At 54.8% G+C, this 56801-nt stretch carries 52 protein-coding genes and 1 other RNA gene (2 of these 53 cut by a window edge); 38 read left to right on the forward strand and 15 right to left on the reverse strand.

Annotated features, from left to right (window positions below):
• Together ACVB80_RS14505 and rpsU are read right to left on the reverse strand one after the other, a co-directional pair.
• Positions 1-281, reverse strand: the 5' portion of a protein-coding gene (locus ACVB80_RS14505) for a GatB/YqeY domain-containing protein (RefSeq protein ID WP_481082002.1). The gene continues 163 nt to the left of window position 1, outside the view; the window shows 281 of its 444 coding nt (coding positions 1-281); it begins with the start codon at positions 279-281; the stop codon falls past the left edge of the window.
• A 30-nt stretch (positions 282-311) separates the two neighbouring features.
• Entirely contained in the window at positions 312-527 is a 216-nt protein-coding gene (rpsU, locus tag ACVB80_RS14510; RefSeq protein ID WP_001145625.1) for a 30S ribosomal protein S21, read from the reverse strand.
• A 208-nt stretch (positions 528-735) separates the two neighbouring features.
• Between rpsU and tsaD the strand changes: the two genes are divergently transcribed.
• A complete protein-coding gene (gene tsaD, locus ACVB80_RS14515) occupies positions 736-1752 on the forward strand; it encodes a tRNA (adenosine(37)-N6)-threonylcarbamoyltransferase complex transferase subunit TsaD (RefSeq protein ID WP_481082003.1) in 1017 nt (338 codons plus the stop codon).
• A 68-nt stretch (positions 1753-1820) separates the two neighbouring features.
• Here the strand turns inward: tsaD and plsY are convergent, their stop codons facing one another.
• Complete coding sequence (plsY, locus tag ACVB80_RS14520; protein ID WP_481082004.1) at positions 1821-2423, reverse strand: glycerol-3-phosphate 1-O-acyltransferase PlsY; 603 nt, start codon at positions 2421-2423, stop codon at positions 1821-1823.
• A 121-nt stretch (positions 2424-2544) separates the two neighbouring features.
• On the opposite strand from plsY, the gene folB reads away from it, so the two are divergent.
• Genes folB through ACVB80_RS14535 form a run of 3 tightly spaced genes read left to right on the forward strand, consistent with a single transcriptional unit; the run spans position 2545 to position 4211 of the window.
• On the forward strand, positions 2545-2898 hold the full coding sequence (gene folB / locus ACVB80_RS14525; protein ID WP_481082071.1) for a bifunctional dihydroneopterin aldolase/7,8-dihydroneopterin epimerase: 354 nt from the start codon (positions 2545-2547) through the stop codon (positions 2896-2898).
• Positions 2895-3392 carry a 2-amino-4-hydroxy-6-hydroxymethyldihydropteridine diphosphokinase gene (folK, locus tag ACVB80_RS14530; RefSeq protein ID WP_481082005.1) on the forward strand — a complete coding sequence of 166 codons (498 nt, stop codon included), beginning with the start codon at positions 2895-2897 and terminating at the stop codon, positions 3390-3392. The genes folB and folK overlap by 4 nt, the downstream gene beginning before the upstream one ends.
• Positions 3393-3407: 15 nt before the next feature.
• Positions 3408-4211, forward strand: coding sequence for an undecaprenyl-diphosphate phosphatase (locus tag ACVB80_RS14535; protein WP_481082006.1), 804 nt, complete (start codon positions 3408-3410; stop codon positions 4209-4211).
• A 14-nt stretch (positions 4212-4225) separates the two neighbouring features.
• Here the strand turns inward: ACVB80_RS14535 and ACVB80_RS14540 are convergent, their stop codons facing one another.
• Positions 4226-5473, reverse strand: coding sequence for a multifunctional CCA addition/repair protein (locus ACVB80_RS14540; RefSeq protein ID WP_481082007.1), 1248 nt, complete (start codon positions 5471-5473; stop codon positions 4226-4228).
• Between the two features lie 56 nt (positions 5474-5529).
• On the opposite strand from ACVB80_RS14540, the gene ACVB80_RS14545 reads away from it, so the two are divergent.
• Both ACVB80_RS14545 and ACVB80_RS14550 read left to right on the forward strand, forming a co-directional pair.
• Positions 5530-7122, forward strand: a complete 1593-nt coding sequence (locus tag ACVB80_RS14545) for an ExeA family protein (protein WP_481082008.1) — start codon at positions 5530-5532, stop codon at positions 7120-7122.
• Positions 7119-7760: a general secretion pathway protein GspB gene (locus ACVB80_RS14550; protein WP_481082009.1), complete on the forward strand. Its 642-nt coding sequence runs from the start codon at positions 7119-7121 to the stop codon at positions 7758-7760. The genes ACVB80_RS14545 and ACVB80_RS14550 overlap by 4 nt, the downstream gene beginning before the upstream one ends.
• A gap of 64 nt (positions 7761-7824) precedes the next feature.
• On the opposite strand, the gene ACVB80_RS14555 is transcribed toward ACVB80_RS14550, so the two are convergent.
• The 3 genes from ACVB80_RS14555 to ACVB80_RS14565 form a co-directional block, all read right to left on the reverse strand.
• Positions 7825-8436 carry a TIGR04211 family SH3 domain-containing protein gene (locus tag ACVB80_RS14555; protein ID WP_481082010.1) on the reverse strand — a complete coding sequence of 204 codons (612 nt, stop codon included), beginning with the start codon at positions 8434-8436 and terminating at the stop codon, positions 7825-7827.
• 162 nt (positions 8437-8598) lie between these two features.
• The gene (locus tag ACVB80_RS14560) at positions 8599-9861 is read right to left on the reverse strand and encodes an inorganic phosphate transporter (protein ID WP_481082011.1); all 1263 of its coding nucleotides are present in this window, start codon (positions 9859-9861) and stop codon (positions 8599-8601) included.
• Between the two features lie 119 nt (positions 9862-9980).
• Entirely contained in the window at positions 9981-10661 is a 681-nt protein-coding gene (locus tag ACVB80_RS14565; RefSeq protein WP_481082012.1) for a TIGR00153 family protein, read from the reverse strand.
• A 211-nt stretch (positions 10662-10872) separates the two neighbouring features.
• On the opposite strand from ACVB80_RS14565, the gene ACVB80_RS14570 reads away from it, so the two are divergent.
• The 4 genes from ACVB80_RS14570 (at position 10873) to hldE (ending at position 18810) form a co-directional block, all read left to right on the forward strand.
• Positions 10873-12387 (forward strand): CYTH and CHAD domain-containing protein, encoded by a 1515-nt coding sequence (locus ACVB80_RS14570; protein WP_481082013.1) that lies wholly within the window; start codon positions 10873-10875, stop codon positions 12385-12387.
• Between the two features lie 336 nt (positions 12388-12723).
• Positions 12724-14319: a methyl-accepting chemotaxis protein gene (locus ACVB80_RS14575; protein ID WP_481082014.1), complete on the forward strand. Its 1596-nt coding sequence runs from the start codon at positions 12724-12726 to the stop codon at positions 14317-14319.
• A gap of 99 nt (positions 14320-14418) precedes the next feature.
• On the forward strand, positions 14419-17268 hold the full coding sequence (gene glnE / locus ACVB80_RS14580; protein ID WP_481082015.1) for a bifunctional [glutamate--ammonia ligase]-adenylyl-L-tyrosine phosphorylase/[glutamate--ammonia-ligase] adenylyltransferase: 2850 nt from the start codon (positions 14419-14421) through the stop codon (positions 17266-17268).
• A gap of 111 nt (positions 17269-17379) precedes the next feature.
• Positions 17380-18810, forward strand: coding sequence for a bifunctional D-glycero-beta-D-manno-heptose-7-phosphate kinase/D-glycero-beta-D-manno-heptose 1-phosphate adenylyltransferase HldE (gene hldE / locus ACVB80_RS14585; RefSeq protein WP_481082016.1), 1431 nt, complete (start codon positions 17380-17382; stop codon positions 18808-18810).
• 338 nt (positions 18811-19148) lie between these two features.
• Here hldE and tolC read toward each other — a convergent pair whose 3' ends face one another.
• Positions 19149-20462, reverse strand: coding sequence for an outer membrane channel protein TolC (gene tolC, locus ACVB80_RS14590; protein ID WP_481082017.1), 1314 nt, complete (start codon positions 20460-20462; stop codon positions 19149-19151).
• 230 nt (positions 20463-20692) lie between these two features.
• Between tolC and nudF the strand changes: the two genes are divergently transcribed.
• The 6 genes from nudF to parC all read left to right on the forward strand — a co-directional run bounded on the left by nudF (position 20693) and on the right by parC (position 27549).
• Positions 20693-21322 carry an ADP-ribose diphosphatase gene (nudF, locus tag ACVB80_RS14595; RefSeq protein ID WP_481082018.1) on the forward strand — a complete coding sequence of 210 codons (630 nt, stop codon included), beginning with the start codon at positions 20693-20695 and terminating at the stop codon, positions 21320-21322.
• Positions 21315-21743: a DUF1249 family protein gene (locus ACVB80_RS14600; protein WP_481082019.1), complete on the forward strand. Its 429-nt coding sequence runs from the start codon at positions 21315-21317 to the stop codon at positions 21741-21743. Before nudF ends, ACVB80_RS14600 begins: the two co-directional genes overlap by 8 nt.
• Before the next feature lie 34 nt (positions 21744-21777).
• The gene (gene cpdA / locus ACVB80_RS14605; protein ID WP_481082020.1) at positions 21778-22593 is read left to right on the forward strand and encodes a 3',5'-cyclic-AMP phosphodiesterase; all 816 of its coding nucleotides are present in this window, start codon (positions 21778-21780) and stop codon (positions 22591-22593) included.
• Positions 22590-23174 carry an esterase YqiA gene (gene yqiA / locus ACVB80_RS14610; protein ID WP_481082072.1) on the forward strand — a complete coding sequence of 195 codons (585 nt, stop codon included), beginning with the start codon at positions 22590-22592 and terminating at the stop codon, positions 23172-23174. The genes cpdA and yqiA overlap by 4 nt, the downstream gene beginning before the upstream one ends.
• Before the next feature lie 212 nt (positions 23175-23386).
• Positions 23387-25267 (forward strand): DNA topoisomerase IV subunit B, encoded by a 1881-nt coding sequence (gene parE / locus ACVB80_RS14615; protein WP_481082021.1) that lies wholly within the window; start codon positions 23387-23389, stop codon positions 25265-25267.
• A 2-nt stretch (positions 25268-25269) separates the two neighbouring features.
• On the forward strand, positions 25270-27549 hold the full coding sequence (gene parC, locus ACVB80_RS14620) for a DNA topoisomerase IV subunit A (protein WP_481082022.1): 2280 nt from the start codon (positions 25270-25272) through the stop codon (positions 27547-27549).
• Positions 27550-27747: 198 nt separating this feature from the next.
• Here the strand turns inward: parC and degS are convergent, their stop codons facing one another.
• From degS to zapG, 3 genes are all read right to left on the reverse strand, one after another.
• Positions 27748-28812 (reverse strand): outer membrane-stress sensor serine endopeptidase DegS, encoded by a 1065-nt coding sequence (gene degS / locus ACVB80_RS14625; RefSeq protein WP_481082023.1) that lies wholly within the window; start codon positions 28810-28812, stop codon positions 27748-27750.
• A 112-nt stretch (positions 28813-28924) separates the two neighbouring features.
• Positions 28925-30292 carry a Do family serine endopeptidase gene (locus tag ACVB80_RS14630; protein ID WP_481082024.1) on the reverse strand — a complete coding sequence of 456 codons (1368 nt, stop codon included), beginning with the start codon at positions 30290-30292 and terminating at the stop codon, positions 28925-28927.
• A gap of 129 nt (positions 30293-30421) precedes the next feature.
• The gene (zapG, locus tag ACVB80_RS14635; RefSeq protein ID WP_481082025.1) at positions 30422-30859 is read right to left on the reverse strand and encodes a Z-ring associated protein ZapG; all 438 of its coding nucleotides are present in this window, start codon (positions 30857-30859) and stop codon (positions 30422-30424) included.
• A gap of 266 nt (positions 30860-31125) precedes the next feature.
• On the opposite strand from zapG, the gene zapE reads away from it, so the two are divergent.
• From zapE to sspB, 8 genes are all read left to right on the forward strand, one after another.
• Positions 31126-32241: a cell division protein ZapE gene (gene zapE, locus ACVB80_RS14640; protein ID WP_481082026.1), complete on the forward strand. Its 1116-nt coding sequence runs from the start codon at positions 31126-31128 to the stop codon at positions 32239-32241.
• 319 nt (positions 32242-32560) lie between these two features.
• Positions 32561-32989, forward strand: coding sequence for a 50S ribosomal protein L13 (rplM, locus tag ACVB80_RS14645; RefSeq protein ID WP_481082027.1), 429 nt, complete (start codon positions 32561-32563; stop codon positions 32987-32989).
• Positions 32990-33004: 15 nt separating this feature from the next.
• Positions 33005-33397, forward strand: coding sequence for a 30S ribosomal protein S9 (gene rpsI, locus ACVB80_RS14650; protein ID WP_481082028.1), 393 nt, complete (start codon positions 33005-33007; stop codon positions 33395-33397).
• A 381-nt stretch (positions 33398-33778) separates the two neighbouring features.
• Complete coding sequence (gene petA, locus ACVB80_RS14655; RefSeq protein ID WP_481082029.1) at positions 33779-34372, forward strand: ubiquinol-cytochrome c reductase iron-sulfur subunit; 594 nt, start codon at positions 33779-33781, stop codon at positions 34370-34372.
• Positions 34372-35637: a cytochrome b gene (locus ACVB80_RS14660; RefSeq protein WP_481082030.1), complete on the forward strand. Its 1266-nt coding sequence runs from the start codon at positions 34372-34374 to the stop codon at positions 35635-35637. The genes petA and ACVB80_RS14660 overlap by 1 nt, the downstream gene beginning before the upstream one ends.
• Positions 35634-36371 carry a cytochrome c1 gene (locus tag ACVB80_RS14665; protein ID WP_481082031.1) on the forward strand — a complete coding sequence of 246 codons (738 nt, stop codon included), beginning with the start codon at positions 35634-35636 and terminating at the stop codon, positions 36369-36371. Before ACVB80_RS14660 ends, ACVB80_RS14665 begins: the two co-directional genes overlap by 4 nt.
• A 229-nt stretch (positions 36372-36600) precedes the next feature.
• A complete protein-coding gene (gene sspA / locus ACVB80_RS14670) occupies positions 36601-37236 on the forward strand; it encodes a stringent starvation protein SspA (protein WP_481082032.1) in 636 nt (211 codons plus the stop codon).
• Positions 37236-37721, forward strand: a complete 486-nt coding sequence (gene sspB, locus ACVB80_RS14675) for a ClpXP protease specificity-enhancing factor (RefSeq protein WP_481082033.1) — start codon at positions 37236-37238, stop codon at positions 37719-37721. Before sspA ends, sspB begins: the two co-directional genes overlap by 1 nt.
• 84 nt (positions 37722-37805) lie before the next feature.
• Here the strand turns inward: sspB and ACVB80_RS14680 are convergent, their stop codons facing one another.
• The 4 genes from ACVB80_RS14680 to ACVB80_RS14695 are packed head-to-tail and all read right to left on the reverse strand — an operon-like array spanning position 37806 to position 41163.
• Positions 37806-38396 (reverse strand): BON domain-containing protein, encoded by a 591-nt coding sequence (locus ACVB80_RS14680; RefSeq protein ID WP_481082034.1) that lies wholly within the window; start codon positions 38394-38396, stop codon positions 37806-37808.
• 24 nt (positions 38397-38420) lie between these two features.
• Entirely contained in the window at positions 38421-39011 is a 591-nt protein-coding gene (locus ACVB80_RS14685; RefSeq protein ID WP_481082035.1) for a phosphoheptose isomerase, read from the reverse strand.
• 3 nt (positions 39012-39014) lie between these two features.
• Entirely contained in the window at positions 39015-39383 is a 369-nt protein-coding gene (locus ACVB80_RS14690) for a YraN family protein (RefSeq protein WP_481082036.1), read from the reverse strand.
• Complete coding sequence (locus tag ACVB80_RS14695) at positions 39370-41163, reverse strand: penicillin-binding protein activator (RefSeq protein ID WP_481082037.1); 1794 nt, start codon at positions 41161-41163, stop codon at positions 39370-39372. The genes ACVB80_RS14690 and ACVB80_RS14695 overlap by 14 nt, the downstream gene beginning before the upstream one ends.
• A gap of 69 nt (positions 41164-41232) precedes the next feature.
• Between ACVB80_RS14695 and rsmI the strand changes: the two genes are divergently transcribed.
• From rsmI to ftsA, 14 genes are all read left to right on the forward strand, one after another.
• Positions 41233-42096 carry a 16S rRNA (cytidine(1402)-2'-O)-methyltransferase gene (rsmI, locus tag ACVB80_RS14700; RefSeq protein ID WP_481082038.1) on the forward strand — a complete coding sequence of 288 codons (864 nt, stop codon included), beginning with the start codon at positions 41233-41235 and terminating at the stop codon, positions 42094-42096.
• Positions 42097-42382: 286 nt separating this feature from the next.
• Positions 42383-42774, forward strand: an RNA gene (rnpB, locus tag ACVB80_RS14705) — RNase P RNA component class A.
• Positions 42775-42958: 184 nt separating this feature from the next.
• Positions 42959-43909 carry a 16S rRNA (cytosine(1402)-N(4))-methyltransferase RsmH gene (gene rsmH, locus ACVB80_RS14710; RefSeq protein ID WP_481082039.1) on the forward strand — a complete coding sequence of 317 codons (951 nt, stop codon included), beginning with the start codon at positions 42959-42961 and terminating at the stop codon, positions 43907-43909.
• Positions 43910-43922: 13 nt separating this feature from the next.
• Positions 43923-44249, forward strand: a complete 327-nt coding sequence (gene ftsL / locus ACVB80_RS14715) for a cell division protein FtsL (protein WP_481082040.1) — start codon at positions 43923-43925, stop codon at positions 44247-44249.
• A complete protein-coding gene (locus tag ACVB80_RS14720) occupies positions 44246-45970 on the forward strand; it encodes a penicillin-binding transpeptidase domain-containing protein (RefSeq protein WP_481082041.1) in 1725 nt (574 codons plus the stop codon). The genes ftsL and ACVB80_RS14720 overlap by 4 nt, the downstream gene beginning before the upstream one ends.
• Positions 45967-47463, forward strand: a complete 1497-nt coding sequence (gene murE, locus ACVB80_RS14725; protein ID WP_481082073.1) for a UDP-N-acetylmuramoyl-L-alanyl-D-glutamate--2,6-diaminopimelate ligase — start codon at positions 45967-45969, stop codon at positions 47461-47463. The genes ACVB80_RS14720 and murE overlap by 4 nt, the downstream gene beginning before the upstream one ends.
• The gene (gene murF, locus ACVB80_RS14730; protein ID WP_481082042.1) at positions 47460-48818 is read left to right on the forward strand and encodes a UDP-N-acetylmuramoyl-tripeptide--D-alanyl-D-alanine ligase; all 1359 of its coding nucleotides are present in this window, start codon (positions 47460-47462) and stop codon (positions 48816-48818) included. Before murE ends, murF begins: the two co-directional genes overlap by 4 nt.
• Positions 48818-49900, forward strand: a complete 1083-nt coding sequence (gene mraY / locus ACVB80_RS14735; RefSeq protein ID WP_481082043.1) for a phospho-N-acetylmuramoyl-pentapeptide-transferase — start codon at positions 48818-48820, stop codon at positions 49898-49900. Before murF ends, mraY begins: the two co-directional genes overlap by 1 nt.
• A gap of 18 nt (positions 49901-49918) precedes the next feature.
• Positions 49919-51238 carry a UDP-N-acetylmuramoyl-L-alanine--D-glutamate ligase gene (gene murD, locus ACVB80_RS14740; protein WP_481082044.1) on the forward strand — a complete coding sequence of 440 codons (1320 nt, stop codon included), beginning with the start codon at positions 49919-49921 and terminating at the stop codon, positions 51236-51238.
• 10 nt (positions 51239-51248) lie between these two features.
• On the forward strand, positions 51249-52445 hold the full coding sequence (ftsW, locus tag ACVB80_RS14745; RefSeq protein WP_481082045.1) for a cell division protein FtsW: 1197 nt from the start codon (positions 51249-51251) through the stop codon (positions 52443-52445).
• Positions 52426-53490 (forward strand): undecaprenyldiphospho-muramoylpentapeptide beta-N-acetylglucosaminyltransferase, encoded by a 1065-nt coding sequence (gene murG, locus ACVB80_RS14750; RefSeq protein WP_481082046.1) that lies wholly within the window; start codon positions 52426-52428, stop codon positions 53488-53490. The genes ftsW and murG overlap by 20 nt, the downstream gene beginning before the upstream one ends.
• A 16-nt stretch (positions 53491-53506) precedes the next feature.
• Positions 53507-54967 carry a UDP-N-acetylmuramate--L-alanine ligase gene (murC, locus tag ACVB80_RS14755; protein ID WP_481082047.1) on the forward strand — a complete coding sequence of 487 codons (1461 nt, stop codon included), beginning with the start codon at positions 53507-53509 and terminating at the stop codon, positions 54965-54967.
• Between the two features lie 203 nt (positions 54968-55170).
• Positions 55171-55956, forward strand: coding sequence for a cell division protein FtsQ/DivIB (locus ACVB80_RS14760; protein WP_481082048.1), 786 nt, complete (start codon positions 55171-55173; stop codon positions 55954-55956).
• Positions 55937-56801 carry the 5' portion of a cell division protein FtsA gene (gene ftsA, locus ACVB80_RS14765; RefSeq protein WP_481082049.1) on the forward strand. The gene runs 401 nt beyond the window's last position, so only the first 865 of its 1266 coding nucleotides appear in the window; the start codon lies at positions 55937-55939; its stop codon lies beyond the right edge, outside the window. The genes ACVB80_RS14760 and ftsA overlap by 20 nt, the downstream gene beginning before the upstream one ends.

The raw sequence follows: 56801 nt of genomic DNA on the forward strand, positions 1-56801 counted from the left end.
AGCGGTTGAGGCATAAATTCCTCAAGTACGGTAATTTCTGCTTTCTCCACGTCTGCCAGGTCCTGACGACCGGCTGATTCGTATTGAGCGACAGAGTCGCGACGTTGTTTGACCATTTTGGTCAGCACAGCAAGAATGTCGTCGTCGCCCAGAGTGATCTGTTCGTCAACTTCACGTTGCTTGATTGCTGAAAGAGCCAAACGAATAGTGCCAAGGCGCGCTTTGTCCCTGGCTTTCATCGCTGATTTTTGCTCTTCTTTGAGTTGTTCAATCAGAGCCATCACTAAATTCCTTTTATCAGGGCTTAGTGATTAGTACAGGCGAACGCGACGTGCGTTTTCGCGAGCCAGCTTCTTAGCGTGACGCTTTTGAGCTGCTGCTTTAGCGCGTTTGCGAACGGTAGTTGGTTTCTCGTAGTGCTCACGACGACGCACTTCAGAAAGGATACCTGCTTTTTCGCAAGAGCGCTTGAAACGACGCAGTGCTACGTCGAACGGTTCGTTTTCACGTACTTTAACTACTGGCATATGCCTTTCACCTCAGGGGTTATTCGTTAATGCTGGCTCCCAACATGCCGTTCATTTAGTGAACGGTGTTTAACCAGCTTGATCAAAAATGGTGCGGAATTTTAATCCGATCACACTCCCTTTGTAAAGCATTATCGCAGCCAGAACTGGTTAATTTTTTTCCGTGAGGGTAAACTGGCGCCAATTTTGAGCCAGGACTGAAAACGTAATGCGCATTTTAGGTATTGAAACCTCGTGTGATGAAACCGGGGTTGCTGTCTACGACGACGAGCAGGGGCTGCTCTCTCATCAACTCTACAGCCAGGTGAAGCTGCATGCGGACTATGGTGGCGTGGTACCTGAGCTGGCATCCCGCGACCATGTAAAGAAGACCATTCCTCTTATTAAAGCAGCGATGGCAGACGCCGGCCTGACGCCAAAGGACATCGATGGTATCGCTTATACCGCGGGCCCGGGCTTGGTTGGCGCACTGCTGGTGGGAGCCACGATTGGCCGCAGTCTGGCATACGCCTGGAACGTACCGGCGGTGCCGGTTCACCACATGGAAGGTCACCTGCTGGCCCCTATGCTGGAAGATAATCCGCCACCATTCCCGTTTGTGGCGCTGCTGGTTTCCGGCGGTCACACCATGCTGGTGGAAGTAAAAGGCATTGGTGAGTACCAGATCCTGGGTGAATCCATTGACGATGCAGCCGGTGAAGCGTTCGATAAAACCGCCAAGCTGATGGGGCTTGACTATCCGGGTGGTCCGCTGCTGTCACGTCTGGCAGAAAAAGGCACGCCGGGCCGCTTTAAGTTCCCGCGCCCAATGACTGATCGCCCGGGACTGGACATGAGCTTTTCCGGTCTGAAGACGTTTGCGGCTAATACTATCGCTGCTAACGATAAAGACGAGCAGACCCGTGCGGATATCGCATACGCTTTCCAGGAAGCGGTATGTGCCACCCTGGTGATCAAGTGTAAACGTGCGCTTGAGCAGACCGGGATGAAACGTATTGTGATTGCCGGCGGTGTAAGTGCCAACAAACAGTTGCGTGCCGATCTTGAAGCACTGGCGAAGAAAGTCGGCGGTGAGGTTTACTACCCGCGTACCGAGTTCTGTACCGACAACGGCGCGATGATTGCCCTGGCGGGTATGCAGCGTCTGAAAAACCAGGAAACGGTGGATCTGTCCGTAGAGGCGCGTCCGCGCTGGCCGATCGATCAGCTGAAACCGCTGAAGTAACAAGAAGCCCTTAAGAACAACGCCTCCGTCTCCGGGGGCGTTTTTGTATCGGTTAAACAGAGAGGTGTTCAGCGTGAAGAGGCGCTGCGGTCACCGACTTTCGGTTCGGTGCCGTCAAACAGGCGGCGGATATTCTGATGATGCCGCAGGATAATAAGGCAGCAGAGCATGGAGACCGGCAGAGTAAACTCAGGCCGTATCCACCAGGTGTACAGCGGGGCCAGTAACGCAGTGATCATTGCGGCAAAAGAGGAGTAGCGGGTCAGCGCGACCACAATCAGCCAGGTACCCATCAGCATGCCGGTCAGGTCCAGTCCCATCGGGGCCATAGCGCCGAGCGCAGTAGCCACGCCTTTCCCGCCCTGAAAGTGAAAGAACAGCGGGTACATATGACCAAGGCAGGCAGCAATAGCAATGATGCCGAGAAGCACATCATCGACTTTCAGATACCAGCCAAGCCAGACCGGAATGGTGCCTTTGAGCATATCGCAAAGCAGGACCAGCGCAGCAGCCAGTTTGGAGCCGCTGCGCAGCACATTGGTGGCGCCGGGATTATTCGAGCCTGTGGTGCGGGGATCGCGCAGACGAAACAACCGGCAGATCAGTACCGCGCTGGAGATCGAGCCCAGCAGATAGGCGGCAATGATCATTATGAGTGCGGTGGCAGACATGGCTTTCCCTGGCTTGAGGATAATTGCTTGATATATTCGCAACAAATTCTGTTATATTTTACGGGTTTTTAGTCCGGATGGGTATCCGACCTGTCACACAAACTGGGGAAAATCAATGGCGCTGGACACGGTGTTTATAGAGCAGCTGGAAGTGATCACCACAATTGGTGTTTACGACTGGGAGCAGGAAATCAAACAAAAACTGGTTCTTGATATCGAAATGGCGCACGACAACCGCCCTGCGGGCAAGAGTGATGACGTGGCTGACGCGCTGGATTATGCGCAGGTCAGCCAGGCTGTGATTGAGCATATTGAGACCGGTCGTTTTCTGCTGGTAGAGCGGGTTGCTGAAGAGATTGCAGAACTGATTAAGCAGCGCTTTGGTGTAGCCTGGATTCGTATTCGTCTGACCAAGCCAGGCGCAGTGCCTCAGGCGCGTGGTGTAGGCGTGGTGATTGAGCGGGGCAACCGATGATCACCGTTTATATCGGCGTGGGTTCGAACATAGAACGTGCCCGTCACGTTCGCGCCGGTATTGAAGAGCTCTCGCTGCTTGGCGAGCAGCTCAGGGTATCTACGGTATACGAGTGTCCGTCACTGGGTTTTGACAGCAATCCGTTTTACAACCTGGTGGTGGAGCTGAAAACCGCGTTGAGCCTCGAAGAGCTGGGCTGCCGTCTGCGTGAGGCGGAGATTAAGTGGGGCCGGTCGCACGATGCGCAGAAACTGCAGGACCGCACTCTGGATCTCGATATCCTGCTTTATGGTGAGCTTGTCTCAGATGCCAGACCCAAACTGCCGCGGGACGATATTTTCAAATTTCCCTTTGTTATCCAGCCCCTTTATGAGCTGTGTCCTGAGCGGATTATCCCGGCCGACGGCCGCAGTGTGGCAAGCATCTGGCGTCAGCTCAGTGAGTGCCCTGAAATGGATTTTGCAGCCCTTCGGGCAGCAGAGATTGAATTGTAAAAGTGAATCTGTCTGATGAGTTATTTTGAAGCCTTTATGCTGGCCCTTATTCAGGGCCTGACCGAGTTTTTGCCGATTTCCAGCTCGGCGCACCTGATCCTGCCATCGGCAATCCTTGGCTGGGAAGACCAGGGTCTGGCCTTTGACGTGGCCGTACACGTCGGTACCCTGATGGCGGTAGTGATTTATTTCCGCCACGAAGTAATCACCCTGTTTGGTGCCCTGTTTGGCTCCATGTTTAAAGGGGATCGCAGCAAAGAAGCCAAACTGGCGTGGATGATCGTACTGGCGACCATTCCTGCCTGTCTGTTTGGCCTGTTTATGAAAGATATCATCGAGATCTACCTGCGCAGCCCGTGGGTGATCGCGACCACCACTGTGGTGTTTGCCCTGCTGCTGTGGTGGGTGGATGTCAAAGCCCCATTGCGTGATGATGAGTATGAGGCCGATACCAGAAAATCGATTTTCATCGGTATCGCTCAGGCGCTGGCAATGATCCCGGGTACTTCCCGCTCTGGCGCGACCATTACCGCGGCGCTGTATCTTGGCTTTACCCGTGAAGCGGCGGCCCGTTTCTCGTTCCTGATGTCGATTCCGATCATCGCCCTTGCCGGTGGTTACCTGGGCCTGAAACTGGTCACCAGCGGTGAGCCGGTTCAGGTGGGCTTCCTGCTGACCGGCATCGTGACGTCATTTATCGCTGCGTATATCTGTATCCACTACTTCCTTAAGCTGATCTCACGCATGGGCATGCTGCCGTTTGTGATCTACCGTCTGGCGCTGGGTTTTGGTCTGTTCGCCTGGCTGATGATGGCGTAAGCGCTCTTAAGTGATTACTCTTTCAGAGTCGCAGCCACCGCTGCGGCTCTTCTTTTATCCAGCTCTTCACGGATAGCCTGGCCTTTAAAGCCGTCGCTGACCACCTCTTTGACTTCCACCTTAAGTGCCGCCAGATATGCCTGTTCAAAGCGGACCTTGGCCGGGAAAGGGCTTTGCTCATGTCCCTTGCGTCCCAGATGATCGGCCTGGCTTGCGAGCAGTAACTGCTCCAGCCGGTAAGGCTTGCGCCACACGTCGATACGGTTAAACAGTTTAATAAAAGTCGCTGGCTTGAGTTCGTCTGCGCGGTGAACATTAGAGTGTTCGGTGCACACCACAATGGCGGCGTCGCGGTATTCGTTAGGGATGCGCACCCTCTGGCAAAGCTCGCGGACAAGGCGCTGGCCGGTATGGCCGTGCATTTTATGACTGGGCCACTCTTCTTTGGGGGTGATGCCTTTACCAAGGTCGTGTACCTGGGCGCAAAAGCGGATCACCGTATCGTCACTGAGCCTGGCTGACTGCTCTGCAACCATCAGGGTATGGATACCGGTGTCGATTTCCGGGTGCCACTGCTCCGGCTGTGGAACACCAAACAGACAGTCCAGCTCCGGCAGAACAATTTTCAGCGCGCCGCACTCGCGCAGTACTTCAAGAAATACCGCCGGGTTATCGCAGCTGAGGGATTTATGCCATTCCTGCCATACCCGCTCCGGCGTCAGGTGTTCAAGCTCGCCGCTTTCGCTCATCTGGCGCATCAGTGCCATGGTTTCATCGGCGACTTCAAAGCCAAACGGTGCCAGTTTTGCCGCAAAGCGGGCCACGCGCAGTACCCTCAGCGGATCTTCTACAAAAGCGTCCGATACATGGCGAAGTTTGCGCAGCTCAAGGTCCTTCTGACCGCCGTAGGGGTCGGTGAGTCTGCCGTCTTCGGCCTGTGCGATGGCGTTGATGGTGAGATCCCGCCTGGAGAGGTCTTCTTCCAGTGTCACATCCGGCGCAAAGTAACATTCAAAGCCGGTATAACCATGGCCGCTTTTACGCTCGGTGCGGGCCAGGGCGTACTCTTCGTGAGTCTTTGGGTGCAGAAACACAGGAAAGTCTTTACCTACGGCCTGATAGCCTTGTTTAAGCATCTGCTCCGGTGTTGCGCCGACCACTACCCAGTCACGGTCACTGACCGTCAGGCCGAGCAGGCGGTCACGGACTGCACCTCCGACAAGATACGCTCCGGGTTTTTGAAGGTTATTTGAATGGGGCACTTTACATTCCGTTGGGCAATGGTAACTTGCCAGAATCTTAGCGAAGAGAGTGCTCAATGTATAAGGATTTTTTCGGCCTCAGCGAGGCGCCGTTTTCCATCGTTCCAAAGCGGCGTTTTCTGTTTGAGAGCGCCCGTCATCAGGAAGCGCTGCGTCACCTGCAGGCCGGGCTTTCCACCGGTGGCGGACTGGCAATGCTGACCGGTGAAGTGGGCACGGGCAAAACCCTTGTGGCGAAGTCTCTGCTGGCCGGGCTGGGGGAGGACGTATGCTCCGGCCTGTTGCTTAACCCGACCTACTCAGAAACTGACCTGCTCGAAGCCATCTGTGATGAGTTCTCTGTGAATTATAAGCAGGGGGCTTCACTGAAGGCGCTTTCTCAGGCGATCACCGCTTTTCTGACCCGGATGCAGCACCAGCAGCGCCAGGTACTGCTGGTGATCGATGAAGCCCAGCACCTCTCCCCGCTGGTGCTGGAACAGCTCAGACTGCTGACCAACCTGGAAAGCGAGCATGAGAAACTGCTTAAAGTACTGCTGGTGGGTCAGCCCGAACTGCAGCATAAGCTTCAGACACCGCAATTGCGTCAGCTGGCACAGCGCATTACCGGCCGTTATCATCTGTTGCCGCTGACCCGCGAAGAGGTCAGTGACTATATCGCGTTCAGGACCCGAACCGCCGGAGCGTTGCAGCCGCTGTTCAGCGCTCCTGCCTGCCAGGTAGCAGCCAAAGCCAGTCAGGGTGTACCGCGGCTGATCAATCTTATTTGTGATCGTGCACTGCACTTGGCGTTTCATTCCTCTGCCAGCCTGGTTGATAAGGGCCTGATGAGCCGTGCAGCAGATGAAGTGATGGAATTCCAGTATCGTCCGGAAGCTCCGCAGAAAGCGGGGATTTCCCCGGTCTGGCCGGGCGCAGCAGCGGGCCTGACGCTCAGTCTGCTGAGCTGGTTCATGCTGCCTCAGGCGCTTGAGAAGTGGTGGCCGGCTGAAGCTCAGCAGGTCTCGGTGGTTCAGGAAATCACGCCGGAGCAGGTGCTGCAGCCCCTGCTGGCACACTCTCAGGACGAACTGAAAAGCATGCAGCAACTCTATGCCCTGTGGGGGCTTAAAGCTTCTGCATGGCAGGCTGCCTGTCAGCCAGGCACCGAAAGCACTTACCGGTGCGACAGAGCCTCCGGCAGCCTGGATGATGTGCAGCGTTTTGACCGTCCGGTACAGTTTCAGCTTTCTTTCGGTGGAGAGACTGTTAACGCGGTGCTTTATCGCCTGACGGCCAGTCATGCTGAGCTGCTGCTGGGAGACAAAAGCGCCGAAGTCGAACGCGGCTGGCTGGAAGCTCACTGGCCGGGAGAGTATCGCTACCTCTGGCACAGCCCGGTGATCTCTGTACTCAAACCTGGTACCCGGGGAGAAGAAGTGCAGCTGCTGGGCCAGGCACTGGCCAAAGCCTTTGGTGAGCCGGTCAGCGACAGTGACCGCTTTGATTCAGCGCTGGAGCAAAAAGTCCGCGCCTTTCAGGGCTGGCAGGGGCTGAGTGTGGACGGAGTGGCCGGGCGGAAAACCCTGATGGCACTTGACCGGCTGACTAACGGTCAGGCACCGGTACTGAATCCGTCATCGTTACAGGCTGTGGAGGCCGAACTATGAAGCACAAATCAATCGCCACCGCGCTCTCGCTGGCGTTAGTTCCGCCACTGCTGGTCAGCGGCGTGCTGGTTGTTCAGCATCTTCAGGCCACATCTCCTGTGACTGAAACTGTGACGGAAGTGGTCGTCAGGGCCAGACTGGGCGAACTGCCTGATGCTGGCCCGCTGAAGCCGGTTCCTGTCGCGCAGCGCAGTGCAGTGACAGTGATTGCTTCTGCGGAGAAAAGTTCGACAGGAAAAACCAAAGTAAAACCGGCAGAAAAGCCTGCGCCATCAGAGCCGGAGTTTGACCTTGATGACCTGGACCTGTCCGGCCTGTCACCAGAGCTGGCGTCCCGCGTTGAGGAGCTGATGGCCCAGCCACAGAGCGCTTCACCCGCGCCGGAGAGTGCCGCAGATGTCGTCAGGCTGGTGGGCAACGAAGCGGAGTTTAAAGGCCGCCTTCCGGCAATGAATCTGCAGACGCACATGTATGTTTCTGAGCCGTCGAACCGCTGGATCAAGGTTAACGGCAAAGAGGTCCGTCAGGGCGAGATGATCGCGCCACAGGTGCGCCTGAAAGAGATCACCCCCCGCACAGTGGTGGTGGAGTTTGACGGTCAGCAGCTGGAGATCCCGGCGCTGTATGAGTGGGGCTGAGTCAGACTCAGAATGTAAAAAGGCCACCCGAAGGTGGCCTTAGTTTTATCTGTGCTCAGGACAATTATGCCCAGCCCGCCGGAGATTTCTTTCTGCGCGGAATAATGTGAGGCAGGAGCAGGCCAAACAGCAGACCGATACCGGCAACACCACCGCCGTACATGAAGTACTTCAGCAGCAGGTCTTCTTTCTGGGTGTCCAGCTTGGCACGCAGCTCGCGCACTTCTTCCTGAGACGCCAGCAGTTGCTTGTTCATGTCGGTCTGACGCAGTTCCAGCTCTTTGATCTGGTCGTTACGCGCGGTCAGTGACTCTTCCAGGCCCGCTTTCTCACGGTTGGCGTTATCTGAAGCGTTGGCCAGTTTCTCTTTTACTTCAGCCAGCTCTTTTTCAAGTGCAGGCAGGCGAACCGCGATGCTTGGCGTGCGGGAGATGAACTTGGTCTGCACCCAGCCTTTGCGGCCTTTCTCATCCACGACCTGGCTGTAGCCGCTTTCACGGTTAACGCTCACCAGGTTAATTTTGTCGCCGGCATTCACGCTGCCGATGATGCGGAACTGGTTGCTTGGACCAGCATGCATGTAAGTGAACAGGTTGTCTGAAATATAGCGCTCTTGAGCGTAGCTGAGTGGGGCGAACAGAAGCGCAGCCATCACCAGGCCAATCAGTTTTTTCACGATAGATCCCTTAAATTCTTTTTTGGCTGTGAGAATACGGAGGTGAATTACCAAAGATAGGTGGAATAGTAAGGAGTTTCAGGGCGTGGTGCAACAAAAGAGGGAGGCAATGCCTCCCTTTCTGTGCTTTTGAGTCAATAATGACACCAGGCTGACAGAGCTTTAACCGAACATGCCAACCAAGCCGTAGAAGAACACAACGGCAAGCAGGGCACCTGCTGGCAGGGTTACAACCCATGATGCCACGATGTTACGTACCACACCCATGTTCAGGGCTGCGATACCACGGGCAAAGCCCACACCCAGTACCGCACCAACCAGAGTCTGAGTGGTTGAGATTGGCAGGCCGGTGCCTGATGCCAGTACTACGGTACACGCTGTTGCCAGCTGAGCGGCGAAGCCACGGCTTGGGGTCAGTTCGGTGATACCGGTACCCACGGTTGCCATTACTTTATGGCCCAGGGTCGCCAGACCTACCACGATACCGAAACCACCCAGTGGCAGGATCCACCAGGCAATCTGGCTCTTGGCGGTGATTTCACCCATGTGCTCAACGGTAGATACTACCGCCGAAAGAGGACCGATCGCGTTCGCTACGTCGTTAGAACCGTGCGCAAATGCCATCGCACACGCGGTAATTACCATCAGTACGCTGAAGATGCTTTCAACGCCGGCAAAGCTGTGGTCGTTGTTATCGCTGTCAGCAAAACGGCGCTGGATGTACAGGTAGCCACCGACCATGATAATGGCAGAGAAACCAGCAGCGGCCATCCACGCTTCACCGTTGCTCAGGTGAAGACCTACGTGCTTAAGACCTTTCTTGATGGTTACCAGCGCGATCACCATAGTGGTGATGAACATGTACACAGGTACGAAGCGCTTGGCGTTGAACAGCGGGTTTTCCGTGTCGAAGATCAGGCGCTGGGCGCTGACAAAGATGGCATAGGCAAAGAAGCCCGAAATCACCGGAGTGATGATCCAGCTGCCCACGATGCCCTGTACTGAACTCCAGTCTACTGCTTCGGTACCCACAGAAATACAGGCAAAACCGATGATGGCACCAATGATAGAGTGAGTGGTCGATACCGGCCAGCCCATGTATGACGCCAGCAGAAGCCAGGTACCGGCCGCCAGAAGAGAAGACATCATGCCGAACACCAGAATGTCTGGCTGATCAGCAAACAGGGAAGTTTCGATAACCCCTTTACGGATAGTATCGGTTACTTCACCACCGGCCAGGTATGCACCGGCAAATTCGAAGATCATCGCGATGATGATCGCTTGTTTAACGGTCAGCGCTTTAGAGCCAACCGAGGTTCCCATAGCATTTGCAACGTCATTGGCACCAATACCAATCGCCATCAAAAAACCAAACAGCGCGGCCACCAGGACCAGAGTTGTGCCGTAGTTAGCTAGGATATCCATCGTAACACCTGAGTTTATTCGGATAACAGTCGGGTAATTTATGGCGCGACAAAGCCGCAGCCAGGTTTGGTCAGCCCCTGAAGGCTCTCCATTACCCGGGTTAACAATTAAGAGTTAATTTATGAGCGGGACAACATCAGTTCCAGACGAGCGCCAACGCGCTGTGCCTGGTCTGCGATACCGCCTACCCATTCCAGAATCTTGTATAGGAACATGATATCGATCGGATTGTATTTTGATTCGATCGCCATCAGTTGCTGGCGCAGTTCGATCTGCAGTGCATCCGTATCGTCTTCAATCACGTCCAGTTGATGGATCATTTCTGCTACCAGGGTCACTTCGCGCCCTTTAAAACCGGTTTCCAGCAGTTCATCCAGTTCGTTGATTACGAGCTGGGCCTGATCGGCAGCATCCAGACAACGCTTAACGTAAGCGATGAAGTTGTCATTCAGCGGTTCAGGGATTTGCAGCTGACGGCCAACAACTCGACCGGCGATGTCTTTCGCCAGGTTTGCCAGCTTGTCCTGCTGGGTCAGCAGGTCCAGCATGTCGCTGCGGTCTACAGGCATGAACAGGCCGCGAGGCAGTTTCAGGCGGATTTCACGTTTCAGTACGTCCGCTTCCTTTTCAAGGTGCGAAATCTGACCGCGAATTTCATTCGCCTTGTCCCAGTCTCCCTGAGCACAAACCTCAAAGAAAGGAACCAGGTGCGAGCAACATTCCGTTACGCATACCACGTGGCGCTGCAAAGGTTTAATTGGGGACTTTGCAAATAACCCCATGATTGTATTTACTGGCATGGTCATTCAACCTAATAAACAGAAACTATAACCTTAAAATGGACACTCACCATGCAGGCGAATTGTTGAACGATGGCTATAAAGTCGCGCATGTTAACCCAATCATCCCTGCAATTAAACTGTTTTAGATCATCAATTGGAGCAGAAATCTTTCTTGCCCGCTGATTGAATAGGCAATATGCTGTCTTGGTTATCCTTTAAAGGTAGAGTTATGGAAACCGAGATAGAACTGAAGTTTTTTGTTTCACCTGATTTTTCAAAGACTTTAATTGAAAAAATAGCTGATGAAAAAGTACTTCAGCACAGCTGCCGTGATCTGGGAAATACCTATTTTGATACTCCCGATAATTGGTTGCGCCAGCATGACATCGGACTGCGTATTCGCCGGTTTGATGATGTCTATATCCAGACCGTAAAGACTTCCGGCCGGGTGGTTGCAGGCCTGCACCAACGTCCTGAGTATAATGCAGAACATAACTGCAATACACCGGATCTGACCCTTCATCCTCATGACATCTGGCCACCAGGGCGTGACAATGACACCCTGAACCAGCAGCTTAAGCCGATTTTCTCTACCAACTTTACCCGTGAGCAGTGGCTGTTAAGCATGCCGGACGGCAGTCAGGTCGAAGTGGCTTTCGATCAGGGGGAAGTCAGTGCCGCAGATAAGACTGACCCGATTTGTGAAGTCGAACTTGAGCTGAAGTCCGGTCAGACTGACGCCCTGTTTAACCTCGCGCGGGTACTGTGCGAAGACGGTGGCGTACGCCTGGGTAACCTGAGCAAAGCCGCCCGCGGATATCGTCTGGCGCAGGGCTACGAAGGAGACAAGGTGCGCCCGCTTGAGCTGGTGGCAACCCTTCCTACCGATAATGTGGAGTACTGCCTGATCCAGTCGCTTGAACACGCGCTGGAGCACTGGCACTACCACGAACAGATCTATTTTGAGCGGGATTCGTTTGAAGCCCTTCACGAAGTGGCGCACGCGATCCGCTTTATCCGTCAGATCCTGGCTGTATTTGGCGGTATTGTGCCGCGCCGCGCCAGCGCGATTCTGCGTCAGGAGCTGAAATGGCTGGAGCAGGAACTGGACTGGATTAAACAGGCCGACTACCTCGATGAGCTGATGGATGACAAAGGGCACGTGCTGCGTAAGCTTGATGCCCGCAAGTGGCTGGTAGAGCAGCTGGACCAGCTTCGTCAGGAGTTGCCGGAGCGCGGACAGATGCTGAAACTGTTTCAGTCAGCCCGCTATACAGGTTTGCTGCTCGATCTTAGCCGCTGGATCCTGACCCGTGGCTGGCAGCCATTTCTGGACGATAAAGCGCGTGAAAAAATGGCGCAGAGCATTGTAGGTTTTTCTGCCAAACAACTGGACAAGACCTGGGCTGAGCTGCAGGAGGCATTTCCGCCTGAGCGCTCGCTTAACCGTCAGGAGTACATCGACCAGCAGTATCGCCTGAGCCGCAGTCTCTACACCGGGTTGTGCTTTGCTTCGCTGTATGACCGCAGTGACCGGGACAGCTTCCGCCTGCCATGGGCAGACCTTGAGCATGGTATCGACGACCTGTTGCGTCTGGCGCCGCTGGCAGCATTGCTTGACCAGTTGGAAGACGAAGAGCAGAGCCAGCTCGAACGCTGGCTGGTAAGGCAGGAAAACTCCATTCTCCATGCGATGGAGCAGAGCCGGGTGATGGGGGTCGAAGCCGACCCGTACTGGCAGTAATCACTTGCTTTTAAAGCCGCCCTGTATGGGCGGCTTTTCTTTATTGTACAGCTCAGAGTCTGACGTCCATCTCAACACTCCAAAACGTGGTTAAAGAAATCTGCGCGTACGCCGCTAATCTTATATGCAACTCATAACAACCTTCTGGCAGCAATTCGAATGGGATCACAAATCCCCAAATCTGTTGATGAATTTTGACCAATAGCTCATAGCTCGTCCGTACGGTTTGTTATCATGCGGTATTCATACGAGGCGTGAAATAATTCAGCCGCCCGATAGAACAAGGATTGCCAGCCCCCCGCTGGCACGTTTTTAGTACAACCTGGAGTAGCGTATATGGCGAACCTGACGTTTAAGCCATGGGAGCGGGTGATCACCGATATCCGCCTGGTTCCGAAACTGGTCATACTGATGGTGTTCAGCACCCTGTTGATCGTGACGAAACAGTTGTGGGATGCGAGTACCTTTTACCAGTCACTTATTGAAGTCCAGAAGGCTCAGGCGATGGATACTGCCAGGGCGCAGGCCGGACTGATTGACCAGCTGCTTGCAGAAGATGCAGATAAAGGTAAAGCCTCAGCGGTGCGTAACCTTTCTGCCCAGGGCTCTGACAGCGGTCACTACCTTTACCTGGTGATGAACGACAGCAGACAGGTAGTTGGTCATCCGGGTGCACGTTCGCTGAGTGACCTGACTCAGGCTGATCAGGAGGGTGTATCCGTACAGTCCCTGCTGAGCAGTGGTGCAGCTTCAGTTGGTTATCAGCTTGAATCCGGTCAGGTTGAATACGCGGTAAAACTCTCAAACGCCAACTGGTATCTGGTGGCTTCACAGGGCTCCGAAGTTGCCCAGCAGGCTTACGATAACTATCTGATGCAGATGGTGTGGCAGACCCTGGTGATGGTCGCCGCCTTTGTTGCGATTTTGCTGGGTGCGGCCAAAGTCATGCTGCGCCAGACCCGTTTTCTTACCCAGGCCATTCAGTCAATGGCCAGCAAAGACCTCAGCACCTCCTTTAATATGGAGTGTAAGGATGAGTACGGCGACCTGACCCGCGAGCTGGAGAAAGCCCGTGTCCAGCTGCAGGACGTGATCAAAACTCAGATCGACTCTTCGCAGGAACTGTCGACCCTGACCGAAGTGATGACCCTGAGCATGTCAGAAACCAAAGAGTCTTCTCAGGAAGAGTTCAATGAGATTGACCAGCTGGCAACGGCGATGAGCGAAATGACCACCACGGTACAAACGGTGGCAGAGCACGCTCAGAGCGCATCCGGCGTGACGGAAAATGCTTCCCAGCAGGCGCAGGAAGGCCAGCGTTTTGTAATGGATTCAGTCAGCAAGATGAATGAGCTGTCTCAGGATATCGCCAAGTCTGCGCAGGCGATAAACGAGGTGGAAGAGCGCGTTGATGCCATCGGCAGCGTAGTAGGTACCATCCAGGGGATCTCAGAGCAGACCAACCTGCTGGCACTGAACGCGGCAATCGAAGCCGCACGTGCCGGTGAAGCAGGCCGGGGCTTTGCGGTAGTTGCAGACGAAGTGCGTAACCTGGCTCAGCGTACCCAGCAGGCCACGGTGGAAATCCAGGAGATGATCACCCATCTGCAGAGCAGTGCCAGCAGCGCAGTAGACCTGATGGAGAAGAGTGTGGTCGAAGCGGCTGACGGGGTTGAGATGGTCACCAACGCCGGTGGCGAGCTGGATGGGATTGTAGAGCAGGTACGTCATATCAACGAAATGAACTTCCAGATTGCGACTGCAGCAGGCCAGCAGAGCACGGTGGCTGAAGAGATGAATCAGAATCTCACCAATGTACGTGAGCTGGTGGAAGCGTCTGTGGTGGTGGTGACCGAGCTGCTGGAAACCTCAGAAATGATGCAGAGCAACGCGGAAGAGCTCGACGGTAAGATCCAATCGTTTAAAGTGTGATAAGTACGCCTCTCCTTACACCAGCGCCCACCTTACCAGGTGGGCGCTTTTTTTGTAAAGTAGTACTCATGCTAACGGCCCGAATGACAAGGAAAAATCATGCAGCAGCCGCAACTGATACAACAACAGGCACAAAAGGTGACCGCCCAGCTGGATGAGCAATATCCGGATCTGTTTTCCGGTTGGCCAAAGACGCTCAGGCAGGAGCTGGAAACGGTCAGTGGACTGAGTGACTTTATCGCTGATGCGCTCAAACAGGACGAGAAACTGTGCCAGCGCCTGCCGGAAATGCTGGCGGTGCAAAACCGCGCTTCTGATTACCGGGAAAAGCTGGCCAGACAGCTGGCCAAATGTGTCGATGAGGCCAGTGTGTTGCGCCGTCTGCGTCAGTTTCGCCGCCGGGAAATGGTCTGTATCGCCTGGCGGGATTTTACCCACGCATGGAAACTGCAGGACAGCCTGCGTCACCTGTCTGAGCTGGCTGAAGCCATGATCGTAGAGACCTACCGTCACCTGTATAAAGTGTGCTGCCAGGAGTGGGGCACACCATGCAATGAGCAGGGTGAGGCTCAGCCAATGCTGGTGATCGGCATGGGCAAGCTGGGTGGAGGTGAGCTGAACTTCTCATCTGATATCGATCTGATATTTACCTACCCTGAAAATGGTGAAACTCAGGGCGTACGACGTCCGATAGCCAACGCCCAGTTTTTCACCCGCCTTGGCCAGCGTCTGATCAAGGCTCTCGATCAGCAGACCTTTGATGGCTTCTGTTACCGGGTCGATATGCGCCTGCGTCCGTTTGGTGACAGCGGCCCGCTGGTGATGAGCTTTGCGGCGCTGGAAGACTATTACCAGGAGCAGGGCCGGGACTGGGAGCGCTATGCGATGGTCAAAGCGCGGGTGATGGGTAAAGAGACCTATCCCCAGTATATGGAGCTGCGCCAGATGCTGCGCCCGTTTGTGTTCCGCCGTTATATGGATTTCAGCGCCCTGCAGTCGCTGCGCCGTATGAAGTCGATGATCACCAGTGAAGTGCGTCGCCGCGGCCTGACCAATAACATCAAGCTGGGCGCGGGCGGGATCCGTGAAGTGGAATTTATCGCCCAGGTTTTCCAGCTGATCCGTGGCGGTCGTGAGCCTTCGCTGCGCGGCCGCGGTCTGCTGGAAACCCTGGAAGCCATTGGCCAGCTCGGCCTGCTTGAGCGAAGTGAAGTCATCGCACTGACCGACGGCTACTGTTTCCTGCGTCAGCTGGAAAATCTGCTCCAGGCGCTTGGTGATAAGCAGACCCAGACCCTGCCGGACGGGGAGCTGGATCAACAGCGGCTGGCGTTTGCCATGAAGTGTGAGGATTACTCCGCTCTGCTGGAAAAAGTCCGCTCACACATGCAGGCTATTCATCAGATTTTTGAGCTGTTGATTGGAGATGAGGAAGAAGAGGAGTGCGAAATCGCTGCTCACTATTGTGAGCTGTGGAACATGGCCCACAAGCCCGAGGTGCTTGAGCATATCCTGAGCCACGACCTGGCGCTGGAAAACGTTCAGGAGATACTCGATACGCTGGTGCAGTTTAAGCAGGAGCTGGCGAAAAAGACCCTGGGCCCGCGTGGCCGTGAGGTACTTAACCGCCTGATGCCCAAAATTTATCAGGCCGTCTTTGAACATAAAGACAGCCAGTTTGGCCTGCCACGGGTCTGTTATCTGCTGGGTAAAATCGCGACCCGGACCACTTACCTGGAGCTGCTCGATGAGCATCCGGCAGCGCTGACCCAGCTGGTTCACCTGTGTACCGCCAGCCCGATGATTTCTGAGCAGCTGGCGCGTTACCCTATACTGCTCGACGAGCTGATTGACCCACAGCAGCTGTATAACCCGATCCCGCTGAGCGAATACCGCCGCGAGCTGCGCGATTATCTGGCCCGGATCCCGGGTGATGATATGGAGCAGCAGATGGAGGCACTGCGGCAGTTCAAGCAGATCTGTATTCTGCGTATCGCCGCTGCGGATATCGCCGGGGTGCTGCCGGTCATGAAAGTGAGTGATCACCTGACCTATCTGGCCGAAGCCATTGTGGAAGCCGTGGTCAATCAGGCCTGGCAGCAGATGAGTGAGAAATACGGCGAGCCTTCTCACCTTAAAGACCGGGAAGGCAAAGGTTTTGCGGTGATCGGTTACGGCAAGGCCGGAGGCTGGGAGCTGGGTTATAACTCAGACCTGGACATGGTGTTTATTCATGACTGCCCGGTTACCAGTTATACCGATGGTAAGAAAGAGATTGATGGCCGTCAGTTCTATCTGCGCTTTGCCCAGCGGATCATTCATATTTTCTCGACCCGCACTGCCTCAGGAACATTGTATGAAGTCGATACCAGGCTGCGTCCGTCCGGCGCGTCCGGCCTGCTGGTGATCCCGGCGGAGGCGTTTGCTGAGTATCAGCATCAGGAAGCCTGGACCTGGGAGCATCAGGCATTGGTCCGCGCCCGGGCTATCTATGGTGAACCGTCGCTGGTGGAGCAGTTTAACCACACCCGGGCAGAGGTGATCCAGATTGAGCGTGATGAGCAGACCCTGCGCGAAGAAGTGGTTCAGATGCGTGAGAAGATGCGCGACCACCTCGGGGGTAAAAAAGCCGGACGCTTTATGCTCAAGCAGGATCCGGGGGGGATTACCGACGTGGAGTTTCTGGTTCAGTACCTGGTGCTTCGCTATGGGCGTGAGCATCCGGACCTGTACTATTATTCGGATAATGTCCGGATCCTCGAAGCTGCTGCGAAGCTGGGGCTGTTACCACAAAATCAGGCAGAGCAGCTGACAGATGCCTATACCAGCGTCCGCGATGAGATCCACCACCGTAATCTGCTCAACCTGGAAGCGGACGTGGATGAGAGCCGGTTTAAAGCTGAGCGCGAAGTGGTCATACAGGCATGGCAGGCCTGGCTTGCGCCATAAAGCCACGGAATGTGAAGCTTAGCCAGCCCGGGCGGTAAGCAGCCCGGGCAAAGTTTATCGCCGGATTGGGCTGTGCTACCATGCCCGGCAGCAGAATCATTGGAGAATAATATGAAACCCATTTTGCCAGATTACGCTGATGCCGGCGTACTGATCATCGGAGACGTGATGCTGGACCGTTACTGGTACGGTCCGACCGGACGTATTTCCCCGGAAGCACCGGTTCCAGTGGTAAAAGTGGAAGAAAATGAAGAACGTCCGGGCGGCGCGGCCAACGTGGCGATGAACATCGCGGCGCTGGGTGGCCATGCTCACCTGGTGGGCCTGACCGGTGAAGATGAGCCGGCACAGACCCTGGAAGCCAAGCTGTCGTCGCTGAACGTGAACTGTGACTTTGTGCGCCTGGCGGATTACCCGACCATCACCAAACTGCGCGTGATGAGCCGTGGCCAGCAGCTGATCCGTCTGGACTTTGAAGACAGCTTTAAGGATACCGACCCACAGGAAGTGCTGAGCCGTATGGAGCAGGCACTGCCAAGCGTACGTTCGGTGATCCTTTCAGATTATGCCAAAGGCGCGCTGGAGCACGTACAGTCTTTCATTCAGAAAGCACGCGCGGCCAACGTACCGGTATTTATCGACCCGAAAGGCGCAGACTTTGAGCGCTACCGCGGCGCAACCCTGCTGACACCGAACATGGCCGAGTTTGAACTGGTGGTGGGCAAGGTTCACAGCGAAGAAGAGCTGGTAGAAAAAGGTCTGGGACTTATCGAAGAGTTTGATTTTGAGGCTCTGCTGGTGACCCGAAGCGAACACGGCATGACCCTGCTTCGCCGTGGTGAAAAACCATTCCACCTGCCGACTCAGGCAAAAGAAGTGTACGACGTGACCGGTGCCGGTGATACCGTAATTTCGGTACTGGCAGCTTCGGTTGCCGCAGGCAAACCGCTGGATCAGGCGTGTGCGCTGGCAAACGCAGCGGCGGGCGTGGTCGTTGGCAAGCTGGGTACTTCAACCCTGTCGACCATCGAACTGGCGACCGCGGTTCACGGAAGCAAGGACACTGATTACGGCGTAATTCACGAAGCGGATCTGATTGAAGCGGTGAAACAGGCGCGCGCCAAAGGCGAGAAAGTGGTGATGACCAATGGTTGTTTCGACATTCTGCACGCCGGACACGTCTCTTACCTGAACCACGCGGCGGAGCTGGGCGATCGCCTGATCGTTGCAGTGAATACCGATGAATCAGTACGCATGCTGAAAGGCCCGGGCCGTCCGGTTAACCCGACCGATCGCCGTATGGCAGTACTGGCCGGCCTTGGCGCGGTAGACTGGGTGGTGCCGTTCAGCGAGGAAACGCCTCAGCGTCTGATCTCGGAAGTGCTGCCAAGCCTGCTGGTGAAAGGCGGTGACTACAAACCGGAAGAGATCGCCGGTGGTGCCGAAGTGATTGCCGCGGGCGGCGAAGTCAAAGTGCTCAACTTTGAAGACGGCTGCTCGACCACAGAAATCATCGAAGCGATTAAAGGGGGCAGGGGTTAACGACCTCTCACTCTGACAGATAAAAGCCAGTGCAGGAATGTGCTGGTTTTTTTGTTTAAGGCTCTGGGCACTAGGCGCTGGGCCCTGGGGGAGTTCGCGATAGCTGAAGTGGGAAAGTGAAGTTATTGTATTGACGGCAGAACCTGAGTAATGAACTCTGTTTGCAGAACCCAGAACCCAGAACCCAGAACCCAGAACCCAGAACCCAGAACCCAGAACCCAGAACCCAGAACCCAGAACCCAGAACCCAGAACCCAGAACCCAGAACCGGGAATCCGGGTTCAAAAAAAAGCGACGCAGTCTCCCGCATCGCTTTTCATCATTTCATCCGCTTAAAATCAGCTCGCTGGCTTCAGGCCGGCGTTGATGTCCAGGATGTCCTGCTCGTTCAGGGTACCGACAGCCTGACGCAGTTGCAGTACGCTGATGATGTAGTCGTAACGGGCGTTAGACAGGTTACGGTTGGCATCGTACAGACGGCGGGTTGAGTCCAGTACGTCAACGATAGTACGGGTACCTACTTCAAAGCCGGCTTCGGTTGCTTCCAGCGCAGATTCTGCAGAAATTACTGACTGGTTGTACGCCTTAATCGCGCCAATCGTTGCGCCGATGTTGTTGTTCGAAGCGCGAACTTCTTTCACCACACCGCGGTAAGTCTGCTCAAGTTGCTGGCTTGCTGCCACGTAGCTCGCTTCTGCGCGCTTGGTTTGCGCGGTGATGTTACCACCAGTGTACAGAGGCACAGACAGTTGAACGCCGATGTTGAAGTCGTTGTTGGTCTGATTGTAAATCTCATCACTGTGAGATTTATCTGAGTACTGGTAACCACCGTTCAGTTTCAGTGATGGCAGGTGACCGGAACTTGCCAGAGCGATAGAGTCCTTGGCGATGTCCTGGGCAATTTTCTGCGCCAGCAGGGTCAGGTTCTTCTGCTCGGCTTCTTCAATCAGCGCATCGCTTGAGGCGTCAGAGCGGGTTGCAGAGAAGCGCTTGGTATCCAGTACGTCCAGCGAGCTGTGCTCCTGGCCGGTGATCTCACGCAGGGATTCGTAGCTGTTGATCAGGGTGTTTTCAGCCAGTACTTCTGATGCCAGCACGCTGTCGTACTGCGCCTGCGCATCATGTACGTCGGTAATCGCAGACAGGCCTACTTCGAAGCGCTGCTTGGTCTGCTCCAGCTGACGGGCTACCGCTGCTTTTTCGGCACGAACAAATTCCAGGCTGTCCTGGGCACGCAGTACTTCAAAGTAAGCGCCTGCTACGCGCAGGATCAGGCCCTGTTGTGCTGCTGCATAAGCAGAATCCAGCTGACGGAAGCTCTTTTCCGCCTGGTCCAGTGCGACCCAGCTTGAGCGCTGGTACAGCTCCTGGGAGAAGCCCACACCTGCAGACAGGGTGTTGCCTTCACGGGCTGTGCGGTTTTCATTGTTACGCGCAATGTCGTAACCCGCGGTCAGGTTGATTTGAGGCAGGAGCGTGCTTCGTGAAATATCAATCGCCTCGTAAGCGGCGTTCTTGTTGGCTTCAGCAGCCAGTAACTGAGGGTCGTTCTGTTTAGCCAGATCGTAGATCTCGGTCAGGCTGTCTGCCCATACCGGAGTCGCTGCACTACCCAATGCAGCAGAGATAATTAGTGGAAGCAGCTTTTTCATTTTGCTTTTCCTTGCCCTTAGTAATTAGTGACATTAAACGAGTTTAACTGATCTCTATGTCGAACGTGCATAATAATTGCACGTCATCATTATTATTGTCCAGCTGTGCAGTAAATAATTTTCAGAACTGAAATTTTTTTGCAATCGTTATCAAAAAAGTTGAGCGTCATCATTGGTGATTTATAAGTCAGCGAGTAATATCAGCGCAGTACCAATGCAGGAGGACGTCAATGTCTGACAACAAACCACAGCAGTTTACTGCAAGCGATGTAAAAATAATCTCAAAGACACCACTTTTTGTCGGTTTTTTTAAGATGGTCAAATATTGCTTCCGTCATAAACTGTTTTCTGGTGGCTGGAGTGACGATATTGAACGTGAATTGTTTGTCCGCGGACACGCTGCGGCTATGCTGCCATACGATCCTGTTAGGGATGAAGTCGTACTAATCGAGCAGATCCGGGTCGGGACGCTGGAAAGCGATAATCCGTGGCAAATCGAAATTGTCGCCGGAATCATCGATGAGGGTGAAACCTCCGAACAGGTGGTTCGCCGCGAAGCGGTTGAAGAGGCAGGGATTGAAGTGGGCCTTATTGAGCCCATCACCAGCTATTATCCTTCTGCGGGTGGCTGCGATGAAAAACTGGATGTCTTTATCGGCCAGGTGGATGCAACAGGCGCACAGGGCATTCATGGCTTAGACTGTGAAGGAGAGGACATCCGGGTAAGCGTGGTGTCACGTCAGCAGGCTTACCAAATGTTAAAAGATGGCAAAATTGAGAATGGTGCCTCAATTATTGCACTGCAGTGGTTGGAGTTAAATTACCAGCAACTAAAATCCCGTTGGATGACAGATGAATAAGCGCAAGCCTTATGAGGTGGATCTCGCTGCATTAATGAGGGTGTACGAGACCAATTATGCCAAGCTGAATGCCCTGCTTCCGGTGCAGCCGGACGTAGGTGACGTGCGCTCTTATCAGGTGCAGGAGCTGGCTTATCAGCTGGAAGTCAACGAGATAACCAAATATACGACATTAGTCGATGTGTGCCAGTGTAACGAGCAGCCGGGATTTCCCCTGCCGAGGATGACGGTGCGTCTGTACCACGATGCCAGGGTGGCAGAAGTGTGTGCCTGCGAACAGATTTCCAGGGTCAAGGCTCGTTATGATTATCCCAATACTAAAATGGTACAAAAAGATGAAAAGTTTCAGCTCAACTGTTTTTTGGGTGAGTGGTTAACTTTCTGTTTGCGACACGGCATCAGCCGCGCGCCGGTTTTTTAGATTTAGCGAGATATAGAGAAGTCGGGTTTTTATTTTGAATTTGTCCACAGAGTCAGATCAGTGCATTAAGCTGTTACAAATCACTGATACTCACCTGTTTGAGCCGGAGGATGGCTCGCTGCTCGGGGTGACTACATCAGAGAGTTTTCAGGCAGTTGTTCATGAAATTGGACAACGCGGCCGGGCGTTTGACGCCATTATTGCCACCGGTGATATTTCCCAGGACCATTCTGACGCATCTTATAAGCGTTTTGCTGACGGGATTGCCCCGCTGGGCAAGCCCTGTTTCTGGTTGCCGGGAAATCACGATTACAAACCCGGGATGAGCAGTGTTTTGCCTTCATCTCAGGTACAGACCCAACAACACCTGCTGCTGGGTGAGCACTGGCAGATGATCCTGCTCGACAGTCAGGTGACTGGCGTGCCGCACGGCCGCCTCAGTGAGCAGCAGCTTGAGTTGCTGGACAGCAAACTGGCTGAGCATCCGCAGCGGCATACCCTGGTGTTGCTTCACCACCATCCGTTGCTGGTTGGCAGCAGCTGGCTGGATCAGCACACCCTGCGTGACGCCCATGAGTTCTGGGATGTACTGGCCAGACACCAAAACGTGCGTGCAGTCGTCTGCGGTCACGTTCACCAGGACTTTGACCAGGTGCATGAGAATGTACGGGTTATCGCTACGCCATCGACCTGTGTGCAGTTCAAGCCGGACTCACAGGACTTTGCGCTGGATAATCAGTCGCCGGGCTGGCGTATGCTGACTCTGCACAATGATGGCTCGCTGGACGCCATCGTTGAGCGTCTGGAATCGGACTGCTTTGTGCCGGACTTTGCTTCCGGGGGATACTGATGAAACCGTCACTGCTGCTCTATATTCACGGCTTTAACAGCTCACCCAAATCGGCGAAAGCCGCTGTGATGCAGGAATACTGTCAGTCGCAGCGTCCGGATATTAAAGTGGTGATCCCGCAGATGGCCTGTTACCCGGCCGATGCCAGGGCCCAGTTGCTGGCGCTTGTTGCGCAGTATAAAGACGAGTATCAGATAGGCCTGGTGGGCAGCTCGCTTGGTGGCTATCTTTCTACCTGGCTCAATCATGAGTATGGTTTTAAGGCCGTGCTGGTTAACCCGGCGGTGAAGCCTTATGAACTGCTGGTGGATTACCTTGGTGAGCAGGTTAACCCTTATACCAGCGAGCGTTACTTCCTGAAACCTGAGCACATGGCCCAGTTGCGGGAAATGGACGTGGAAACGCTGAGCTCGCCGGAAGACTTCTGGTTGCTTCAGCAGGAAGGCGATGAAGTACTCGATTATCGTCAGGCGGTCGCCAGATACCGCGACTCAAAGCAGACGGTAGAACCCAATGGCGATCACAGCTTTGTTGGCTTTGAACGTTACCCTGGTGCGATAATCGGCTTTCTCGGACTGTAAAATAACCACGAATGGGGAAGTGGTCATAAAAATCCCCTTATTCCGGCGCTCCCGCTTGACATCCCCTTGAGTGTTCCCGGAACATGTCACGTCTGTAGATTTGTGTAGCGGGTTCTCTTCTTTGGCCGGCTGCCGGCTGGCAGTGGTTTGCCCGCTAAAGCAATAAGCTGCGAAATCGCAGCCTTTTTTCATATTGAGTACTATTCCGTATTATGACTGAACAATACAATGCTGGTGCCATCGAAGTACTGAATGGCCTTGAACCGGTGCGTCGTCGCCCTGGAATGTATACGGATACCGCTCGTCCCAACCACCTGGGACAGGAAGTGATCGATAACAGTGTCGACGAAGCGCTCGCCGGACATGCCTCCAAAGTGCAGGTTATCCTTCATGCCGATCAATCACTTGAAGTCATTGATGACGGCCGCGGTATGCCGGTAGATATTCACCCGGAAGAGAAAGTCTCCGGTGTTGAGCTTATTCTGTGTAAGCTCCACGCAGGTGGTAAATTCTCCAACAAGAACTACCAGTTCTCTGGTGGTCTGCACGGGGTGGGGATATCAGTTGTAAACGCCCTGTCGAAGCGGGTGGAAGTGAAAGTCCGCCGGGACGGTCAGGTATACGAAATAGCATTTGAGCACGGTGACAAGGTTGAAGACCTGAATGTGACCGGTACCTGTGGCCGCCGCAATAGCGGTACCAGCGTACACTTCTGGCCGGATGCCAAATACTTTGACTCGTCCAACTTCTCGGTTACCCGCCTGGTGAACAACCTGCGTGCCAAAGCGGTGCTTTGCCCGGGGCTTGAGATCACCTTCAGTGACAAGGTCAACGACAAAGAGTACCAGTGGCGCTATGAAAGCGGCCTGAAAGACTACCTGGCCGAAGGCGTTAAAGGTTATACCGTTCTGCCGGAAGAGCCGTTTACCGGCGATTTTTCTGCAGAAACCGAAGCCGCGGACTGGGCGGTGATCTGGCAGCCGGAAGGCGGTGAGATGATCACCGAAAGCTACGTGAACCTGATCCCGACCGCGCTTGGTGGTACCCATGTGAATGGCCTGCGTCAGGGCCTGCTGGACGCGATGCGCGAGTTCTGTGAGTTCCGCAACCTGCTGCCACGTGGTGTGAAGCTGACCGGTGACGATGTGTTTGACCGCGCTTCCTATGTTCTGTCTGTGAAGATGCAGGATCCGCAGTTTGCCGGCCAGACCAAAGAGCGCCTGTCGTCACGCCAGTGCGCCGCGTTTGTTTCAGGCGTAGTGAAAGATTCTTTCAGTCTGTGGCTCAACGAGAAGCCCCAACTGGCTGAGCAGCTGGCCGAAGTCTGTATCGCCAACGCTCACCGGCGTATGCGCGCGGCCAAGAAAGTGGTGCGTAAAAAAGTGGCCTCTGGCCCGGCGCTTCCGGGCAAGCTGACCGATTGTGCGGTGCAGGATCTGGCCCGTACCGAACTCTTCTTGGTGGAGGGTGACTCAGCGGGTGGCTCGGCCAAACAGGCCCGTGACCGCGAGTTCCAGGCGGTGATGCCGCTGCGTGGTAAGATCCTCAATACCTGGGAAGTATCAGCCGATCAGGTGCTCGCTTCTCAGGAAGTCCACGATATTTCTGTCGCGCTGGGTATCGACCCGGACTGCGATAACCTTGACAGCCTGCGCTACGGTAAAGTCTGTATTCTTGCCGATGCGGACTCCGATGGTCTGCATATTGCCACCCTGCTGTGTGCGCTGTTTACCCGTCATTTCCGTGCGCTGACTGAAGCCGGGCACGTCTATGTGGCGATGCCGCCGCTCTATCGTATCGACTGCGGTAAAGAGGTGTTCTACGCGCTGGATGATGAAGAAAAAGACGGCATCATGGAGCGCCTGAGCAAGAAGAAAGCCAAAATCAACGTGCAGCGATTCAAAGGTCTGGGTGAGATGAACCCGCTGCAGTTGCGCGAAACCACCATGGATCCGAACACCCGCCGTCTGGTACAGCTGACTATCGATGACGATGAAGCGACCAATGAAATGATGGATATGCTGCTGGGCAAGAAACGTGCGGATGACCGCCGCACCTGGCTGCAGAGCAACGGCGACATGGCTGAGGTATAACGATGTCCACTGAAATTACTTTTGACGGCGTTGAGCAGCTCCCGCTGCGCAAGTTTACCGAAGACGCCTATCTTAACTACTCCATGTACGTCATCATGGACCGGGCCCTGCCGTACATCGGTGACGGCCTGAAGCCGGTACAGCGACGTATTATCTACGCCATGTCTGAGCTGGGGCTGTCGGCCTCGGCCAAATACAAGAAGTCGGCCCGTACTGTCGGTGACGTGCTGGGTAAATATCACCCGCACGGTGACTCAGCCTGTTACGAAGCCATGGTGCTGATGGCCCAGCCGTTCTCTTACCGCTACCCGCTGGTAGACGGCCAGGGTAACTGGGGTGCGCCGGATGATCCGAAATCGTTCGCAGCGATGCGTTATACCGAAGCCAAGTTGTCTAAGTTTGCTGAAGTCCTGCTCGGCGAGCTGGGTCAGGGTACGGTAGAGTGGCAGCCAAACTTTGATGGCACTATGAAAGAGCCGCAGATGCTGCCGGCGCGCCTGCCACACATCCTGCTTAACGGTGTTACCGGTATTGCGGTAGGTATGGCGACCGATATTCCTCCGCACAACGTGCGCGAAGTGGCGAATGCGACGGTTCACCTGATCGACAATCCGAAAGCTGAGCTTCCGGATGTGATGAATTATGTAAAAGGTCCGGATTATCCGACCGAAGCCGAGATCATCTCTCCGGCGGCGGACCTTGAAAAAATCTATCGTACCGGCCGCGGCAGCGTGAAAATGCGCGCGGTATGGCACAAAGAGAACGGTGATATCGTGATCACCGCTCTGCCGCACCAGGTGTCTGGCGCCAAACTGCTTGAGCAGATCGCTAACCAGATGCGCGCCAAGAAGCTGCCTATGGTCGATGACCTGCGTGATGAGTCGGACCATGAGAACCCGACCCGTATCGTAGTTGTACCGCGCTCTAACCGCGTGGACTGTGAGCAGTTGATGAATCACCTGTTTGCTTCAACCGACCTGGAGAAAAACTTCCGGGTTAACCTGAACATGATCGGTCTGGATAACCGCCCTCAGGTGAAAGGTCTGGTACAGATCTTAAGCGAGTGGATCGAGTTCCGTCGTGCGACGGTTCGCCGTCGTCTCCAGCACCGTCTGGACAAAGTGCTGGCAAGGCTGCACATCCTGGAAGGTTTGCTGGTGGCTTACCTTAACCTGGACGAAGTGATTGAAATCATCCGCACCGAGGATGACCCGAAAGCGGTGCTGATGGCGCGTTTCGGTATCACTGAGATTCAGGCAGATGCGATTCTGGATACCAAACTTCGTCACCTGGCCAAACTGGAAGAGATGAAGATTCGCGGTGAGCAGGACGAACTGGAAGCTGAGCGTAAGAAGCTTGAGCAGCTGCTGGGCTCTGAGCGCCGCATGAATACCCTGCTGAAGAAAGAGATCCTGGCCGACGCTGAAAAATATGGCGACGACCGCCGCTCACCTCTGGTCGAGCGTTCTGAAGCAAAAGCGCTGACCGAGCGCGACCTGGTTCCAAGCGAGCCAATTACCGTGGTTCTGTCGGAAAAAGGCTGGATCCGTCACGCCAAAGGCCATGATGTGGATGCGTCCGGCCTGAGCTACAAGTCCGGGGATAAATACCTGGCTCACGCCCGGGGTAAGAGTAACCAGCAGGCGGTGTTCCTTGGCTCAGATGGCCGGAGCTACTCGCTGGAGTCGCACTCTCTGCCGTCAGCCCGTAGTCAGGGTGAGCCAATTACCGGCCGTCTGAATATCGCTCAGGGCACGTCGGTGACTCAGGTAGTGATGGGTGAAGATGAGCAGCTGTGGCTGGTGGGCTCTGATGCCGGTTACGGCTTCGTGTGTAAAGGCAGTGACCTGCTGTCGAAGAACCGCAGTGGTAAAGCGCTGGTGAACCTGCCTCAGGCGTCTGAGCTGATGGCACCACAGCCGGTCGGTGAACTCGACAGCGATGAGATTCTGGCGATCACCAATCAGGGCCGGATGTTGCTGTTCCCAATCAAGGATCTGCCTCAGCTGAGCAAAGGTAAAGGCAACAAGATCATCAATATTCCGTCCGCCAAAGCCAAAGCGCGTGAAGAGCTGGTATCACACCTGATTGCTGTTCCGCAGGGCGCAAGCCTGACCCTTTACGCCGGCAAGCGTAAACTGGGCCTGAAACCTGCTGACCTTGAAAACTTCCGCGGAGAACGCGGCCGCCGAGGCAGCCTGCTGCCAAGAGGCCTGCAACGGGTAACCCGGATAGAGGTAGACGGGATTACAGACGCGATTGCTGAAGAAGCTGAAGAATAAAAATAGCCCCGGACAGTGTCCGGGGCTATTTTTATGAAGGTTCTTGGCGCTGGGCTCTAGGCCTTGGGGGGAGTGGGTTGTGAGTATTGTGGAAACGAGTAGATTTGCTGTTGACGTAAGTTGTTTACGGTAGCAATATCCTGCAGCGCCCAGCGCCCAGCGCCCAGCGCCCAGCGCCCAGCGCCCAGCGCCTGGTGATTACCCCTTCGGATCATCCCCCACCGTCACATTCATCGTCATCAGCTCCCCTTTGCGCAGTACCGTCATTTGGACTTCAGTGCCCGGGCGCAGGCGGGCTACGATTTCCAGTACGCTGTCGCGGCCGTGGATTTTCTCACCGTCGATCTCAAGGATGACGTCCTGCTTCTGGAAGCCAGCCAGTGCTGCCGGTCCTGTTGGATCCAGGCCCATTACGATGATACCGCCGACGTAATCACCGCCGAGCAGGCGGGCTGAGACGGCGTTGATGTCCTGACCATCGATACCGATATAACCGCGGATCACCCGGCCATCGGCAATGATTTTTTCCATGATGGTGTTGGCCAGGTTGTAAGGGATAGCAAATGAGATCCCGTAGGTTTCCAGGTCAGTCGCCTGCTGAAATGAGGCGGTGTTGATCCCGACCAGTTCACCGGAAGTGTTGACCAGCGCACCACCGGAGTTACCCTGGTTGATCGCGGCATCTGTCTGGATAAAGGCCTGACGGCCATCGGCGCTGATGGAAGAGCGGCCGGTAGCGGAGATAATACCAAAGGTGGTGGTCTGGCCCAGGTTGTACGGGTTACCGATCGCCAGTACCACATCACCAACTTTGGCCTGGTAGTCCGGGTTAAGCGGGATCACCGGCAGGTTTGTCATCTCTATTTTGAGTATGGCGATGTCTGTGCGGCGGTCCTTGCCCACCAGGTTGGCGGCGGAGTAGCGGCCGTCCTGCAGCGCGACGATAATCTGGTCGGCCTCGGCAACAACGTGGTAGTTGGTGATGATATAGCCTTTGTCACTGACGATAACGCCCGAGCCCAACCCCTGGGTTTTCAGCTGCAGCCGGTCTTCTTTGATGTACTGGCGGCTGTAGATGTTCACGACTGCCGGCCCGGCGCGGCGTACTGCATGGTTAAAGGAGACCTGAAGCTCACCTATGGTGCTGTCGATGCTCGGGGTTGGCAGGCTCAGCGCAGACTGGCGAAGAGAAGGCACACTGACCAGCAATATTGCAGCGGTCGCGACACCAAGCAGGACAGAACGAAGCAGAAATTTAACCATGGTTTTCTCTGGGCAGCATAAATCGGTCAGCAAAAGAGCATAGCATTGCCGGATGGATAAAGAAAAGGGAAGCGGCCGGCCCGCTTCCCTTTATCGTCAGTATTTTAGACCTCTAGCGCACCACAAGGTAGATCGTGCGGTCGCCACGCTGAATATTCAGCGCCAGGATACCCGGTTTCTTATCCAGAATACTTCTCAGCTCACCAAGGTTGCGTACCCGGGCGCGGTTTACTCCGATGATGATGTCATCTTTTTGCAGCTGATATGCTTCTGCCTGGGAACCTTTGGCTACATCGGTCACTTTCACGCCCTGGATCGGGTCTTCAGACGTGGTGTTAGCCAGTTCTGCGCCGCTCAGTCCTTCGTGCAGTTTGTCTGCGCGGGTCTTCACTTCGTTGGCTTCCTGCAGGGTCACGTCAAAGCTCTTCTGTTTGCCGTCGCGGATGACGCCGAGCTTAATGGTTTTTCCTGCGCCGAGGGTGGCGATCTTGGCTCTCAGCTCACCAAAGGTGGCTATCTTCTTGCCGTTGAGCGAGATAATCACATCACCGGCTTTAATTCCGGCTTTTTCAGCCGCGCTGTCCGGCACCACCTGGCTGACGAAAGCGCCTTTGCTTGAGTCGTAACCCAGAGCTTCGGCCAGTTCGGCGTTGATTTCACCGCCCTGAACGCCCAGCATGCCGCGTTTCACCTGGCCAAATTCAATGATCTGGTCGGTCAGGTTTTTCATCATGTTGGATGGAATCGCAAACCCGATACCCACGTTGCCCCCATTCGGGCCGAGGATGGCGGTGTTGATACCGACCAGCTCGCCGTTAAGGTTAACCAGCGCGCCACCGGAGTTACCACTGTTGATGGCGGCGTCGGTCTGAATAAAGTTTTCGAAGTTCTCGATGTTCAGACCGCTGCGTCCCAGCGCAGAGACAATACCTGAGGTGACGGTCTGGCCGAGGCCAAACGGGTTACCAATCGCGACGGCAAAATCACCCACCCGCAGTTTGTCGGAGTCTGCCAGTTTGATGGCGGTCAGGTCTTCGGCTTCTTCCAGCTTGATCAGGGCGATGTCGGCCATCTTGTCACCACCGACCAGCTCAGCGTCGTATTCACGGCCGTCATGAAGCTGAACCCGGATCTCATCCGCACCTTTGATCACGTGATAGTTGGTAACCACGTAGCCTTTATCTGCATCGATTACCACCCCGGAGCCAAGACCACGGAACGGGCGTTCCTGGAGCTGCTCGGCCGGGAACTCAGGGCCAAAGAAAAAGCGGAACGCGTCCGGAACGCGCTGAGCGGAGACCTGTTTGCCTTCAACCGCGATGCTGACGACCGCCGGGGTCACCTTTTCAAGCATGGGGGCGAGGCTGGGAAGCTGCTGGCCGTTTACGGCGAGAGGCAGGGCCGCCTGAGCGGTAACCGGCGTAATGATGGAACTTAAGCTAAGCGTGAGCGCTGTTAAAACGAGCAAAGGTTTTTTCATCATAAGACTCCTTACTATGGACAAAATTATGACTCAGTTAACGAAATAAAGTTCCGGGAGGGAGATTTCAAGGGGAGGGGAGATAAAAAAACAGGAAGCCAAAGCTTCCTGTTTTTCAAAGGTTTATGATTAAGCTGTTTTTTTCTCAATCACATCTTGCGGATTTTCAATGATCTCTTTTGGCTCTTCTCTTAACAGGCCGGTAGCGCCCTGAGCGTAGTCTTTTGGCTGGGACTCTTCACCCTGCTCCTGCTCAGGATTGTGCTGAGCAATGGTTTTGACAAACGGGTTGTCCTGCTCCGGCATATTTGGCAGCAGCTCTGAAGAGGTTTTGGCCATGTGCTGGTAAAGGCGGGTGTAGTCTTTACCCAGTACATCCAGAAGTTCGGCGGTTTGAGAGAAGTGATCGGCTAACTCCTGGCGCTGCTGCTCCAGTTCAAATTTGGCCGAGTCGAGTTCTTTTTGTACGTTTTTCTGTTTGTTGTATTCCGGGGTCATAAAGCGGGAAATCAGAAAACCTGCAATCAGGCCAATCACAAGTCCGGCAAGGGCATAGGTCCAAGGCATAAAAGCTCCTTTTAATACTTTTAGGAAACCCTGTCAGTCGGGAGTGGCGCTGACAGTGGTGGTCAGCTGCAGGCGTGGCCACCGGGGCATGCCTGTCAGCAGTTTGGGTGCGCTCAGGCACGCCAGATCAGAATCACTAAATGTTACTGAGGTGTTACGCGCTCAGTTACCTCATGGTACTATGAGTTGTTCAGCCGATAAAGAAAAATGCATGTCAGGAGAAAGGGATAGCCAGCCGCTGACCAGCGCTGTTATCAGGCAGTTTTATGCACAAACTCAGTCCAAAACAACAATATATCAAAGAGATCAATGACAATGGTTTCAGCCGGGATCCGGCCCAGATGGCCGCAGTGGAGGCGCTGGAATCTTTGTATCAGGAGTTTTCAGACTTTCAGGACCAGCCTGTGGCAGAAGTAACAGGCTGGAGAAAGTGGCTGGGGAACAAAGCGCCGGTGCCGGTATCGCCGAAGGGGCTCTATTTCTGGGGTGGGGTAGGTCGTGGCAAGACCTGGCTGATGGACACTTTTTATGACGCCCTGCCAGGCCAGCGTAAGATGCGGCTGCACTTTCACCGCTTTATGTATCGGGTGCACGATGAACTGAAACAGCTGGAAAGCCGGGAAGACCCGCTCGAAGTGGTTGCAGATCGTTTTAAGGCAGAAGCCGATATCCTCTGTTTTGATGAGTTTTTTGTCTCCGACATCACCGATGCCATGCTCCTGGCTACCCTGCTCAGAGCGCTGTTTGAACGGGGCGTGATACTGGTGGCGACGTCTAATATTCCGCCGCAGGAGCTGTATCGTAACGGCCTGCAGAGGGCACGTTTCCTGCCTGCGATTGACCTGATTGAGCAGCACTGCCGGGTGCTCAATGTTGACGGGGGCACTGACTATCGTTTGCGTACCCTGACTCAGGCGGAGATTTATCACTTTCCTCTCGATGAAAAGGCGCAAACGAACCTGGTTGCGTATTATCAGCAGCTGACCGGTTTCCATGATTACCCTGAGGTCAGACAGATAGAAATCTGCCACCGTACGCTTGATGTGATAAACAGCCACGATGATGTGCTGTTTGCCAGTTTTGCCCAGCTGTGCGAAAGCGCCCGCAGCCAGAATGACTACATAGAGATAGCCCGTCTCTATCGTACTGTTTTGCTCGCGGGGGTACCTGTACTGGGTGCGGAGAAAGACGATGCGGCGCGGCGTTTTATCGCCATGGTGGATGAGTTTTATGAGCGCAGGGTTAAGCTTATTATTTCAGCCGAAGCAGCCATGGATAAGCTGTACAGTGGGGGAGGGCTCAGTTTTGAGTTCCGGCGCTGCCTGTCCCGGTTGAGTGAAATGCAGAGTGAAGAGTACCTGGCGCGGGCGCATCTGGCTTAGAAACCGGCCTGACGGAATAAATGCGGTTTATTGGTTTGGTGGTACTGATTTATGAGCGGAAGTATCACTTTACGGCTTTTTATCCCGGTTATTGCGCTGCTTTGGCCGGGCTTTGAAAAAAGCGCATAAAAAAATGACTTTTTTGCCTAAAAAGAGGTGATTTTTTCAACTTACTTCACTATAATCCTGCGACCCACCGTTACTGCAGGCTCTTAGCAGCCGGGAGTACCACCCACTCGAAGGGGTGATGACTGGGCTTCTAGACAGTGGGAGCGAAAGCTCCTTAAGTGTAAATTTGAATAAACGGGTTATTATTAGCATGAAAACTTTCGTTGCTAAACCAGAAACTGTAAAACGCGACTGGTACGTTGTCGACGCTGAAGGTAAAACTCTTGGTCGTCTGGCAAGTGAAATTGCATCTCGCCTACGTGGCAAACACAAAGCTGAATACACTCCTCACGTAGACACTGGTGATTACATCATCGTTGTTAACGCTGAGAAAGTTGCTGTAACCGGCAACAAAGCAGCTGCGAAAACTTACTACCGTCACTCTGAGTTCCCAGGTGGCCTGAAATCAATCACTTTTGATAAGCTGATTGATCGTAAGCCTGAAATGGTTATCGAGCTGGCAGTTAAAGGTATGCTACCACGTGGTCCTCTAGGCCGTGCTATGTACCGTAAGCTGAAAGTTTACGCTGGCGCTGAGCACAACCATGCTGCTCAACAACCAAAAGTACTAGACATCTAATTGGGGATTTCGGAAATGGCAGAGAATCAATACTACGGCACTGGCCGTCGCAAAAGCTCAGCTGCTCGTGTTTTCATCAAACCAGGCAGCGGCAACATCGTAATCAACAAGCGTAGCCTTGAAGAGTACTTCGGTCGTCCAACTGCTCGCATGGTTGTTAAACAACCTCTTGAGCTTGTTGAAATGACTGAGAAACTTGACCTGTACATCACTGTTAAAGGTGGTGGTATCTCTGGTCAGGCTGGCGCAATCCGTCACGGTATCACTCGTGCACTGATGGAATACGATGAGTCTCTACGTCCTGCTCTGCGTGCAGCTGGCTACGTTACACGTGACGCTCGTTGCGTTGAACGTAAGAAAGTTGGTCTGCGTAAAGCACGTCGTCGTCCACAGTTCTCTAAGCGTTAATTTCGCTGCAGCTTTGCTGCTACGAAACTGCGCTCCGGACTTGTCCGGATTGTGGATCAAAAGCCCGGCCTTTGCCGGGCTTTTTGTTTATCTGGCCGTAACAATTCAATTACTGCCCCCGGCATAATCTCCCCCTCCTTTTTCCTGTTTCTCCGCCGCTAACTCCTTATTCCGAATGCTTTCTCTGTGCAACAAACACCTTTTGTGACATAACTGGCGATTTACTTCACAAATGTTACAAAAAAGTAGCTTTATCTTGTCAAAAAGTAGGGTTTTCTTTATCATTTCTCATCAAAATAAGTACAACTAACTTCGTGATTTGTCAGCCATGCTCTGCCAGGAAATGACAACAACTGAAGGAGCAGACGGGAGAAATGTTGGATGAGCAATGCGCCTATTAACAGCGGTCGCCGGCGCTTTCTGACCGCCACTACAGCAGTAGTGGGGGGAATTGGAGCAGTCGCAGTCGCCGTACCATTTATTAAGTCCTGGAATCCAAGTGCCAAGGCTAAAGCCGCTGGTGCGCCGGTAGAGGTCGATATCGGTAAGCTGGAAGAAGGGGGCCTGCTGCGGGTCGAGTGGCGGGGTAAACCTGTCTGGATCGTCCGCCGTGGTCAGTCCGCTCTTGATGATTTGAAAAAATCGGAAGATCAGCTTCGTGATCCTCAGTCTCAGGAAGAGCAGCAACCCGGATATGCACAGAACGAGTTTCGTTCAATCAAACCGGAGTTCTTTATCGCGGTCGGTATCTGTACCCATCTGGGGTGTTCGCCAACCCATTTGCCTGATTCGTTCAGCGAGCATGTTCAGGGTGTGAAGTCGGGTTTCTTCTGTCCGTGTCACGGTTCCAAATTCGACATGGCAGGCCGGGTATTCCAGGGCGTGCCTGCACCGTTAAACCTGGTGATACCACCACACAAATACCTCAGTGATACCAAAGTCCTGATTGGTGTTGATGAAGGGGAGGAAGCCTGATGCAAGCGTTACTTGACTGGGTAGAAAAACGCATACCCGCAATGAATGCGTACAAGAAGCACCTCTCTGAATACCCGATGCCGAAGAACTTCAACTTCTGGTATCTGTTTGGCTCACTGGCTATGCTGGTACTGGTCAATCAGATCCTGACCGGTATCTGGCTAACCATGAACTACATTCCGAGCGGGGAAGGGGCGTTTGCTTCGATTGAATACATCATGCGTGATGTCGAGTACGGCTGGCTGCTTCGTTACATGCACTCGACCGGCGCATCCGCATTCTTCATCGTGGTGTATCTGCATATGTTCCGCGGCCTGATCTATGGCTCTTACCAGAAACCGCGCGAGCTGTTGTGGATCTTCGGCATGCTGATCTTCCTGGTTCTGATGGCGGAAGCCTTTATGGGCTACCTGCTGCCATGGGGGCAGATGTCTTTCTGGGGCGCTCAGGTGATCATCTCGCTGTTTGGCGCGATTCCGGTGATCGGTGATGATCTGACGCTGTGGATCCGTGGTGACTACGTGATCTCCGGTGCGACCCTGAACCGTTTCTTTGCCCTGCACGTGATTGCCCTGCCGATCGTACTGCTGCTGCTGGTAGTGCTGCACATTCTGGCGCTGCATGAAGTGGGCTCGAATAACCCGGACGGTATTGAAACCAAACTGCCAAAAGGCAGCATGGGTGAGGATTACCAGACCCAGTTTAAGTTCCATGAGTACTACACCAAGAAGTACGACGTTATCGACTCTATCCCGTTCCACCCGTACGGTACGGTGAAGGATCTTATCGGGGTGGCAGGCTTCCTGTTCTTTTTCTGCTACGTGCTGTTCTTTAACCCCGAGATGGGTGGTTACTTCCTTGAGCCACCAAACTTTGAAGCGGCCAACCCGCTCAAGACGCCGGCTCACATCGCGCCTGTGTGGTACTTCACTCCGTTCTACGCCATCCTGCGTGCGGTGCCGGATAAGCTGATGGGTGTTGTGGCGATGGGCGGCTCAATCGTGGTGCTGTTTATTCTGCCATGGCTGGATCGTTGTAAGGTGCGTTCATACCGCTACCGCAGCAAGTTCCACCTGTTCAACATTATCCAGTTCACCATCAGCTTTATCGCACTGGGTATTCTGGGTGCGCTGCCGGCGACCGACCTCTACACCCTGCTGGCACGTATTTTCAGCCTGGGTTACTTCATGTTCTTTGTTTTGCTGTTCTTCTACAGCAAGAATGAAGCAACTAAACCATTACCAGAGAGGGTGACATTCAAATGAAAAAGTGGATTGTAATGCTTTTCGCCCTGTTGCCATCACTGGCGATGGCTGCCGGAGCCAGCGTACCGCTGGATAAAGCGAACAATGATCTGAGCGACCAGGCTTCGCTGCAAAATGGCGCCAAACTGTTTATGAACTACTGCTTTGGTTGTCACTCGATGCAGTACCAGCGCTATGAGCGGGTCGCCAATGATCTGGGTATTCCGGTGGAGCTGCTTAAAGACAACCTGATCTTCGACCCGGAAGTGAAGACCGGCTCCCTGATGGAGAACGCGATCCCGGATAAGCAGGCGGGTAACTGGTTTGGTGCGCCGCCGCCGGATCTGACTCTGGTGGCCAGGGTACGTGGCACCGACTGGCTGTATACTTATCTTCGTTCTTTCTACGCCGACCCGTCCCGCCCGTTTGGGGTAAACAATGTGGTCTTCCCGAGCGTGGGTATGCCTCACGTGCTGGAAGAGCTGCAGGGTATCCCTCAGCCTGTATTTGAAACCCATACTGTGGATGGGCAGCAGGTTCAGACGGTGGTGGGTATTACTACGGATGGCCGCGGTGAGCTCAGCCCGGGTGAGTATGATGATGCAGTGCGCGACCTGGTGAACTTCCTGGAGTATTCCGGTGACCCGGTCAAGCTGGAGCGTCATGCACTTGGCTGGTGGGTGATGGGCTTTTTGGTGATCTTCACCATAGTCGTGGTCCTGCTTAAGAAAGAGTATTGGCGCGATGTCTACTAATCGTGCTATAATACCGCGCTAATTTGTGTGCAATGGGGGTGTTGGGCCTCCATTGTTTTTTGATTTTTAGACCTTTCCGGGTGGAACTCTGCGGAGTTATTTGGGTAAGAAACGTCGTCTTTTAGGGCTTAACTGTCGCTATCGTGCGTCATGTTAGCAGAATTACGCTGAATTTTTTCTCTTACCTCAGACCTGCATCCGGAATAGTATCAGTGTGCTGGAGGGCTCAATGGCTGTAGCTGCCAATAAACGTTCTGTGATGACTCTATTCTCAAGTGCTTCCGATATGTACAGCCACCAGGTGCGTATTGTTCTGGCTGAGAAAGGCGTAAGTGTTGAAGTTGAGCTGGTGGATGAGAATAATCTTCCTGCTGAACTGATCGAACTGAACCCGTACAAAACCGTTCCGACTCTGGTTGACCGCGAGCTGGCGCTGTACAACTCAAACATCATCATGGAATACCTGGATGAGCGTTTCCCTCACCCACCTCTGATGCCTGTTTACCCGGTAGCCCGTGGTAACAGCCGTCTGATGATGTACCGTATTGAAAACAACTGGTACTCACTGGCAGAGAAAGTTGTAAAAGGTTCTGCAGAAGAAGCGGAAGCTGCGCGTAACAAGCTGCGTAATGACCTGCTGACACTGGCGCCTGTATTTGCTGAGTTCGAATTCTTCATGAGCGAAGAGTTCAGCCTGATCGACTGCTACCTGGCTCCGCTGCTGTGGCGTCTGCCGGTACTGGGCATTGACCTGGTTGGTCCTGGTTCTAAAGAGCTGAAAGTGTACATGAACCGCGTATTCGAACGTGATTCATTCCTGGCTTCCCTGACGGAAGCAGAGCGCGAGATGCGCCTGGTTCGCTGATGGATATCGACCAGATGACAGCGCGCAGACCATACCTGCTGCGCGCCTTTTACGAATGGCTGGTGGATAACGACCTGACTCCACACTTGGTGGTGGATGCCACTATGTCTGGTGTTCGTGTTCCTCAGGAGTTTGTTCAGGATGGTCAGATCATTCTGAACGTGGCTCCACGTGCTGTGGGTCAGCTGGAACTGGGTAACGAAGCGATCACTTTCAATGCCCGCTTCAGCGGTCGTCCACACTCAGTGATCGTGCCTCTGTACGCTGTACAGGCGATCTATGCCCGTGAAAACGGCGCAGGCACCATGTTTGAACCGGAAGAAGCCTACCTGGAGCTCGACGAGCAGCCGGAAGCAGAGGAAGAGAATCTTTCCTTTGGTGTGGTAGATGCTGAATCCGCTCAGGCTGATGAAAGCGCAGAAGAAGTGGAAGCTGAAGAGCCTTCACGTCCGAAAGGCCGCCCAAGCCTGCGTGTGGTGAAGTAAGCTGTAAGCTAACCTCCGCAAGAGTATTAAAAAAGCCGCGATGAGTATCGCGGCTTTTTGTTATTGGATATGGCTGAGCCGGGATCAGTTTGTTTCGGCTGCGGCAGGAGCTTCGCCAATCTCAAAGGCTTTAATTACCCGCTTCACCCCGGAGATATTACGCGCGATCTCCACAGCGGTATCAGCCTGTTCGCGGGTCACCAGACCCAGCAGGAACACTTCGCCGTCTTCGGTGATCACCTTGATCTTCACGCCGTTGAGCGAGCCTTCGGTCAGCAGTGAAGATTTGACTTTGGTGGTGATCCAGCTGTCGTTGCTGATGGTGGCCAGATCCAGCAGGGGTTTGACTCTCAGCTGGTTGGAGACTGACTTCACGCCTTCCACTTCACGGACTTTTTGGCCCAGATCGTGCCGGTACTCTTCCGTAACCGCCTGACCTATCAGGATCACTTTGCCGTCAAATGCGGTTGCCGTGGCTTTGACATTACCTTTGAACGGGGCTTTGTTGGTGATGCCCGCCACTTCAAATTCCAGCTGGCTGTCCTGCCAGATTTGATCGGCTGAGCGCGGGTCGGTGACTACGTTTACCGTTGCTGCGGCACCGGCAACCAGAACGCCCGCACAGCCTGACAGGCTCAGCAGGCAGGCCGCTACCAATAACCAGCGTTTAAGCATAATAACTCCTTGTATCTGGTGCCCTTACTCTTCGTGAGAAGGGAATAAAACCTGGTCAATCAGGTCGCACAGACAGTGCAGGGTGACCATGTGAACTTCATGAATGCGCGCGGTGCGGTGCGATGGAATGCGGATCTCCACGTCCGATTCGCCCAGCAGACCCGCCATTTCGCCGCCGTCTTTACCGGTAAAGGCGATAATGGTCATGTCGCGGGTTACCGCCGCTTCCATGGCTTTAATCACGTTCTTGCTGTTACCGCTGGTGGAGATCGCCAGCAGAATATCGCCAGGCTGACCAAACGCACGCACCTGCTTGGAGAAGATCTCCTGGTAGTGGTAGTCGTTGGCCACGGCCGTCAGGGTGGTGTTATCTGCGGTCAGTGCCATTGCCGGCAGGCTCGGGCGTTCGGTTTCAAAGCGGTTAAGCAGGCAGGAGACAAACTGCTGAGCGTTGGCAGCGCTGCCACCGTTGCCACAGCACAGGATTTTATTGCCGTTGAGCAGGCTGGTTACGACAGCCTGCGCAGCGTGCATGATGTGGTCCGGCAGGGCTTCAGCTGCGGCGATTTGAATCTGAATACTTTCGGTAAAGCTGTCTTTAATGCTGTCTAGCATCGGTTATCCTTGGGTTATTGCATTCTGAATCCATTCGACTTGACGGCCGTGCTGATGGATAGCGACCACGTCAAAACGGTATTCGGTTGACCAGGGACACAGGCCCTGTTTCTTCAGCCACAAATGGGCGGTTTTGATAAGTTTCTGTTGTTTGCGATAGTCAACGCTTTCGGCGGCATGGCCAAAGGCTGCTTGCTGCCGGTACCTTACTTCGACAAATACGATGCACTCTTGTTCCCGCATGATGAGGTCAAGCTCGCCCATTTTGCACAGAAAGTTCTGCTCAATCAGGCCAAGGCCCCGGCTCTGCAGATGGCTGCAGGCCAGGGCTTCGTATTTTTGTCCAAGCTGGCGGCGATCAGCGTTTGCCATGCTCCGCCCATTCGATCTCGCGCTGTACGACACACTGCTCATCGATAGAGAGTTCGCCGGTCTGGCCGGAAACCCGGTAGCCAGGCAGGACTTTCATCTGTGGCAGTTCGAGGATCAGGCGGTATGCGTCCATCCCAAGCGCGTGCAGGCGTTTTTCTGTATTACTGCTTTTCGGCCACAGGGCGTCAATCTTGCCATTCAGTGCCGAGTCCTGATTGATCAGCATCGGGATATCGCTGAATACCACACCGCTCAGATCTTCGTACTGACGCTTGTCACCCGAGTTGCTGCGTGAGCTGGCGAACAGCTTCGGCGGTTTGGTATCCGGGTTGATCGCTACTTCGATAAACGGTTTGATCAGGGTCAGGTCACTGCTGTTGGCAACCATGTAAACCGCGTCTATGTCACGGCGGCTGCGCGCCTGAGATTCGGTTTCCATGCCGATGATCTGCTCAAGCTGAGCGATACGGCCACGGCTGTCGGTCAGGCCAAATACCTGGTCAACGTTTTTCTGCAGTTCGGTTTTGCTGCCAAAGTAGCTGACGTCTGCGGTGGTCTTACTGTATTTTTCCCACTCGGTTTTAAAGGCTGCAGCAACACGTTCACCAAAGCGGCCTTTAGGCACCATGATCAGCGGATACTGGTAGCCCTGACTGAACAGGTGTTTGGCCGCCTGGGCGACTTCCTGCTCAGGAGAGAGGGTCAGGTAGCATACGCGCTGGTCCGGCATGGTCTGGTCAGGAATGTTCAGCGCCAGCATTGGCAGGGCAGTGGCGTTTTGCAGCTGCTCGACTTCGTCTTTTTGCAACGGACCGACAACGAAATCCACTCCGCGGGCTTTCAGCTCAGCCTGAACCTGCTCAGGGGAAAGCTGCTCGGAGTCGAGTACTGTGAGTGTGGCGGTCTCTTCACGGCTGTAATCATCCATCATGGCGTGAATAAAGCCGTCGCGGACCAGTTGACCCTGGCGGGCAAACTTACCACTCAGTGGCAGTACCAGCGCTGTATTGTTTGGTTTGACGATTTCCAGCGCCAGTACTTCCTGAATCTCTTTTGGTGTATTCAGGCTGGCCGGGTGCTGCGGGTTCTCTGCCAGCCAGTTTTCCAGCGCATTTTTCAGCTGAGCCGGGCTTGAGGCCAGGGTTTTTACGTACACGGCCAGTTGCAGCCAGCCATCGAGCTCGGCTTCATCACGTTCTGTGGTCTGGCGGGTGATCTCAAACTCTGAGTACTGGTTCAGGCTGTACCAGACCTGGTTTGCCAGCATTGCCTGCTGTGTTTCGTCAACGTACTTGCCGGATGCGACCAGTTCACGGGCCGTCTGCAGGTGGTTACCCTGCTGTTCAAACAGCTCAGCGCGAAGCTGGTGGTAGGCCAGCCATTGAGATGGTTCAAGCGGCCACCATGCCTGATAGTTCAGCTGGTTCAGTGCCTGCTGCGGGCCTTCTGTTGCGGCACGGCCTTTAGCGCGGGCCAGTTGCCACTCTGCCATCTGCTGTGGCGTCAGCGACAGCCGGGCGAGGCGTTTGGCCAGCAGTTCGGTCTGTGCCCAGTCCTGAGCTTCTGCCGCGGCTTTCATCGCCATGATCAGCAGATCATTTTGCATGCTGCCCTGTGTGCTGTCGGCCTGAATAAGGTATGCTTGTGCGCTTTGTGTCGGCGCCAGAGAAATATCAATAGCCGTGGGTGCCTGCGGCTTGGAAGAACACGCAGCTAAGGTGATTGCCAGTGCAATCGGTGTAAGAAGGCGTGGTACACTAAATCTGTTATGGTCTTTCATAGCTATGAGTTCTTATTCTCGCCGTGTAAAAAGTGTCTCTATATTAATCGTTGAAGTGATGGTAAACAAATGACAGAAACAAATACAGCCCCGTCAGAGATCCCAACTCTCTATATTGTACCGACTCCGATAGGAAATCTTGGAGATATTACGCAGCGGGCTCTGGATGTGCTGAACAGTGTGGACCTGATCGCTGCAGAAGATACCCGTCATACCGGTAAGCTGCTGGGCCACTTTAACATCCCGACCAAAACTTTTGCCCTGCACGACCACAACGAGCAGCAGAAAGCACAGTTTCTTGTCGACAAGCTGAAACAGGGCCTGTCGGTTGCGCTGGTTTCCGACGCCGGTACGCCACTTATCAGTGATCCAGGTTATCACCTTGTGACCCAGTGTCGTCAGGCGGGCGTTAAAGTTGTGCCATTACCAGGCGCGTGCGCGGTGATCACCGCCCTGAGCGCATCGGGCCTGCCGTCAGACCGCTTCAGCTTTGAAGGTTTTCTGCCGCCAAAGAGCAAAGGCCGTAAAGACAAGTTTATGGAAATCGCCAAAGCCGAACGCACCTGCATTTTCTACGAATCCCCGCACCGCATCATGGACTCGCTGGCGGATATGCTGGACATACTCGGCCCGGAGCGTGAAGTCGTACTGGCCCGTGAGCTGACCAAGACCTACGAAACCATTCAGGGCATGCCGCTCGGTGAGCTGATCAGCTGGATTGAAGAAGACGACAACCGCAAGAAAGGCGAGATGGTGCTGCTGATCCATGGCCACCGCGATAACGCCAAAGACGAGCTGCCGGACGAAGCGACCCGCACCCTGGCCATTCTGGTCAAAGAGCTGCCCCTGAAAAAAGCCGCAGCGATGGCGGCGGAGATATACGGGCTTAAGAAGAATGCGTTGTATAAGTGGGGGCTGGAAAATCTTGATTAAGGCACTGGGCCCTAGGCGCTAGGCCCTGGGGGAGCTCGCGATACGTGAAGTGGGAGTATCAGCTAAGGTGTTGACAGTAAGACCTTAGTAAGAAACTCTGCCTGCAGAGCCCAGAGCCCAGAGCCCAGAGCCCAGAGCCCAGAGCCCAGAGCCCAGAGCCCAGAGCCCAGAGCCCAGAGCCCAGAGCCCAGAGCCCAGAGCCCAGAGCCCAGAGCCCAGAGCCCAGAGCCCAGAGCCTTACAAAACGCTGGACACCCCATCCCAAACTCTATACAATCCCGGCCCTGGAGTTGACTGGGTAGTCGCTGCTTCGTTGATGTCCTTTGGGAGACTGACGGAGGGGAGGAAAGTCCGGGCTCCGAAGAGCAGGGTGCCAGGTAACGCCTGGGGGGCGCAAGCCTACGACAAGTGCAGCAGAGAGAAAACCGCCGATGGCCCTACTTTCGGGTAGTGTGCACAGGTAAGGGTGAAAGGGTGCGGTAAGAGCGCACCGTGCGACTGGCAACAGTTCGTAGCAGGGTAAACTCCACCCGGAGCAAGACCAAATAGGCTTCCACATAGCGTTGCTCGCGTTAGGGGGCGGGTAGGTTGCTCGAGCCAGTGAGCGATTGCTGGCCTAGACGAATGGCTACCACCGCGCAAGCGGAACAGAACCCGGCTTACATGTCGGCTCCACCTATTCAAACCCATCACCGCTTATAGTGGTGATGGGTTTTTTGCATTGTATTGACGCAATAAATACTTAATCGAATAAACTTGGCGGGAAGTCACGACAAAACGTGGCTTTGGGAGTGGCGGGGCGTGCCTGTTCAGGTACACTAGTGCTTTGCCCAAATGCCAATGAAGGCCGAAAGAGATCATCATGACCGAATCATTTCAACACATTTCCGTTCTGCTTAATGAGTCGATCGATGGCTTAGCCATCAAACCAGACGGTATCTACATTGACGGCACTTTTGGCCGTGGTGGTCACAGCCGCACAATCCTGTCAAAGCTGGGTGAAAATGGCCGTCTCTACAGTATCGACCGTGATCCGACGGCGATTGCAGAAGCGCAGAAAATTGACGATCCCCGTTTTACTATTATCCACGGTCCGTTCTCTGGCATGGCTGAGTACGCTGAGCGCTATGAGCTGGTGGGCAAGGTAGACGGTGTTCTGTTGGATCTTGGCGTTTCTTCTCCTCAGCTGGATGATGCTGAGCGTGGTTTCAGCTTTATGAAAGATGGCCCGCTGGATATGCGTATGGACCCGACCTCGGGTATCCCGGTATCCCAGTGGTTGGCAGAAGCGGACCTGGACGACATTACCTGGGTTATTCGCGAGTTTGGTGAAGACAAACACGCCCGCCGTATCGCCAAAGCGATCGTGGCCTACCGCGAAAACGAAGAGAACGAGCCGCTGACCCGTACCAGCCAGCTGGCAAAACTGATCTCTGACGCGGCGCCGAAGAGCTTTAAAGACAAAAAACACCCGGCGACCCGTTCGTTCCAGGCGTTTCGTATCTACATCAACAGTGAGCTGGAAGAGATCGACACTGCACTGAAAGGCGCAGCATCGATTCTGGCCCCTGAAGGCCGCCTGTCGGTGATCAGTTTCCACTCGCTTGAAGACCGTATGGTAAAACGCTTTATGCGTAAGCAGAGCAAAGGCCCGGAAGTGCCACACGGTATCCCGATGACCGAGGATCAGATCAAAGCTCTTGGCAGCGCGGATATGAAACACATCGGTAAAGCGATCAAACCTTCCCGTGAGGAAGTGGAAATGAACAGTCGCTCGCGCAGCTCCGTGCTGCGAATTGCAGAGAAGCTGTAACAGCGGAAGTGTTATGAGCGAGCAGCAGCCTCACAAACTGAATCTGGCCCGGCATATTGCCCTCGACCTGCTGACGGTCGGGCGTTTGCCGCTGGCGCTGCTGGTGTTCACCTTTGCTTCTGCAATGTGGGTGGTGCACACCACCCATGATACCCGTCAGGCCGTGCATGCCCGTGATAAGGCCATGGTCGAGCGGGACAGACTGGATAACGAGTGGCGCAATCTGCTGCTGGAAGAGAATGCGCTCTCTGAGCACAGCCGGGTACAGGAACTGGCTGAAAGCGAGCTGGATATGAAGCGTCCGGATGCGGACAAAGAAGTCCTGGTTGATCTCCGATGAGAAAGAAAGCTGCCAAACCCCAACGTCAATCCCCTTCTTCAGAAGAAATGCCACAGCTGATCCGCTGGCGTTTCGGTACCCTGCTGTTTTTTGTTGTGCTTGCCATTGGTGCCCTTATTGGCCGGCTGGCGTATATTCAGGTGATCGAGCCGGATAATCTGATCCGTCAGGGGGACATGCGCTCGGTTCGCACCAAAGCCCTGCCATCGGCCCGTGGAATTATTTCAGACCGTAATAACGAACCGCTGGCCGTCAGTGTGCCGGTGGATGCGGTTTGGGCTGACCCTAAAACTATTTTCAAAGAAGATGGCCTGACCAACCTTGAGCCCTGGTATGCGCTGGCGGATGTGCTGGGTATGGATCGGGAGAAAATGCTGGCGCGTATCAGGCGCGATCCAAAGAAACGATTTATTTATCTGCAGCGTCAGGTCAGCCCCGCAATGGCAAATTACATTCGCGAGCTGAAACTGCCTGGCGTCGGCCTTAAACCGGAATCCCGCCGTTATTATCCTGGCGGTGAAGTCAGTGCTCACGTTATCGGGGTGACCGGTATCGACGGCCATGGCCTGGAAGGGGTCGAGAGGACCTATGATGAATGGCTGACCGGAGAAGCGGGTAAGAAGACCATCCGTAAAGACCGTTTTGGCCGGGTGGTGGAAAACATCTCGCTGGAAGAGCGTGAAGAGGGCCAGCCTCTGCAGCTGACCATCGACCAGCGACTTCAGGCGATCGCTTACCGCGCGGTGAAGCAGGCGGTGGCTGATCACAACGCCACTTCGGCAACCGTGGTGATGCTGGATGTGAAAACCGGCGAAGTGCTGTCGATGGTGAACGCACCATCCTACAACCCGAATAACCGTTCTCAGCTGCAAAGTTACCGTATGCGTAACCGGGCAATCACCGATGCCTTTGAGCCCGGCTCTACCGTGAAACCGTTTGTGGTGCTGGCAGCGCTGGAAAACGGCACCGCCACTGAGGACACCATTATTGATACCGGTAACGGTATCCTGCAGATCGGCGGCAGCCGGGTACGCGATGTATCCAAAGTTGGCAAAGCGGACCTGACCACCATTTTGAAAAAATCGAGCAACATCGGTGTGACCAAACTGGCCCTCGGTATGCCGCTTGAAGCGCTGCTGGGTATGTACAGCTCGGTGGGCTTTGGTGAAACCAGCGGCCTTAACCTGGTCGGTGAAACCTCGGGTATCTTCCCGAACCGCCGCCGCTGGTCCAAATTTGAGATCGCGACCCTTTCTTATGGCTACGGCCTGTCTATCTCACCGATCCAACTGGCGCATGCGTACGCGACTCTGGGGAACTATGGCCTTTATCAGCCGCTGCACCTGATCAAAGAGAACGCTCACGATATGTCAAAGCAGGTGCTGGACCGCCATTACGCCAAAGATGTGCTTGAGATGATGGAGCAGGTGACCCAGAAAGGGGGCTCTGCGGTGAGAGCGGCAGTCCCGGGTTACCGGATCGCAGCCAAAACCGGTACGTCACGTAAAGCGAGCGCCGGTGGCTACAGTGACGAATATTTTGCCTATACCGCTGGTATCGCGCCGGTGAGTGACCCGCGTATTGCGCTGGTTGTGGTCATCAATGAGCCTCAGGGCGACCAGTATTACGGTGGTGCCGTGGCGGCACCGGTATTTGCTGAAGTTATGAAAGGGGCGCTGCAGATCCTCAACGTGGCGCCGGATCAACACGCATTACAATAAGTGCAGCAGAGGGACGAGATTTGCTACAACTTACTCAGTTATTACAGCCCTGGCTGAGCCTTCAGCCGGAGCAGGACCCGGAAGTCACCGGGCTTCAGATTGACAGCCGGGCAGTACGTCCGGGTGATACTTTTGTGGCGCTAAAAGGCCACCAGGTGGATGGTCGCCGCTTTATCCCGGCGGCAATTGAGTCCGGCGCGGTGGCGGTGATCGCCCAGGCCTGTGAGCAGCACCCCCACGGTGAATACCTGCTGGAAAATGGTGTGCTGGTTGTCTACCTGGACGCACTGGATCAGTGCCTGTCAGACCTGACCCTGCGCCTGTACGGGCAGCCTGAGCTGGAGCTGGTTGGCGTTACCGGCACCAACGGCAAAACCACGGTTACTCAGCTTATCGCCCAGTGGCTGGAGCTGCTTGGCCATCGTGCAGCAGTAATGGGCACCACGGGTAACGGCTTTCTGTCTGACCTGCAATGCGCAGCCAATACCACCGGCAGCGCGATTGAAATCGGCCGCACCCTGAACGCGCTTGCGCAGCAGGGGGCAGAGTATGCGGCGCTGGAAGTCTCCTCGCACGGCCTGGTTCAGGGCCGGGTGCGCGCGCTGCCGTTTAAGGTGGGCGTGTTTACCAACCTCAGCCGTGACCATCTCGACTATCACCACACCATGGAAAACTACGCGCACGCCAAGATGTCACTTTTCCGTGACCATCAGTGCCGTCACGCCGTGATTAACGCGGATGATGATGTGGGCCGTGAGTGGCTGACGCAGCTTCCTGAAGCGGTGGCGGTATCGCTGGCCTGTCAGCCGGAAGCCGACCAGGTGCTGTTTGCCCATAAGGTGAACTACTCTGAGCAGGGAATTGAGATTGAATTTGACGGAAGCTGGTCAGATGGCACATTGCGTGCGCCGCTGATCGGCGCGTTTAACGCCAGCAATCTGATGCTGGCTTTTGCCGCACTGCTTAAGCTGGGTATGGATAAGCAGGCACTGATCGATTCTGCTACCGGGCTGATGCCGGTGATCGGCCGGATGGAGCTGTTCCAGGCGGAAAACAGAGCCCAGATCGTGGTCGATTACGCTCATACGCCGGATGCGCTGGAAAAAGCGCTCAGTGCGCTGCGGGTACACTGCCGCGGTAAGCTGTGGGTTGCCTTTGGTTGTGGCGGTGACCGCGATACCGGTAAGCGTCCAATGATGGCCGGTATTGCTGAGCGCCTGGCAGACAAAGTGATCCTGACCGATGATAACCCGCGCAGCGAAGACCCGGCGCAGATCGTAATTGATATGCTGGCCGGTATGCAGGCACCGGAACTGGCGCGGGTCGCTCATGATCGTTTTGAGGCGTGTCAGTATGCGCTGAGAAATGCGCAGCCACAGGACATCATTCTGCTGGCCGGTAAAGGCCACGAGGATTACCAGGTACTGGCGGACGAAACCATTCACTACTCTGACCGGGAAACCGCTCAGACCCTGCTGGGAGAAAAGTTATGATCCCGGTATCGCTGAAACAGCTGGCTGAGGTACTCGGTGCCAGTCTGAAAGGAGATGACCGCACTATAGAGCAGGTCTCAACCGATACCCGCAGCATTGAAAGCGGTGCGCTGTTCGTTGCCCTGAGCGGCGAACGTTTTGACGCCCACGATTTTTGTGACCAGGCCGCAGCCGCCGGTGCCGGAGCCCTGCTGGTGGAACGTGAGCTTCCGCTGGACTGCCCGCAGCTTGTGGTATCCGATACCCGCCTGGCGCTGGGACAGCTGGCAAGCTGGGTGTACCAGCAGTGCGGCATTCATACCATCGCTATGACCGGCAGCTGTGGCAAGACCACGGTAAAAGAGATGCTGGCCGCGATTCTGGCGCAGCGCGGCAGTGTGCTGGCAACGCTGGGGAATTTCAATAATGACATCGGCGTGCCACTGACTCTGCTGCGTGCTACCCCGGACTATGACTTCGGCGTGATTGAGCTGGGTGCCAACCATATCGGTGAAATTGATTACACCAGTGCGCTGGTAAAACCTTCACTGGCGCTGGTCAACAATGTGGCGGCCGCACACCTGGAAGGCTTTGGCTCGATTGACGGGGTGAAGCAGGCCAAAGGCGAAATCTTCGCCGGGCTGCAAAGCGGTGGCATCGCCGTGGTGAACCTCGACAGCAATGGTGAGCCCGGCTGGCTGCCACTGCTGGAAGACAAAACCCGGGTAACCATTTCCAAGGACGGGGCTGAGGCGGACTTCTTTGCTTCCGATATTCGTCTCGATGAACAGAGCATGGCGCACTTTACCCTGAACACCCCGCAGGGCAGCACAGAAGTGACCCTGAGCGTGGTGGGCGAGCACAATGTCGCCAACGCAGTTGCGGCGGCGGCGCTTGCACAGAACTCTGGCGCCAGCCTGACAGAAATCCGACACGGGCTGGCTACCATGCGTAATATGTCAGGCCGGGTTGAGGTTGTTGAGCTGGAGTCTGGCCTGCGCCTGATCGATGACAGCTATAACGCCAGCGTGCCGGCGATGAAGGCTGCAGTTGATCTGCTTGGCAACTATCAGGGCCAGAGATGGCTGATTTTGGGCTTTATGGCCGAATTAGGGCAGGAAAGTCTTGAACTTCACCGGCAAGTCGGACAACATGCTGCCCCATTTCAGTTTGAACACGTCCTTACTTTTGGTGAGGATACCAGGGTGATCAGCCAGCTGTGTAATGGCCGTCACTTTGAGTCTCATGATGAGATGAATGAATATATCAGGCAGCAACTGACCAGTGAGCAGGGCAAACAGCATACCCTGCTGGTAAAAGGCGCGAACAGCGCCGGAATGAGCAGTATCGTTGCTGCCCTAAAGGAGAACCATTAATGTTTATTTGGCTTGCAGATTTCCTCCAGCCACATTTGTCCTTTTTCCGGCTGTTTGAATACCTGTCGTTTCGCGCCATCATCAGCATTCTGACTGCGCTTGGCCTGTCGTTATGGATGGGGCCGCGTCTTATCGCCCGTCTGCAGATGCTGCAGATCGGCCAGGTCGTGCGTAATGATGGTCCGGAATCACACTTCAGCAAGCGCGGCACCCCGACCATGGGCGGCCTGATGATCCTGACTTCGATCGCAGTGACGGTTTTCCTGTGGGCGGATCTCAGCAATCCGTATGTATGGGCGGTGATGGCCGTTCTGCTTGGCTATGGCGCGGTAGGTTTTGTTGATGATTACCGTAAGGTGGTGCGCAAGAACACCGACGGCCTGATTGCCCGCTGGAAGTATTTCTGGCAGTCCAGTATTGCGTTTGTGGTGGCCTTTGCCCTGTATGTGCACGGCAAGGATACTGCGGCGACTCAGCTGGTGGTGCCTTTCTTTAAAGACATTATGCCTCAGTTAGGTCTGCTGTACATCGTGCTGACTTACTTTGTGATCGTGGGTACCAGTAACGCGGTGAACCTGACTGATGGTCTCGACGGTCTGGCCATTATGCCAACCGTGCTGGTGGCGGCAGGCTTTGCTGTGATCGCCTGGGCGACGGGTAACGTAAACTTTGCCCAGTATCTGCATATTCCACATATTCCTTATACAAGTGAACTGGTGGTGGTGTGTACCGCTATTGTCGGTGCCGGCCTTGGTTTCTTATGGTTTAACACTTACCCGGCTCAGGTCTTTATGGGCGATGTCGGCTCACTGGCACTGGGTGGCGCGCTGGGTACCATCGCGGTACTGGTTCGTCAGGAGCTGCTGCTGGTGATCATGGGTGGCGTGTTCGTAATGGAGACCGTATCTGTGATCCTGCAGGTAGGCTCTTACAAACTGCGCGGCCAGCGTATCTTCCGCATGGCACCGATTCACCACCACTACGAGCTGAAAGGCTGGCCGGAGCCACGGGTTATCGTGCGTTTCTGGATCATTTCCATCGTACTGGTACTGATTGGTCTGGCGACACTGAAAGTTCGTTAATACAGGCAGGGAGCTTCCATGGAACAGGGGATCAAACAGGTTGTTGTTGTCGGGCTGGGGATTACCGGCCTGTCGGTGGTGCGTTTTTTACGACGTACCACGCCTGATCTTGATATCAGGGTTATCGATACCCGTCAGAATCCGGCCGGGGCGGATCAGCTGCCCGCCGGGGTTGAACTGCACTGTGGTGGCTGGCGGGCTGAATGGCTGATGAGTGCGGATCTTATCGTGGCGAATCCGGGGGTCGCTCTGGCGACGCCTGAGCTTCAGCCTGCGCTGGAAGCCGGGATCCCGGTTATCGGTGATATTGAGCTGTTTGCCCGTGCGGCAGACAAGCCGGTGATAGCCATTACCGGGTCAAACGGTAAAAGTACAGTGACAGATCTGACCGGTGTGATGGCCAATGCCTGCGGTGTGAAAGCCTGCGTCGGCGGCAATATCGGTGTACCTGCTCTGGATCTGCTGCTCGAAGACGCAGATCTGTACGTACTGGAACTGTCCAGTTTTCAGCTTGAAACTACATCAAATCTGAAGCTTGTGGCTGCTGCCTACCTTAACCTGTCTGAAGACCACATGGACCGCTATCACTGCATGGACGATTACGGCCAGGCCAAGCAGCGTATCTTCCGTCACGCGGCAACAGCGGTAGTGAACCGTGAAGACAGCGCAACGTTCCCTTCTGAAGAGTTTAGCGGTGAGCTGGTGACTTTTGGTCCGGACGAAGAGGGCTTTGGCCTGATCGAATCCGGCGGTAAAAGCTGGCTTGCGGAAAACGGCAAAAAAATTCTGGCCGCTGATGAGCTGAAAATCATCGGTCGTCATAACCAGAGCAACGCGCTGGTGGCGATGGCGCTGCTGCGTGCGGCGGGGATTGACTATACCAAAGGGCTGGATGCACTGAGAGCCTATACCGGTCTGACTCACCGTTGTCAGGTGGTAGGCGAGAAGGCAGGGGTGAAATGGGTCAATGACTCCAAAGCCACCAATGTAGCCAGTACCCTGGCGGCACTTTCCGGTCTTGAGTGCGGTGGCACCCTGCATCTTTTGGTAGGCGGGGATGGCAAAGGCGCAGATTTTGATGAACTGGCTGCACCGCTTGGCCGTATCCCGGTTGAGCTGCACTGCTTTGGCCGTGATGGCGGAGAGTTTATGCACCTGCATTCGACCGCCCGCCGCTGGGAAACGATGGACGAAGCGCTGGCATTTATCGCACCACGCGCTGTCAGCGGAGACATTGTAATGCTCTCTCCGGCCTGCGCCAGCTTTGATCAGTACCCTAACTTTATGAAGCGCGGCGAAGCTTTTACTGAGCTGGCGCTGGGCTACATCCGGGCGTAAAGGGCGGTTGATGAGAGAGCAAGCCCGTCATTTCTGGTCCTGGCTGAGCGAGCCGGCAGCGGAGTCCTGGTACGACCGTCAGCTTGTCTGGCTGGCGCTGGGCCTGATGCTGATCGGCCTGGTGATGGTAACTTCTGCCTCATTCCCGGTCAGCGCCAGGCTGACCGATGGCCCGTACCATTTTATGTACCGTCATGCCATCTTCCTGTTTTTATCCCTGATCGCTGCTTCCGTGGCGATGCAGATCCCGCTTGAGCGATGGGAAAAACTCAGTCCCTGGCTTATCGGGTTGTCTTTTGCGCTGCTTATTGTGGTGCTGGCTGGTGGTAAATCGGTCAACGGTGCATCGCGCTGGATCCCGCTCGGGCCAATCAACCTGCAGCCAGCAGAAGTGGCCAAGCTGTCGCTGTTCGTGTTTATGGCCGGTTACCTGGTGCGCAAGCATGATGAAGTGCGGCGAACCTTTTTTGGCGGATTCTTTAAGCCCATTCTGGTGTTCAGTCTGCTGGCCCTGTTACTGCTTGGTCAGCCTGATCTCGGTACTGTGATCGTAATGCTGGTCACCATGTTCGGTATGCTGTTTATCGCCGGGGCCAAGCTGTGGCAGTTTCTGGCGCTGGTCGTTGCGGGGATCTGCGTGGTGGCCGGTCTGATAGTCGCCGAACCCTACCGGATGAAGCGGGTGACCTCATTCTGGAACCCGTGGGAAGACCCGTTTGGCAGTGGCTATCAGCTTACTCAGTCTCTGATGGCATTTGGCCGGGGGGGCTGGTTCGGGCAGGGACTCGGTAACTCAGTACAGAAACTTGAATACCTGCCGGAAGCGCACACCGACTTTGTGTTCGCCGTACTGGCAGAAGAGCTCGGCTTTGTCGGCGTCACCGTGGTGCTGCTGCTGATCTTTGCCCTGGTGGTCAAAGCCCTGTATATCGGTAAGCGTGCATTTGAGGCCCGCCTGAGTTTTGGTGGCTATCTGGCGTTTGGTATCGGGATCTGGTTTGCATTCCAGACCCTGGTTAACGTTGGCGCGGCGGCCGGTATGGTACCGACCAAGGGCCTGACCCTGCCACTGATCAGCTACGGCGGCTCCAGTCTGATCATCATGAGTGTGGCAGTGGCGATACTGATACGAATTGATCATGAAACCCGGCTGGTTGGCCGGCGCGCAAGAATTGAAACGGTTAACAATGACAAACAACAAGAGTAAACGCCTGCTGGTGATGGCAGGGGGAACCGGTGGCCATGTGTTCCCGGGCCTGGCAGTAGCAAAACAGCTGCAGCAGCAGGGCTGGGAGATCCGCTGGCTGGGTACCGCAGACAGAATGGAAGCCGACCTGGTGCCAAAGCATGGCATTGAGATTGATTTCATTAAAGTAAAAGGCCTGCGGGGTCAGGGATTGCTGAAGCTGTTAAAAGCGCCGTGGCAGATCCTTAACGCGGTTATTCAGGCCAAAGCCCATATCAAAGCCTGGCAGCCGGATGTCGTGCTGGGCATGGGCGGCTACGTGAGTGGCCCGGGTGGTATTGCCGCGCGTCTGTGTGGCATTCCACTGGTATTGCACGAGCAAAACGCCGTTGCCGGCCTGACCAACCAGTGGCTGGCCAAAGTAGCGACCAAAGTTTTTCAGGCCTTCCCGGGGGCCTTTCCTGCCGCTGATGTGGTGGGTAACCCGGTACGTGAAGACGTGAGCGCGATTGTCGCGCCTGCTGAGCGTATGGCTCAGCGTCAGGGACCGCTGCGTATCCTGGTGATGGGCGGCAGTCAGGGCGCGCGCATACTCAATACCACACTGCCTCCGGCTGCTGCGAAGCTGGCGCAGGAGTGCGAGATCTGGCACCAGGTGGGCAGGGGTAACCAGCAGCAGGCAGAGCACGACTATCAGAGCGCGGGTGTCACCGGCGTGAAAGTGACCGAGTTCATTGATGATGTCGCAGCAGCTTATGAGTGGGCCGATTTGGTGGTCTGCCGCTCAGGGGCACTGACGGTATCAGAGCTGTCTGCCGCCGGTGTGGCCGCTGTGTTTGTGCCCTTTATGCACAAAGACCGTCAGCAGGCACTTAATGCCGACCACCTGGTGGAGGCCGGCGCTGCACTGATGATTGAGCAGTCTCAGCTGACCGCTGACAAGCTGGCAAACACCATCAACGGCCTTGATCGTGATAGTCTGCTGGCTATGTCCGAAAAAGCGCGCGGCCAGGCAACCCCTGACGCAGACAAAGTGGTGGCAGAGGCCATCAAGCAATTAACCTGATTTTGAGAACAAAGTGATGACCATTCAACACACCCAGGATATTTCTAAAATTCGCGCGCTGATCCCGGAGATGCGCCGGGTCAAAACCATTCACTTTGTCGGCATCGGTGGTGCGGGCATGAGCGGCATTGCTGAAGTTCTGCTGAATGAAGGCTACCGGATCACAGGTTCAGATCTGGCTGAAAACCCGGTAACCCAGCGCCTGACAGAAAAAGGTGCAACGGTATTTTTTGGTCACCGTGAAGAGAACGTGGAAACCGCCAGCGTTGTTGTTGTCTCTACCGCGATTGCACAGGACAACCCGGAGCTGATGGCAGCCAAAGAGCGCCGCATCCCGGTGGTACGCCGCGCGGAAATGTTGGCGGAGCTGATGCGCTTCCGTCACGGTATCGCGGTTGCCGGTACCCACGGTAAAACCACCACCACAGCGCTGGTTACCCAGATCTATTCTGAGGCGGGCCTGGATCCTACGTTTGTTAACGGTGGCCTGGTGAAAAGCGCGGGTACTAACGCGCGTCTGGGCTCCAGCCGTATCCTGATCGCAGAAGCAGATGAAAGCGATGCATCCTTCCTGCACCTGCAGCCTATGGTCAGCATTGTGACTAATATCGAAGCTGACCACATGGATACTTATGGCGGCGACTTTGAAACCCTTAAGCAGACCTTCGTTGATTTTCTGCATCAGTTGCCATTCTATGGTCAGGCGATCGTATGTATCGACGATCCTGTGGTTCGTGAACTGGTGCCGCGTATCAGCCGCCAGGTGATCACCTATGGTTTCTCCGAAGATGCCGATGTGCGGATTGAGAACTACCGTCAGGAAGGCCAGCAGGGCAAGTTCACTGTGGTACGCCAGGGCCGTGCCGACCTCGACATCACCCTGAACATTCCTGGTCGTCACAACGCGCTGAACGCATCTGCAGCGATTGCGGTTGCGACCGAAGATGACATCAGTGACGAAGCGATTATGCGCGCTATGGCGGGTACCCAGGGTACCGGCCGCCGCTTTGACCACCTGGGCGAGTTTGAGACCGGTAACGGCACCGCTATGCTGGTGGACGATTACGGTCATCACCCGAGCGAAGTGGACGTGACTATTCAGGCTGCCCGTGCCGGTTGGGAAGACAAGCGTCTGGTGATGATCTTCCAGCCACACCGTTACAGCCGTACCCGCGATCTGTACGATGATTTTGCCAATGTGCTTGAGCAGGTGGACGTGCTGATCATGCTTGATGTCTATGCGGCCGGTGAAAAACCAATTGCCGGGGCCGATGGCCGCGCACTGTGCCGCACTATCCGCAGCCGTGGCAAACTGGACCCGATTTTTGTGCCTGATAAGGCGCAGCTGCCAGGCGTACTGGCCAATGTGGTGCAGGATAATGACCTGGTTCTGACTCAGGGCGCCGGTGATGTGGGTAAGGTAGCCCGCCAGCTGGCTGAGCTTGAGCTCAATATTGAGCTGATGAAGCAAGCCTGACGCTGAAATTTTGTACATCGGCCTGCCCGTAAAGGCAGAAGGGTCATATTTCTGCCTTCCGGCGATAGACACTGACCGGAAGGCCAGTATAATCGTCAGGTTAAGCGAAATTGGCAATTTGCCTGCTGGTTATGTGAGCGCAGGCTGATGATTCATCACAGCTTATGATTCAAAACCACCCGGTTTTCCTGGTATGATACTGAATGAATAACGCAATGAGCGCAGACAAGTCAGAGATGGAGCAGCCAGCCAGCCAGAGAGCCGGATTGCTGTTTTTGTCGCTGGTGGTAATTGCAATCTGCTGGTCGCTGTTTTCAGTATTTCGCTGGATGCTCGATGATGAGCAGTTGCCTCTGTCCCGTCTGGTGGTACAGGGCGAACTGCATTACACCCGGGACCAGGACGTACAGCAGGCGCTGGGCAGGCTTCCGCATATCGGAACCTTTATGACCCAGGATGTGGGTCAGCTGCAGCAGGCACTGGAATCCCTGCCCTGGGTTGAGCGGGCTTCGATCCGTAAGCAGTGGCCGGCAACGGTCAAGGTGTTTCTGATTGAGCATCAGCCCATGGCTGTCTGGAACGGCATCGAGCTGCTTAACAGTAAAGGTGACGTATTCAGTGGTGATGTGGCCGAACTGGACGAAGAAGCGGTGAAGCTTTACGGACCGGCGGGAAGCAACCACCAGGTCGTGGAAGTGTGGAAGCGGATCGACGCCGCCCTGCAGCCGCTGGGGCTGAAAATTGGCTCACTGCTGCTGAATGACCGCCGTGCCTGGCAGGTAATTTTGTCTGATGGCATTCGTCTGGAGCTGGGCAAAGAAGCGCTCGATGAACGCGTGGAGAGGTTTGCTCTTCTGTACAGGAAATTAGGAAGTAAGGTTGACCAGGTCAGCCATATTGATCTCAGGTATGATACGGGAGCCGCAGTAGGCTGGTTTCCGGAGCAGGATTTAGTTCAAGAGAGAGCAGATGACAAAGACCGCAGATGACAACATTATTGTTGGTCTTGATATAGGAACAGCAACGGTTTCTGCCCTGGTTGGCGAATGCCTGCCTGATGGTCAGATCAATATTATCGGTGCAGGAACCAGTCCGTCGCGGGGGATGGACAAAGGCGGGGTTAACGACCTTGAGTCGGTAGTTAAATCGGTACAGCGCGCTGTTGATCAGGCCGAGCTGATGGCGGAATGCCGTATCAGTAAGGTGTTTATTTCGCTGTCCGGACGTCATATCGCCAGCCGGATTGAAAAAGGCATGGGCACGATTTCTGATGAAGAAGTGTCTCAGGACGACATGGATCGGGCTATCCACACCGCAAAATCAATAAAAATTGGTGAAGAGCAGCGTATTCTGCACGTCATTCCTCAGGAATTCACCATAGACTATCAGGAAGGGATCAAAAACCCGCTGGGCCTTTCCGGAGTCCGGATGGAAGTGAGTGTCCACCTGATCTCCTGTCACAACGATATGGCAAGAAATATCATTAAAGCCGTGGAACGTTGTGGTTTAAAAGTTGAACAACTGGTTTTTTCTGGGTTAGCATCAAGCAATGCTGTGATCACCGAAGACGAGCGCGAGCTGGGTGTGTGCGTTGTAGATATCGGCGCAGGTACCATGGACGTCTCAGTCTGGACCGGCGGTGCGCTGCGTCATACCGAAGTGCATTCGTATGCCGGTAATGCGGTGACCAGTGATATTGCATTTGCGTTTGGTACGCCTTTCAGCGATGCAGAAGAGATCAAAGTAAAATATGGCTGCGCACTGAGTGAGCAGGTCAGCAAAGACGATACGGTAAACGTACCGAGCGTCGGCGGCAGACCGTCACGTAACCTGC

The sequence above is a fragment of the Vibrio sp. 9-16B-A1 genome (assembly GCF_056726165.1).

What these genes read in the sequence shown, in the direction of transcription:
- ACVB80_RS14560 (WP_481082011.1), bottom strand. Translation starts at nt 9,861, where the DNA reads ATGGATATCCTAGCTAACTACGGCACAACTCTGGTCCTGGTGGCCGCG.
- plsY (WP_481082004.1), bottom strand. Translation starts at nt 2,423, where the DNA reads ATGTCTGCCACCGCACTCATAATGATCATTGCCGCCTATCTGCTGGGC.
- zapE (WP_481082026.1), top strand. Translation starts at nt 31,126, where the DNA reads ATGCACAAACTCAGTCCAAAACAACAATATATCAAAGAGATCAATGAC.
- rpsI (WP_481082028.1), top strand. Translation starts at nt 33,005, where the DNA reads ATGGCAGAGAATCAATACTACGGCACTGGCCGTCGCAAAAGCTCAGCT.
- parC (WP_481082022.1), top strand. Translation starts at nt 25,270, where the DNA reads ATGTCCACTGAAATTACTTTTGACGGCGTTGAGCAGCTCCCGCTGCGC.
- rpsU (WP_001145625.1), bottom strand. Translation starts at nt 527, where the DNA reads ATGCCAGTAGTTAAAGTACGTGAAAACGAACCGTTCGACGTAGCACTG.
- mraY (WP_481082043.1), top strand. Translation starts at nt 48,818, where the DNA reads ATGTTTATTTGGCTTGCAGATTTCCTCCAGCCACATTTGTCCTTTTTC.
- ACVB80_RS14720 (WP_481082041.1), top strand. Translation starts at nt 44,246, where the DNA reads ATGAGAAAGAAAGCTGCCAAACCCCAACGTCAATCCCCTTCTTCAGAA.
- murG (WP_481082046.1), top strand. Translation starts at nt 52,426, where the DNA reads ATGACAAACAACAAGAGTAAACGCCTGCTGGTGATGGCAGGGGGAACC.
- ACVB80_RS14570 (WP_481082013.1), top strand. Translation starts at nt 10,873, where the DNA reads ATGGAAACCGAGATAGAACTGAAGTTTTTTGTTTCACCTGATTTTTCA.
- ACVB80_RS14550 (WP_481082009.1), top strand. Translation starts at nt 7,119, where the DNA reads ATGAAGCACAAATCAATCGCCACCGCGCTCTCGCTGGCGTTAGTTCCG.
- folK (WP_481082005.1), top strand. Translation starts at nt 2,895, where the DNA reads ATGATCACCGTTTATATCGGCGTGGGTTCGAACATAGAACGTGCCCGT.
- tolC (WP_481082017.1), bottom strand. Translation starts at nt 20,462, where the DNA reads ATGAAAAAGCTGCTTCCACTAATTATCTCTGCTGCATTGGGTAGTGCA.
- nudF (WP_481082018.1), top strand. Translation starts at nt 20,693, where the DNA reads ATGTCTGACAACAAACCACAGCAGTTTACTGCAAGCGATGTAAAAATA.
- hldE (WP_481082016.1), top strand. Translation starts at nt 17,380, where the DNA reads ATGAAACCCATTTTGCCAGATTACGCTGATGCCGGCGTACTGATCATC.
- ACVB80_RS14665 (WP_481082031.1), top strand. Translation starts at nt 35,634, where the DNA reads ATGAAAAAGTGGATTGTAATGCTTTTCGCCCTGTTGCCATCACTGGCG.
- glnE (WP_481082015.1), top strand. Translation starts at nt 14,419, where the DNA reads ATGCAGCAGCCGCAACTGATACAACAACAGGCACAAAAGGTGACCGCC.
- rplM (WP_481082027.1), top strand. Translation starts at nt 32,561, where the DNA reads ATGAAAACTTTCGTTGCTAAACCAGAAACTGTAAAACGCGACTGGTAC.
- murC (WP_481082047.1), top strand. Translation starts at nt 53,507, where the DNA reads ATGACCATTCAACACACCCAGGATATTTCTAAAATTCGCGCGCTGATC.
- murD (WP_481082044.1), top strand. Translation starts at nt 49,919, where the DNA reads ATGGAACAGGGGATCAAACAGGTTGTTGTTGTCGGGCTGGGGATTACC.
- ACVB80_RS14695 (WP_481082037.1), bottom strand. Translation starts at nt 41,163, where the DNA reads ATGAAAGACCATAACAGATTTAGTGTACCACGCCTTCTTACACCGATT.
- ACVB80_RS14660 (WP_481082030.1), top strand. Translation starts at nt 34,372, where the DNA reads ATGCAAGCGTTACTTGACTGGGTAGAAAAACGCATACCCGCAATGAAT.
- ftsW (WP_481082045.1), top strand. Translation starts at nt 51,249, where the DNA reads ATGAGAGAGCAAGCCCGTCATTTCTGGTCCTGGCTGAGCGAGCCGGCA.
- rsmI (WP_481082038.1), top strand. Translation starts at nt 41,233, where the DNA reads ATGACAGAAACAAATACAGCCCCGTCAGAGATCCCAACTCTCTATATT.
- ACVB80_RS14600 (WP_481082019.1), top strand. Translation starts at nt 21,315, where the DNA reads ATGAATAAGCGCAAGCCTTATGAGGTGGATCTCGCTGCATTAATGAGG.
- degS (WP_481082023.1), bottom strand. Translation starts at nt 28,812, where the DNA reads ATGGTTAAATTTCTGCTTCGTTCTGTCCTGCTTGGTGTCGCGACCGCT.
- sspB (WP_481082033.1), top strand. Translation starts at nt 37,236, where the DNA reads ATGGATATCGACCAGATGACAGCGCGCAGACCATACCTGCTGCGCGCC.
- ACVB80_RS14565 (WP_481082012.1), bottom strand. Translation starts at nt 10,661, where the DNA reads ATGCCAGTAAATACAATCATGGGGTTATTTGCAAAGTCCCCAATTAAA.
- ACVB80_RS14760 (WP_481082048.1), top strand. Translation starts at nt 55,171, where the DNA reads ATGAATAACGCAATGAGCGCAGACAAGTCAGAGATGGAGCAGCCAGCC.
- ACVB80_RS14685 (WP_481082035.1), bottom strand. Translation starts at nt 39,011, where the DNA reads ATGCTAGACAGCATTAAAGACAGCTTTACCGAAAGTATTCAGATTCAA.
- sspA (WP_481082032.1), top strand. Translation starts at nt 36,601, where the DNA reads ATGGCTGTAGCTGCCAATAAACGTTCTGTGATGACTCTATTCTCAAGT.
- zapG (WP_481082025.1), bottom strand. Translation starts at nt 30,859, where the DNA reads ATGCCTTGGACCTATGCCCTTGCCGGACTTGTGATTGGCCTGATTGCA.
- ACVB80_RS14545 (WP_481082008.1), top strand. Translation starts at nt 5,530, where the DNA reads ATGTATAAGGATTTTTTCGGCCTCAGCGAGGCGCCGTTTTCCATCGTT.
- petA (WP_481082029.1), top strand. Translation starts at nt 33,779, where the DNA reads ATGAGCAATGCGCCTATTAACAGCGGTCGCCGGCGCTTTCTGACCGCC.
- ACVB80_RS14535 (WP_481082006.1), top strand. Translation starts at nt 3,408, where the DNA reads ATGAGTTATTTTGAAGCCTTTATGCTGGCCCTTATTCAGGGCCTGACC.
- rsmH (WP_481082039.1), top strand. Translation starts at nt 42,959, where the DNA reads ATGACCGAATCATTTCAACACATTTCCGTTCTGCTTAATGAGTCGATC.
- tsaD (WP_481082003.1), top strand. Translation starts at nt 736, where the DNA reads ATGCGCATTTTAGGTATTGAAACCTCGTGTGATGAAACCGGGGTTGCT.
- ftsL (WP_481082040.1), top strand. Translation starts at nt 43,923, where the DNA reads ATGAGCGAGCAGCAGCCTCACAAACTGAATCTGGCCCGGCATATTGCC.
- ACVB80_RS14680 (WP_481082034.1), bottom strand. Translation starts at nt 38,396, where the DNA reads ATGCTTAAACGCTGGTTATTGGTAGCGGCCTGCCTGCTGAGCCTGTCA.
- ACVB80_RS14575 (WP_481082014.1), top strand. Translation starts at nt 12,724, where the DNA reads ATGGCGAACCTGACGTTTAAGCCATGGGAGCGGGTGATCACCGATATC.
- murF (WP_481082042.1), top strand. Translation starts at nt 47,460, where the DNA reads ATGATCCCGGTATCGCTGAAACAGCTGGCTGAGGTACTCGGTGCCAGT.
- parE (WP_481082021.1), top strand. Translation starts at nt 23,387, where the DNA reads ATGACTGAACAATACAATGCTGGTGCCATCGAAGTACTGAATGGCCTT.
- ACVB80_RS14630 (WP_481082024.1), bottom strand. Translation starts at nt 30,292, where the DNA reads ATGAAAAAACCTTTGCTCGTTTTAACAGCGCTCACGCTTAGCTTAAGT.
- ACVB80_RS14690 (WP_481082036.1), bottom strand. Translation starts at nt 39,383, where the DNA reads ATGGCAAACGCTGATCGCCGCCAGCTTGGACAAAAATACGAAGCCCTG.